Annotated in this window: 49 protein-coding genes (1 of these 49 running past the window's edge); 15 read left to right on the forward strand and 34 right to left on the reverse strand. The window is 57.0% G+C overall.

Going from position 1 to position 57671, the window contains the following annotated elements; all coding sequences use genetic code 11:
• Positions 1–11 precede the first annotated feature (11 nt).
• The 3 genes from IEN85_RS17910 to galE all read right to left on the reverse strand — a co-directional run bounded on the left by IEN85_RS17910 (position 12) and on the right by galE (position 4672).
• A complete protein-coding gene (locus tag IEN85_RS17910) occupies positions 12–1154 on the reverse strand; it encodes an IS110 family RNA-guided transposase (RefSeq protein WP_224772532.1) in 1143 nt (380 codons plus the stop codon).
• Between the two features lie 350 nt (positions 1155–1504).
• On the reverse strand, positions 1505–3472 hold the full coding sequence (locus tag IEN85_RS17915; protein ID WP_191618486.1) for a hybrid sensor histidine kinase/response regulator: 1968 nt from the start codon (positions 3470–3472) through the stop codon (positions 1505–1507).
• Positions 3473–3679: 207 nt separating this feature from the next.
• The gene (gene galE / locus IEN85_RS17920) at positions 3680–4672 is read right to left on the reverse strand and encodes a UDP-glucose 4-epimerase GalE (protein ID WP_191618487.1); all 993 of its coding nucleotides are present in this window, start codon (positions 4670–4672) and stop codon (positions 3680–3682) included.
• A gap of 132 nt (positions 4673–4804) precedes the next feature.
• On the opposite strand from galE, the gene IEN85_RS17925 reads away from it, so the two are divergent.
• The 5 genes from IEN85_RS17925 (at position 4805) to IEN85_RS17945 (ending at position 10879) form a co-directional block, all read left to right on the forward strand.
• A complete protein-coding gene (locus tag IEN85_RS17925; RefSeq protein WP_191618488.1) occupies positions 4805–5347 on the forward strand; it encodes a D-glycero-alpha-D-manno-heptose-1,7-bisphosphate 7-phosphatase in 543 nt (180 codons plus the stop codon).
• A gap of 333 nt (positions 5348–5680) precedes the next feature.
• A complete protein-coding gene (locus IEN85_RS17930) occupies positions 5681–6715 on the forward strand; it encodes a glycosyltransferase (RefSeq protein WP_191618489.1) in 1035 nt (344 codons plus the stop codon).
• A gap of 73 nt (positions 6716–6788) precedes the next feature.
• Positions 6789–7556, forward strand: coding sequence for a class I SAM-dependent methyltransferase (locus IEN85_RS17935; RefSeq protein WP_191618490.1), 768 nt, complete (start codon positions 6789–6791; stop codon positions 7554–7556).
• 300 nt (positions 7557–7856) lie between these two features.
• Positions 7857–9608: a carbamoyltransferase family protein gene (locus tag IEN85_RS17940; RefSeq protein ID WP_191618491.1), complete on the forward strand. Its 1752-nt coding sequence runs from the start codon at positions 7857–7859 to the stop codon at positions 9606–9608.
• Positions 9605–10879, forward strand: a complete 1275-nt coding sequence (locus IEN85_RS17945) for a hypothetical protein (RefSeq protein ID WP_191618492.1) — start codon at positions 9605–9607, stop codon at positions 10877–10879. The genes IEN85_RS17940 and IEN85_RS17945 overlap by 4 nt, the downstream gene beginning before the upstream one ends.
• Positions 10880–11162: 283 nt before the next feature.
• Here IEN85_RS17945 and IEN85_RS17950 read toward each other — a convergent pair whose 3' ends face one another.
• The 20 genes from IEN85_RS17950 to lhgO form a co-directional block, all read right to left on the reverse strand.
• Positions 11163–12353, reverse strand: coding sequence for a glycosyltransferase family 2 protein (locus tag IEN85_RS17950; RefSeq protein ID WP_191618493.1), 1191 nt, complete (start codon positions 12351–12353; stop codon positions 11163–11165).
• A 9-nt stretch (positions 12354–12362) separates the two neighbouring features.
• A complete protein-coding gene (locus tag IEN85_RS17955) occupies positions 12363–13946 on the reverse strand; it encodes a hypothetical protein (RefSeq protein ID WP_191618494.1) in 1584 nt (527 codons plus the stop codon).
• 5 nt (positions 13947–13951) lie between these two features.
• Positions 13952–15076 (reverse strand): CgeB family protein, encoded by a 1125-nt coding sequence (locus IEN85_RS17960; protein ID WP_191618495.1) that lies wholly within the window; start codon positions 15074–15076, stop codon positions 13952–13954.
• Positions 15073–17061: a hypothetical protein gene (locus tag IEN85_RS17965; protein ID WP_191618496.1), complete on the reverse strand. Its 1989-nt coding sequence runs from the start codon at positions 17059–17061 to the stop codon at positions 15073–15075. Before IEN85_RS17965 ends, IEN85_RS17960 begins: the two co-directional genes overlap by 4 nt.
• Before the next feature lie 30 nt (positions 17062–17091).
• The gene (locus IEN85_RS17970; RefSeq protein WP_191618497.1) at positions 17092–18717 is read right to left on the reverse strand and encodes a phosphotransferase; all 1626 of its coding nucleotides are present in this window, start codon (positions 18715–18717) and stop codon (positions 17092–17094) included.
• A gap of 3 nt (positions 18718–18720) precedes the next feature.
• On the reverse strand, positions 18721–19752 hold the full coding sequence (locus IEN85_RS17975; protein ID WP_191618498.1) for a zinc-binding dehydrogenase: 1032 nt from the start codon (positions 19750–19752) through the stop codon (positions 18721–18723).
• The gene (locus tag IEN85_RS17980) at positions 19749–20411 is read right to left on the reverse strand and encodes a class I SAM-dependent methyltransferase (protein ID WP_191618499.1); all 663 of its coding nucleotides are present in this window, start codon (positions 20409–20411) and stop codon (positions 19749–19751) included. The genes IEN85_RS17975 and IEN85_RS17980 overlap by 4 nt, the downstream gene beginning before the upstream one ends.
• 6 nt (positions 20412–20417) lie before the next feature.
• Positions 20418–21359, reverse strand: coding sequence for a transketolase family protein (locus tag IEN85_RS17985; protein WP_191618500.1), 942 nt, complete (start codon positions 21357–21359; stop codon positions 20418–20420).
• A complete protein-coding gene (locus tag IEN85_RS17990) occupies positions 21356–22168 on the reverse strand; it encodes a transketolase (protein WP_191618501.1) in 813 nt (270 codons plus the stop codon). The genes IEN85_RS17985 and IEN85_RS17990 overlap by 4 nt, the downstream gene beginning before the upstream one ends.
• Positions 22169–22190: 22 nt before the next feature.
• A complete protein-coding gene (locus tag IEN85_RS17995) occupies positions 22191–23828 on the reverse strand; it encodes a nucleoside-diphosphate sugar epimerase/dehydratase (protein ID WP_191618502.1) in 1638 nt (545 codons plus the stop codon).
• Positions 23829–23832: 4 nt separating this feature from the next.
• Positions 23833–25746 carry an asparagine synthase (glutamine-hydrolyzing) gene (gene asnB / locus IEN85_RS18000; RefSeq protein ID WP_191618503.1) on the reverse strand — a complete coding sequence of 638 codons (1914 nt, stop codon included), beginning with the start codon at positions 25744–25746 and terminating at the stop codon, positions 23833–23835.
• Between the two features lie 6 nt (positions 25747–25752).
• Positions 25753–26424 (reverse strand): class I SAM-dependent methyltransferase, encoded by a 672-nt coding sequence (locus IEN85_RS18005; protein WP_191618504.1) that lies wholly within the window; start codon positions 26422–26424, stop codon positions 25753–25755.
• A gap of 48 nt (positions 26425–26472) precedes the next feature.
• Positions 26473–27714: a TylF/MycF/NovP-related O-methyltransferase gene (locus IEN85_RS18010; protein WP_191618505.1), complete on the reverse strand. Its 1242-nt coding sequence runs from the start codon at positions 27712–27714 to the stop codon at positions 26473–26475.
• A gap of 54 nt (positions 27715–27768) precedes the next feature.
• Complete coding sequence (locus IEN85_RS18015) at positions 27769–28503, reverse strand: SDR family NAD(P)-dependent oxidoreductase (protein WP_191618506.1); 735 nt, start codon at positions 28501–28503, stop codon at positions 27769–27771.
• Between the two features lie 9 nt (positions 28504–28512).
• Positions 28513–29460: an NAD-dependent epimerase/dehydratase family protein gene (locus tag IEN85_RS18020; RefSeq protein ID WP_191618507.1), complete on the reverse strand. Its 948-nt coding sequence runs from the start codon at positions 29458–29460 to the stop codon at positions 28513–28515.
• Positions 29457–30158 carry a class I SAM-dependent methyltransferase gene (locus tag IEN85_RS18025; protein ID WP_191618508.1) on the reverse strand — a complete coding sequence of 234 codons (702 nt, stop codon included), beginning with the start codon at positions 30156–30158 and terminating at the stop codon, positions 29457–29459. Before IEN85_RS18025 ends, IEN85_RS18020 begins: the two co-directional genes overlap by 4 nt.
• Position 30159: 1 nt before the next feature.
• Entirely contained in the window at positions 30160–31701 is a 1542-nt protein-coding gene (locus tag IEN85_RS18030) for a PfkB family carbohydrate kinase (RefSeq protein WP_191618509.1), read from the reverse strand.
• An 11-nt stretch (positions 31702–31712) separates the two neighbouring features.
• Positions 31713–32717: an NAD-dependent epimerase/dehydratase family protein gene (locus IEN85_RS18035; RefSeq protein WP_191618510.1), complete on the reverse strand. Its 1005-nt coding sequence runs from the start codon at positions 32715–32717 to the stop codon at positions 31713–31715.
• Entirely contained in the window at positions 32714–33283 is a 570-nt protein-coding gene (locus tag IEN85_RS18040; RefSeq protein WP_191618511.1) for an SIS domain-containing protein, read from the reverse strand. The genes IEN85_RS18035 and IEN85_RS18040 overlap by 4 nt, the downstream gene beginning before the upstream one ends.
• Positions 33284–33381: 98 nt before the next feature.
• Positions 33382–34578, reverse strand: a complete 1197-nt coding sequence (gene lhgO, locus IEN85_RS18045; protein WP_191618512.1) for an L-2-hydroxyglutarate oxidase — start codon at positions 34576–34578, stop codon at positions 33382–33384.
• Positions 34579–34785: 207 nt separating this feature from the next.
• Between lhgO and IEN85_RS18050 the strand changes: the two genes are divergently transcribed.
• From IEN85_RS18050 to IEN85_RS18065, 4 genes are all read left to right on the forward strand, one after another.
• On the forward strand, positions 34786–35361 hold the full coding sequence (locus IEN85_RS18050) for a cytidylyltransferase domain-containing protein (protein ID WP_191618513.1): 576 nt from the start codon (positions 34786–34788) through the stop codon (positions 35359–35361).
• A 92-nt stretch (positions 35362–35453) separates the two neighbouring features.
• On the forward strand, positions 35454–36284 hold the full coding sequence (locus IEN85_RS18055) for a hypothetical protein (protein ID WP_191618514.1): 831 nt from the start codon (positions 35454–35456) through the stop codon (positions 36282–36284).
• Positions 36285–36286: 2 nt separating this feature from the next.
• Positions 36287–37549: a tetratricopeptide repeat protein gene (locus tag IEN85_RS18060; protein ID WP_191618515.1), complete on the forward strand. Its 1263-nt coding sequence runs from the start codon at positions 36287–36289 to the stop codon at positions 37547–37549.
• A 24-nt stretch (positions 37550–37573) separates the two neighbouring features.
• Positions 37574–37963 (forward strand): hypothetical protein, encoded by a 390-nt coding sequence (locus IEN85_RS18065; RefSeq protein WP_191618516.1) that lies wholly within the window; start codon positions 37574–37576, stop codon positions 37961–37963.
• A 203-nt stretch (positions 37964–38166) separates the two neighbouring features.
• Here IEN85_RS18065 and IEN85_RS18070 read toward each other — a convergent pair whose 3' ends face one another.
• The 10 genes from IEN85_RS18070 to IEN85_RS18115 all read right to left on the reverse strand — a co-directional run bounded on the left by IEN85_RS18070 (position 38167) and on the right by IEN85_RS18115 (position 48447).
• A complete protein-coding gene (locus IEN85_RS18070) occupies positions 38167–39918 on the reverse strand; it encodes a SpoIIE family protein phosphatase (RefSeq protein WP_191618517.1) in 1752 nt (583 codons plus the stop codon).
• Between the two features lie 273 nt (positions 39919–40191).
• Complete coding sequence (locus IEN85_RS18075) at positions 40192–40566, reverse strand: response regulator (protein ID WP_191618518.1); 375 nt, start codon at positions 40564–40566, stop codon at positions 40192–40194.
• A 165-nt stretch (positions 40567–40731) separates the two neighbouring features.
• Positions 40732–41430 (reverse strand): response regulator, encoded by a 699-nt coding sequence (locus IEN85_RS18080; RefSeq protein ID WP_191618519.1) that lies wholly within the window; start codon positions 41428–41430, stop codon positions 40732–40734.
• 1 nt (position 41431) lies between these two features.
• Complete coding sequence (locus IEN85_RS18085; RefSeq protein WP_191618520.1) at positions 41432–41947, reverse strand: PAS domain-containing protein; 516 nt, start codon at positions 41945–41947, stop codon at positions 41432–41434.
• A gap of 154 nt (positions 41948–42101) precedes the next feature.
• Positions 42102–42944 carry an HDOD domain-containing protein gene (locus IEN85_RS18090; protein WP_191618521.1) on the reverse strand — a complete coding sequence of 281 codons (843 nt, stop codon included), beginning with the start codon at positions 42942–42944 and terminating at the stop codon, positions 42102–42104.
• Positions 42945–42946: 2 nt separating this feature from the next.
• Complete coding sequence (locus tag IEN85_RS18095) at positions 42947–43468, reverse strand: chemotaxis protein CheD (protein ID WP_191618522.1); 522 nt, start codon at positions 43466–43468, stop codon at positions 42947–42949.
• A 168-nt stretch (positions 43469–43636) separates the two neighbouring features.
• A complete protein-coding gene (locus IEN85_RS18100) occupies positions 43637–44140 on the reverse strand; it encodes a chemotaxis protein CheW (protein WP_191618523.1) in 504 nt (167 codons plus the stop codon).
• Between the two features lie 316 nt (positions 44141–44456).
• A complete protein-coding gene (locus IEN85_RS18105) occupies positions 44457–45725 on the reverse strand; it encodes an HD domain-containing phosphohydrolase (RefSeq protein ID WP_191618524.1) in 1269 nt (422 codons plus the stop codon).
• A gap of 52 nt (positions 45726–45777) precedes the next feature.
• Positions 45778–47361, reverse strand: a complete 1584-nt coding sequence (locus IEN85_RS18110) for a sensor histidine kinase (protein WP_191618525.1) — start codon at positions 47359–47361, stop codon at positions 45778–45780.
• Between the two features lie 159 nt (positions 47362–47520).
• Entirely contained in the window at positions 47521–48447 is a 927-nt protein-coding gene (locus IEN85_RS18115; protein ID WP_224772721.1) for a CheR family methyltransferase, read from the reverse strand.
• A gap of 322 nt (positions 48448–48769) precedes the next feature.
• Between IEN85_RS18115 and metH the strand changes: the two genes are divergently transcribed.
• Positions 48770–52498 carry a methionine synthase gene (gene metH, locus IEN85_RS18120; RefSeq protein WP_191618526.1) on the forward strand — a complete coding sequence of 1243 codons (3729 nt, stop codon included), beginning with the start codon at positions 48770–48772 and terminating at the stop codon, positions 52496–52498.
• A 297-nt stretch (positions 52499–52795) separates the two neighbouring features.
• On the opposite strand, the gene IEN85_RS18125 is transcribed toward metH, so the two are convergent.
• A complete protein-coding gene (locus tag IEN85_RS18125) occupies positions 52796–53689 on the reverse strand; it encodes a LysR family transcriptional regulator (protein WP_191618527.1) in 894 nt (297 codons plus the stop codon).
• 68 nt (positions 53690–53757) lie between these two features.
• Between IEN85_RS18125 and IEN85_RS18130 the strand changes: the two genes are divergently transcribed.
• From IEN85_RS18130 to pabB, 5 genes are all read left to right on the forward strand, one after another.
• Positions 53758–54462, forward strand: coding sequence for a YggS family pyridoxal phosphate-dependent enzyme (locus IEN85_RS18130; protein ID WP_191618528.1), 705 nt, complete (start codon positions 53758–53760; stop codon positions 54460–54462).
• A gap of 31 nt (positions 54463–54493) precedes the next feature.
• Positions 54494–55594 carry a Gfo/Idh/MocA family protein gene (locus tag IEN85_RS18135; protein WP_191618529.1) on the forward strand — a complete coding sequence of 367 codons (1101 nt, stop codon included), beginning with the start codon at positions 54494–54496 and terminating at the stop codon, positions 55592–55594.
• Positions 55595–55663: 69 nt separating this feature from the next.
• A complete protein-coding gene (locus IEN85_RS18140) occupies positions 55664–56179 on the forward strand; it encodes an NUDIX hydrolase (protein WP_191618530.1) in 516 nt (171 codons plus the stop codon).
• Positions 56180–56184: 5 nt separating this feature from the next.
• Positions 56185–56754, forward strand: coding sequence for an anthranilate synthase component II (locus IEN85_RS18145; RefSeq protein WP_191618531.1), 570 nt, complete (start codon positions 56185–56187; stop codon positions 56752–56754).
• Positions 56754–57671, forward strand: the 5' portion of a protein-coding gene (gene pabB / locus IEN85_RS18150; protein WP_191618532.1) for an aminodeoxychorismate synthase component I. Its footprint extends 387 nt past the window's final position; the window shows 918 of its 1305 coding nt (coding positions 1–918); it begins with the start codon at positions 56754–56756; its stop codon lies off the right edge, out of view. Before IEN85_RS18145 ends, pabB begins: the two co-directional genes overlap by 1 nt.

Below are 57671 nucleotides of genomic sequence, written 5' to 3' on the forward strand. Positions count from 1 at the left end.
GAGCAACTGTGTCACTGAGCAAGCTGTAAGTTAAGTTTTTTGAACAGGCTTTGTATGTGTATGAGCATCTTCCTCATTCCAGCGACGATGGCGCACTTGTACGGCTTGCCCTTGTCCCTGAGCTTCTGGACGTAAGGTCTTATCACTTCGTTGTGCACCGCAGCAGTTTTGGTCGCCATGTAGAGGCACCGTCTGACTTTGGCTCTACCCTCTTGGATGCGTCTTTTCTTCTTGGTCTTTCCGCTGTCGTCGTTGAAGGGGGCGATTCCAGCCAAGGCGACGATCTGGTTCCTGTTGAGGGACTCGATCTCGCTGAGGTGCGCGAGCAGGGTCCAAGCCGTGACTTCGCCCACGCCGCAGACCGAGAGGGCGATGCCTTGCTGGGAGCGCATCTTCGCGTCGCTTTGGACGAGCTCCCTGATGTCCTCTTCGATCGTCTCAAGCTCGTTCTGCACGATCGCGATCATGCGCTCGATGGATGGGTGGATGAGAGGATCGCTGTTTTGCCGCCGGTTTTTCTCGCGGCTTAGCTGTTCGCTCAGATGGCTTCTGCGGTCGAGCAGGGCGGCGAGCTGCTGGCGTTTTTCGCAGGGAGGCGTTTGGGGTCGTATGTTCTTCTCTTTCGCGAAGTTGCGAATCATGCGCGCGTCGATGGGGTCGGTCTTTGCCTTGACCCCCTCGCTCTTGGCGTAGTGTCGCACTCGAGCCGGGTTGACCCTGGCGAAGGGGAGGCCCTTGGCGAGGAGTTGCTGCATGAGGATTCGCTCGTATCCGCCGGTCGCCTCGAAGACGGCCAAGGGCGTCTTGAAGGTGGCGATGTGGTCGGTCAGCTCGCTAAGGGCGTCTGCTTTGTTGGATACGCTGAAACTTCGCTTGTCGCTGAGCGCTTCAAGTGTATCTTTCGATATGTCGATTGCGATAATGTCGTATTCGGTGGGATTCATGGCTTGTATCTGTCTTGTAGAGGTGAGCTCGCGTCTTTGATGACGGGCTCTTTCAACTGTTTGATATCCAAGCCAGGTCGCTTCGAGGGATCGCTGCTCAGCGCTGAGCTCGCTCAATGAGGGCTCCGGACGCAGATTGATCTCACTCGAAACGCGTTCGGACCGGTGGCCGCCGGTTCGAACGATCCTGGCATCCTCTGAAAATGCCATTTGCAGAGGGCTTTTCGAGCCCTTCCTCCGACGAGTTATGGACTCATTCTCGGAAGGGCTCAAAAAGCTGGAAATCAATGGTGGGGAACCTACAAGGACGCGGAGTACGCTGAGGTCTTTGAAATCTGTGGGAGTTGTATGCCGAGGAGACATCAGGGAGACATGAATGAGGGTGAAGGCTTGTTTTTTAACCGCAGATCACAGATTGGCGCAGATGGGGATTTAATCGGTGCCGGGTAGGGCGGACTGGCCCAGTCTGCCGTGGATTAATGATCCTGCAACGCGGCTGTCTGGGCCAGACAGCCCTACCCTCGCGAATACAGCACGCAGTTTTGATCGCACCGCGGCCGCTACTCGGCCTTGTTGGAGGCGAGGAGCTTTTGTACGGCGGAGAGGGCTGCCTTGAGGGCGAAGGGCTTTTTCAGCAGGATGGCGTCCTCGGGGATGTCGAACTGGGAGAGGAGCTCCTCGGAGTACCCGGTCATGACGATGACCTTCATGTCCTTGTTCTTTTTGGTGAGGCGCTCGGCCAGCTCGGAGCCGCGCATCTTGGGGAGAATGAGGTCGGTGATGAGGAGCTTGATGTCCTCGTGGGACTCTTCGAAGAAGTCGAGGGCGTCCTCGGCGGAATTGGTGGAGTACACCTGGTAGTTGTAGAGTCCGAGGAGGCCGGAGATGCAGTCGCACATGGTCTCGTCGTCTTCCACTACGAGGATGGACTCGCGCTCGCTGGAGGTGAAGTTTTCCGGAAGGCCGTCGTCGGAGCTTTCGTCCTCCGAGCTCTTGCTGGCGACGATGGGGAGGAAGATGCGGAAGCGGGTGCCTTTGCCTTTTTCGGAGGCGACTTCGATGTGTCCGTTGGCCTGCTTGACGATGCCGTAGACGGTGGCGAGCCCGAGGCCGGTGCCTTTGCCTTGCTCCTTGGTGGTAAAGAAGGGCTCGAAGATCCGCTTTTGGGTTTCGGGGTCGATGCCGGTGCCGGTGTCCTGGAAACTGAGCACGAGGTAGGGCTTGGCGTCCATGTAGTCGGGCAGGAGGACTTCGGCTTGGTCGGATTCGCAACTGACCATGGAGAGCTCCATCTGGCCGCCGTCGGGCATGGCGTCGCGGGCGTTGGTGGTGAAGTTGATGAGGATCTGCTCGAGGGCGGTCCGGTTGATGTTGACCCAAATGGGGGTGTCGGAGAAGCGGAGGTTGTACTGGATGTTTTCCGGTACGAGGCGACGCAGGATCTTCTGCATGTCGCGGGTGACCTTGATGGCGTCGAGGACCTCGGGCTTGAGGTTCTTGTTGCGGCGCGAGAAGGAGAGGAGCTGTTGGGTGAGGTCGGCGGCGCGTTCGGCGGCCTTGCGGATCTCGGAGATGAATTTCTTGTTGGGGTCGGCGTCGTCTATCTTGTCGATGACGAGATCGGAGAAGGAAAGGATGACGGCGAGGATGTTGTTGAAGTCGTGGGCGATTCCTCCGGCGAGGCGTCCGACGGCTTCCATCTTCTGGGACTGGAAGAGGTCTTGTTCGAGGCGGCGGATGTGGGAGACGTCGCGTTGGATGACGACGTAGTTCGAGACCTCGCCGTGAGGGCCGTGCACCGGGAAGGCTTTCCAGGCGATGATGAATTCGGCGCCGTCCTTCTTGTAGCCGACGGTTTCGCCGGCTGCGGGTTGGCCGGACTGGATGTCCTTGACCATTTCCTCGATGACGGACTCGTCGGTGGCGGGGCCGTTGAGGAGGGAGATGGGCTTGCCGATGACCTCGATGTCGCTGTAGCCGGTGATCTGGGTGAAGCCATCGTTGGTGTAGAGGATGCGGGCTTCGCCGCGTTCCCAGTTGGTGTCGGTGATGAGAACGCCTTCGCCGATGCTCTTGAGGGCGGTGGCGATAAGGCGGATTTGGTTCTCGGTGGTGACGGTTTGGCTGAGGTCCTTGAAGAAGAGCAGGGCGCCGGACAGCTCTGGGCGTTGGCGGTTGGTGTTGGGCTTGAGGTGGAAGCTGACGGGCAGGACGTTGCCGTTGGGGGTGTGGAGGTTTGCTTGGGCGTGGGCCAGCTGGGGATTGCGGTAGCGCTCGTCGGCGAGGTTGATGGACTGGCCGTTCTTGGGATCCGTGGCGAGGAAGACCTCGCTGATGGAGGCTCCGACGATGGAGGCGGCGTCGGTCGCGAGCGACTGGAGGGCTTGCTTGTTGGCCTTTTGGATGCGTCCGGTTCGATCGATTACGATGATTCCCTCGCTCGAAAACTCCAGGATGGAGTCGGCGAGGCTCTGGACTCCCTGGGAATCTTCCGCGTCGTGGTTGGCGGAAGGTTCGGGTTTCGACATGGCGTTGGATTCGTTGATTCGGGAGGTTGGGCTCAAGGAATCGGTACTGTTGGAAACGTGATGGAAAAATGCAACAATGCGCGTTTTGGCGATTCTACCTAAACGTGGATTGCACATGTTCGGCTGCGGGAGCCGGAGAGCCCTTGTAGTTGGGGGGAGACTACAAGGGTAGTCGGTTGCGATGCCTCCGGCGCGGCCGGCCGGGATCTAAGCGTCCTCGTATCCGTGGGGATGGGACTGGTGCCAAGCCCAAGCGGTCTCGATGATGCTGCGTATGGTGCCGTACTGGGGCGTCCAGTTGAGCTCTGACTTGGCCTTGGCGCTGTCGGCGTAGGCGGCCGGCACATCGCCAGCCCGCTTGGGCGCGAGGTCGTATGGGACGGGGCGGCCGGAGACCTCCTCAACCGTTTTGATGATCTCGAGCACGCTGGCGGGGGTGCCGGTGCCGAGGTTGTAGGTGAGCAGTTTGCCGTTTTCTTCCAGCAGCGGGAATGCGGCGATGTGGGCGCGGGAAAGGTCGTCCACGTGCACGTAGTCGCGCAGGCAGGTGCCGTCTGGGGTGGGATAGTCGTTGCCGAAGACCATCATCTTTTCGCGTTGGCCGAGGGCGACCTGGATGGCGATGGGAATGAGGTGGGTCTCAGGAGAGTGGTCCTCGCCGATGATGCCTCCTTCCGCGGCGCCGGAGGCGTTGAAGTAGCGGAAGATTGCGGCGCTCATTCCGTAGGCCTTGGTGCAGTAGTTGAGGATGACCTCAACGTCGGCCTTGGTCTGGCCGTAGGCGCTGATGGGGCGCAGGGGCATGGTCTCGTCGAAGGGAGGCTCCGCTTCCTCGCCCAGCACGGTGCAGGAGGAGGAGAAGACGAACTTGTTGACCCCGGCCTCGCGCATGGATTTGAGCAGGGAAACGGTTTTTGCGACGTTGTTTTCGTAGTGCTTGAGCGGGTCCTGCATGGATTCGCCCACTTCGATGAAGGCGGCGAAGTGCATGACGATGTCGATGGCTTCCTTTTTGAGGATATCGACAACCTTGGGGGAGTCGGCGAGGTCGACTTCGTGGAAGGTGACGCCTTCGGGGATCGAGTCCTTGTGCCCCTTGACGAGGTTATCGAGGACGATGGGGGTGTGCCCAGCGACCTGCAGTTGGCGCACGCAATGGCTTCCGATGTAGCCAGCTCCTCCTACTACGAGTACGTTCATGGGGCGAAACTGTGAGGAGTCGCAGTCCTATATCGAGCGTAAAGGAGCGTCTGACCCGCTTTTGAATGGAAGTGTAGGTTTTGGGGCGGTTCGTATTGACTAGGAAGTAAGATCACGAGATCGAGAAGGACGTTGAAAAGCAGCAGTGCCATTCCTCAAGCCCTTTTCTTGGATCGCGATGGAACATTGATTCGTTGGGTCCATTATTTGCATGATCCCGACCAGGTCGAGTTGTTGCCTGGCGTTGGAAACGCATTGCAGCGGGCGAAGTTAGCTGGGTGCTCTCTTTTTTTGGTTACGAACCAATCAGGTGTAGGACGTGGTTATTTCGAGCTCGATGCGGTGGAGGATGTGAATCGACGGATGTTTGAACTATTGGGGATGGATTCCTCATTTTTTGATGGGATTTGCATTGCCACTGAAAGTCCAGATACGGCTCGCGAGGACAGCTACCGCAAACCGAGTCCAAGGTATTTATTGGAGCAGATTGAAAAGCGAAAGCTCGATCCGGAGAGATGTTTCATGGTGGGGGATCGGTTGTCGGATGCGTGGACAGGAAAAAATGCTGGTGTGAATTCTGTCTTGCTCCCTTCGGCTGAAGAAGATCGGGGGGTGTTGCCAGCGTGGGTAGTTGAGGCCGTTTCGCTCGAGGCGTTTGTGGCTGATTGTTTCTAGGCCTAGCTCTGTTGTTTTTGCCTCCAGTTAGTCCCTACGTGAGCAAAAGGCACAGAAAATTGGCTCCACGGCGCTTGGCGGATCGTCTCGCTGATATTCCCCTGTCGAATTCGCTATTGCCTAGCCAGTTCATCGAACGCTCAATGAAGCGATGATGCCCCTTGAAATCAATTTTAAACCCGAGACCGTGGAGTTCATGAGCAAGGGCCAGTCATCTCAAAAAACTCGGAAGACTGGAAACGAATGGGAATTGGATGGAGTTGTCACTGGAGATCTTTGGTGATTTTTCAGGGGTCGAGCTCGTCCCGTCGTTTGAATTGCAATCGCCCAGAGATGATTAGAAAAGATAGAATCCTGTTGCTGACTGCCAAAGGTGTTGGAAGTTACTCGATTGTAAGCGAATACTATCGGAAGCTGCTGGAATCGTTGGGCTTTTCTGTGGACGAGCTTTTTCTTGGCAGGGGGGAAACGATCGAGGAGGGCCATTTGCCCCATGATGATTATGCGTTTGTCGTACATCATTTGTTGGGGGGGAACTGGTCCCCTCTACCTCGTTTCTTTAACGTAGCCGTGCCTGTCCATGAATGGAGTCGTTATCCGAGGGCGTGGGTTGGGCAATTGAGCAAGTTCGACGCGATTTGGGCGGTAAGCGAATTCGTATCCGAAACGTTGGCACGGAGTGGTCTGGGCGTACCGGTTTTTCCAGTGAAGCCACCTTTGGATCTGGAAGAGATTGCTATGAAGGAGGCCTGGGTTGCGGAGAAGCCATTTCGATATTATTCGGTGGGAGAACCGCATTTTCGTAAGGGATGGCATCTGCTTTTGGAAGCTTACCTCCTAGCTTTTCCCGACGACTCTGAAGCAAGATTGACGATAAAGACGAGCGAGGCTTGCGATTGGGAATCTCCGCGGAGTGATATTGAGATCGTCAAGGAGTGTTATTCGCGCCCGCAGCTTTTGGGGCGATACTCAGACTTCGACGCGTATGTGAGCGCGAGCTTGGGTGAGGGCTTGGGCTTGCCGGTCGCGGAGGCGGTGAGGGCAGGACTGCCTGTTATCGTGAACGATTGGGGTGGGCACAGGAGCCTATTGCGGCGGGGCTGTTTCGAGGAGATCGCCCATGAGGAAGTGGATCAATTGTTTTGTAGCGTGCCCGACTTTTTTGCACCTGAGCAAAAGTGCGGGTATTCTTCGCCGAGGCAGATTGCTGATGCTCTTTTGGATTGCAAACGTAGCTATGCGGCCCGCGATTGGAAGTTGTTGTCAGTGGAAGCTCGAGATCATCTGTTGAGCGTTTATGGGCTTGTTGCTGCTCAAGAGGCGCTGGGCAGCTTTTTAAGGCGGTCAGGGATTTCAGCTCCCATCTAACTGCTCTTGCTTAAATGGAAAAACCTTTGAATAGCAAAGAATCTATATAATGGCGTTAACGATACAGAGTACCATGATGTTGGTGAACGAGGCGAAACGTCGTTCTTTTGAGGGGCGGCTACTTTCGTTGGGAGAGCAAGACATTCGATTTGGCCAGGCTGAATTAAGTGAAATGGCGAAGCATTGCCGGTTTGAGCTGCGCGATATTGCCGGTGAACCGGAACTCGCGCGGAAGAAGTCACTCCGGTCGAAGGATTACCTCTCCATGTCGTATTTGATGAAGTCCTTAGGTTTCGAGAGTTGCAGCTCATTGGACCAATCCGATTTTGAAGGGGCTGAAATCGTCTTCGATTTGAATTCTAGCGAATTTCCCGAGGAGCACCGGGAGGGATATGATGTCGTCCTTAATGGCGGTACGTTGGAGCATGTTTTTCACCTGCCCAATGCGCTTTCGAATATTCACCAGTTTTTGAATACAAATGGGCGTATTATTCATGCGTTCGCCCCGTCCTCGAATTATATGGAGCATGGGTTCTACCAGTTTTCGTGTGCTTTCTTTTTAGATTATTACGCGGCGAATGGCTATTCGGTGGATACGCTGCAGGTGCTACGGCACAGCCTTACGGATGCGGATGCTCCGTATTGGGTGGCAGATTATTGGCCTGCTTTCCGATACGGAATCGAAGGTAAGCTAGATTCGGGAGATGGTCATGGATATGCTATTTTCTGTGTAGCCACGAAGAGTCCCGGAGCGACTTGCAATGTCGTTCCTCAGCAAAGCCACTATCAAAGCGTATGGCAGAGCGAGTTGTCCAGAGAATCGGATGGAGGGCGTTTGTAGTGCTGCGACAATCGTTTGAACGGGTCGTCGTTTTTGGGGCTGGAGAAGGCGGGCGGCATGCGTTTCAGCACCTTTCGAGGTCGTTCGAGGTCGTTGGCTTTATAGATAATGATCCTAGGAAAAAAGGCGGGCTCTTTTGTGGAGTTTCTGTCTATGGCCCTGATGATATAAGAGGATTGAAGCCAAAGTATATTTGTATAGCGTCTATACATGAGGAGTGTATTCGCGATCAGCTTTTGAAGATGGGTTTTTATGACTCCTGTATTCTAACGATGGAGCATGAGTTCTTAGTTTAGTTGTATGAAGGTGTTAGGGATTGCATATGGGTACCATGATTCTGCAGCTGCTTTGGTGGTCGATGGAGCTCTTGTCGTAGCTGCGCAGGAGGAACGTTTTAGCAGGGTGAAGAACGATTCTGCGTTTCCGATGCGAGCCATCGAATACTGCCTCAGCTTTGCGGGAGGAGTGGGCGAGGTTGATCTCGTTGTTTACTACGAAGACTGGAAAGAGAAGTTTGACCGAATCGTTTCGAGTAGTTTTGAGCATTATCCTTTGGGGAGGGGGTTTCTGGAAAACGCATTGAGAATTTGGGTGAAGGACCGGAAATTTGATCCACTCAGGGAGATACGCGAGAGACTGGTATTACCGCGGCGCAAGGTTAAGGCGGTGAAGCATCATGAGTCTCATGCGGCTGCGGCGTACTATCTATCTCCGTTCTCTGATGCAGCTGTCGTCACCTTGGATGGAGTGGGCGAGCACGAGGTGATGACGATATCGCATGGCGACGGGGATCGGTTGACGAAGTTGGTTTCGCAGCCATTGCCTGATTCGCTTGGCTTGTTCTACAGCGCGTTCACTTCTTACCTAGGCTTCAAGGTTAATGAAGATGAGTATAAGGTGATGGGGATGGCCGGATTTGGAGAGCCTCGCTTTTTCGACAAGATACGTTCGCTCGTAGCGTTTCAGGATGGTGGTCGTTTTACTATCGACCAGCGTTGCTTCAATTTCCTTACGCCGATCGAGAGAAGCTATAATGGATGGTTGGAGGAGCTGCTGGGGCCGAGCCGCGAGCAGGATTCGCCCTTTTTCAAGGAGGAGGTAGACGCTCCTGTTGCCCTTGGTGAGAACCAGCGATATGCGGACATCGCTGCGTCGCTGCAAAAAGTGACGGAGGAGATCATCCTTCATGTCGCGAGAGGGGCGATGGAGATGACGGGAAGCTCCTCGTTGTGTCTTGGAGGGGGAGTAGCTCTCAATTCGCTGGCTAACGGCAGGCTGCAGCGGGAGTTGGGTTGCCCGCTTTCGATACATCCTGCCAGTGGCGATGCAGGCGGTGCGGTGGGGGCCGCGCTTCTTGGATACAAGCGTTTCTTGAAGGGGGATCGTCGCTGTTCGATGGACGGGCCGTATTTGGGAAAGGACTACGGAGACGGATTCATAGAAGCCGCGATCGCGTCGAATCCGGATTGCGTGGCTTGTCGTTATGACGACGAGTCGGAGCTTTTGGATGCAGTGGCGGAGGCCATCGTATCCAACGAAGTCGTTGGCTGGTTTCAAGGTCGTTTCGAATGGGGGCCTAGGGCTCTGGGGAACCGGAGCATTTTAGGAAATGCGGCCCACCCGGATATGCAGGAGGTGATAAATAGGAAGATCAAGTTTCGTGAGCCGTTTCGGCCGTTTGCGCCGGCGGTTTTACCTCATCGTTCCAAAGAGTATTTTGAGCTCGCCGGCGAGGATTTTCTGGAAGGTCCGGAATCGTTCATGCTTTCGGTTCAAAAGGTCAGGCCGGAGAAGAGGGCTTTGATTCCGGCTGTTACCCATATCGACGGGTCGGCACGTGTGCAATTGGTCCGCGAGGAATGGAACGGGAGATTTTATCGATTGATTAAAGCGGTGGAGGCGAAGTCGGGAATACCGATCGTCATCAATACTTCTTTCAATTTGAAAGGGGAGCCAATCGTGACTGAGCCGGCGGATGCGATGCGTACTTTCGAATGGAGCGACATGGATATGTTGGTAATGGAAAACTGGATAGTGAGGAAAGCTCGATGATGCGAATCGCCTTGGCGCTTTGTGGCGATGGGATTGGCGAGAGTGAGGTCAAGCGGGCTCGCAGGTCGCTTGACCAGTACGGGTTCGACTATGAGATCGAGACGGTGTTGACGACGGCAGCCCTTGTCGAAACTTACAGCGAGGCTTTGGGCTGCGCTGTCGAGGTTTTCAAGGAGGCTGCTGTATCTCACTATGACGCGTTGCTTTACTACATTCCGGATACCCGTGTTCGATTGGGCAAGGGAGTGGGGCTTGGCCTTGAGCAGTTTGGATTCGCGTTTTCTTGGGCAGGTCGGTTGGAAGCCTTGAATGAGAAGTCGAGGGAGCTTCTCAAGGCCGAGGACGAGCACCATTTTTCTAGGGCGACTGCAGATCGGGACCAATTCTATTATTTTCCCTATGGGTATCTCTATCGCGACTCTGCTGTGGGAAGAGTCAATGAGATGGGATTTCGCGTGCCCGACGATTTGGTCGAGGTATCGAAGCGTGATCGAACGAAGGAGAAGGTCGTTTGTGTGTTTGGGGGCTCGGCGGCGTTTAGCATGAATTGCCTTCAGGACGAGATGTTCGCGGCCCGTTTGGAGATCCTATTAAACGAATCGCCACGCGATGGCTTGCGATACCGAGTGTATAATTTCGGGATGCATGGGCATGTAATGCTAAATGAAATGTTTAGTTATTTGCTTTATGCCGAACGCTTGCAGCCGGATTTCGTAATCGCTCACGATGGGTTCAATGACCTCGCTTACGGGTGCAATAGCGACAAGTTGCTTATGGAGAAGCATTCGATTGTCTTTCAGGAGAACTTGGAGCTCTGGCCGTTTCTCTTGGAGGGAAGGGAGGAGGCGGCGAAGGAGCATTCGGAGCGCTTTTTTCGTGTGACGAATTTTCCTAAGGGAATTGTCGAGAGCTACCTCGAGCGAAAGGCGCAGTTTCGCTCTGTGGTCGAGCGCTCTGGCGCCCGTTTTATTTCGGCTTTCCAGCCTTTCCTTAGTCAAAAGGCGACGCTTACGGCTTGGGAGAGGCGAGTGTGCGTAAGCTGGACGAAGCGAAACCCTATGCGGCCTTATTTCGAGCGAATGGGTTTTTTGTTTGAGACTTATTTAAGGTTGAGGGATGAGCATGGATTCTCGGATGACCTGGACTTTCGAGCATCTATGAGCGAACGGGGAGACGAGTCGCTCTTTGCTGATTTCGTGCACTTGCGTCCCGAAGGCGATCAAATGGTAGCGGAAGAGTACAAGCGTTGGTTTGACCAAAATGACAGATAGAGAAGGAGATGAAAAAAGGTATTTGGAAGTATATTAGAGTCGGACTGTCCCTGATCAAAGGCGGCAAGTTTTTCGCGGGAGTATTTGTATTAGCGGCGAGTCCTTGGCTGGCTAGGGTCGAACGATCGGGAACCGGCGGAAAGATTTCACCGTTTGTCTACACGATGCAATGAGCTCTAGTTGGCTAAATCGTTTATATCGTCTGTTCTCTCGTTTCTATAGATTTAAGCGGCGAGCCGAAAAGGATCGGACAAAACAAGGTAAGTCCTAGTCCTTGTATCATTTACGTTTTGTCTCCGGATCCCCAAAATGTGATGATTGGTATGTTTGGGAATCGGGTTGAAGCTGTTGATAGCATTTCCGGTTCGTAGGATTTCGAGGAGATTATGATCGTGCCTATTTTGTCGAAGGCGTCTCCGAACTTGCGCACTTCTATTCCTTGAATGCTGGTTCTCGTATTTTCGAGCGAGCTAACCCATATTCGGGTAGGCTTCGGCAGGTTTAGTGCATTCCAAGCTTTTAGCAGGATATCGGTGTGCGCTCCTGCTCCGTAGATATAGGCAGGGTAAGTCAATCGGGTCTTGTCTAGCGATTTGAGTTTACGATAGAGCGTACCTCCCATGCCTGCTAGAAAGAACCTGTCATCAGGGATGGGGCAGGGAGGGAAAGGGAAACTGAAAGCGTTTTTAGGGTCTATCTCAAAAAAGTCCAATGCCCTCGAGTGATATATATCTGTCTTTAACTGTTCAGGCAAAATGCTGAGATCTTCGGTCAGAACTTTAAGGGTAGTCGCCCGATCGGTAGCGTTTCTCGATCCGGCGTTTGCGTATGAGGTGGAGCAGAGACGCGCGTATGCGGTAGGTTTCGGCTGGTAGCAAACTCCGTGGGAGCAGGCGAGACAAAGAGTCGTGTACCAATCCGAGTAAAAGCGATGTTCGGATTTGAATAGGCCGTGACGTTGGAGAAGTGACTTTCTGTAGATGGCGGTATGGGAGTGGATTGGGCTTGTTCCCAGCATTCCGTGAAGTTGAGTTGGCGAAAGGTAGGCAGGGCTTGCCGAAAGGCTTAAAGTTTCGACGGCAGCGTCCTCGGGAGAGTTTAGGAAGTAGGCGAGATCACCGCAGCTCAAGCCCGCTTCCCTATTCGATTCTAGTAGTTCAATTGCTTGGGAGAATGTGGAAGCCTCGCTAAGGTCGTCAGCGGCTCTCAGAATTATATACTCTCCCTTTGATTCGGAGATACCCCGATTCATGGTGGGGACCACTCCGAGCCGTTCCTTGTTTTTGAAAAATCGGATCGGAAGGCCGTCGAGTTGTAGGGATTTTATAACATCGATGCTGTTGTCGCTCGAGGCGTCGTCGACTATGATTATCTCTATCGAAAGCTGGGATCCCATTTGGGAGCGGATACACTGCTCGAGGTAGGTTCCGTGGTTGTAGTTGGGAATGACAATTGAAAGGGTTGGGCTCATCATGAAGGATCGCTAGAGGTCAGCGAAGGCAATTCGATCAATTGAGACGCCGCGCTTGAGGAGTGATTCCAGGATTTCGTCACCATACATGCTAGCGATTAGTATCTGGGAATCTAGATCGTCGACTGCTGTTTGCGGGGCGACGATCGGTTTGCCATGGCGTGTTTTACCATGGAGTTCCGGATTGCTGTCGCTGAAGCCGATGGCGGAATTGGGATTTGGAAGCGACTTCAACGCTTTTTCTCCAGTTACGCCGGTGCCGTAGATGTAGAGGGAGTGGTAGGTTTTTTGATTTTGCAGAGTTTCGACCAATTCTCTCAGTGATAGGAGTTTTCCGGATTCTTTGGTCAGTGCCGCCTGTTTGGAGAGGATGCGTTCCAGCAGTTCGAAGCTGCCGGCAGGAATTTTGGTTTTCCATTGGCTTAGCTCCTGTTGAAAGCGCGTTGGGTCGAGGTTTTCTTCAATTGCCGCCAGGACGATAAGCATCGCCTCGCTGAGTCGCCCGAGGCTTGCGATGGCGCCTGTTCTTAAGGCGAGGGCGGCGGAGCGATCGTGGCAGAATGCAGCTGCGACGGCGCTGTAGCTGGCGAGTTTCTGTTTTTCACCGGCTTTGGACGCTTCGAGGCACGCGGCGCGCCAGAAGTCGTAGTTGCGGGGGGTATCCGCTTCCCATTCTTCGATTGCGGATGTGATGGTAAGGAAATTGTCGTCTTCCCAAACCAATTTCTGTTTGTCGCTGCTTTGTGGCCAGGGCTGTGTTGGGTAAAACCCCTCTTTGGCGAAGTATTCGATGTTGGATACGTTTACTCCCGGGGTAACAAGTTTGAAGGAGAGGTAGGGGGAGTTGCTTTGGTAGCAGAGAATGGCGGGGCCGTTGTTTACGAAAAGGTTGAGCGTGCAGCTCTGGTAGAGCGCTTGGCGGATCTTTAGGTTGTAGCAGGGCGTTTGCCAAAGCGTTTCATTGGGCCAGTCGTCGATGGCGGTAACTGCGGTCTCGGTGTCAGGTACGACAATGACTCCGTATCCTCTGGCTTGGAGCCAAGTCGTTGCTGATTTCCACTCTTCGATGTTGCTGTTTCTAGGAGCGAAGGAATGGGTTTGCCGCAGTGTGATGGAGACAATGCCTTTGGCCGCTTTCGGCAGGTTTTTCTGTATCCATTCCATGGATATACTGAGGGCTTGTGGGTCCGCCTCCCACTTGGGGAGCGTGCGCTCTGCTTTTACTGCGGCCAAAAATTCGCTCACGCAAAATTGGGCGTGCGGCTTTTCGATATCGTACCCGATCGGGTAACGCTGGTTTTTGGGGGAGAATTTCTCGAGCCAGGCGGCGGCTTCATTTCTCGATTTGAAACTGAGGACGGAGCAATTGGGAGCGCAGATGGAGATTAGGGGCAGGACGAGTTCGGTGAGCCGCCATCTCTGTTCGTTGATTGGGTAGGTATCGTCGTTGCTGCGGAAGCCAGCCTTTTTCCCGGGGATGAGAACGATCGTTTCCAGTTCGCTGGATTGGCTTTTGGCCTGGGCTTGGGCGAGGGCGATCGCGCCTGCGACGTCGAAGGTTTCCGGGCTTACTTCCAGGTCGTAGCAAAGGATCATCGGGGCTAGGCCTTTTTGAATACTTCCTTTATGTATTGGTCGACTGCGTCAGCTCTCTGTTCCCAAGTATGGTCGCGCAGGGTGCGGCGTTGGGCGGCCTTGGCGATATCGTCTCTGGCCTTTGGATGGTCGAGCAGGTAGTTCAGTTTCTCGATACACTCTTCGTAGGAATGGTAGGCGACGAGTTCGTGATCGAGTTCGAACAAGGACGATAGGTTGTCTCCGTAGTCGGTGAGCAGGCAGGTTCCAATGCCGGTCGCTTCGAAGAGTCGCATGTTTTCGACCTGGCCCGGATGGGCACTGGAATGCTTGTTGAATACGACTTTGGATTGCTGAAGCACTTGGTACATATCCAGTCCCATGAGGCCTGGGTGGCAGCGATTTGGGAACTGCGTTGGGAGCGGGGGTTCGCTTGATTGCTCTGGTTCCGACTGTTCCGCCAGCCAGCACTCAAGTTGGGTGTCGCGCAGGAGGTTTCTGAGGAACTCTAGCCGGTCGCGGTGGTGGGTGCCGTACCCGCCATGCCCGGAGTAGCCGAGGAAGGAAAAGTCGAAACTTTGACCGTGGAAAGGAGACTGCCATGCGTCGACCTTATCCAAGACTTTAGCTTCGAAAGCATGGGGAAGGAATCGAGCTGCGATTCCTTGTTTATTGTACTCTTCCAAGAGGTTAGCGGCTCCCGTCAAGAGCAAGTCGACGTCTTCGAGTCCGGGTTGGTAGATGGGGAAGCCCCTGTAGACGATGGTCCCTTTGAGGAAGGGATAGTAGTTCTTGAGGCGTCTTCGTATGGCCGGCGGGAGCGTGGATATGTCTTGGAAGTAGAGAAGGTCTGGTTTGATGGTCTCGATTTGCTTGAGGAGGATCTCCATGCGCCAGCCACCTTGGGGGCAATCGAAGCCGTTCTCTTTGGCCCATTGGAACTGAAGGCTTTCCAGGTCGGTTACCACCTCGTCGCACTCGTACCCCAGTCCTCTCATGTATTCGGAAAACCGATTCAGATGGACTGGCGAGAAATCGAGCAGAAACTGCTTGTGTTGGGCGTAGGGTAGGTCGCGGATCCAGAGGTTTCTGCGATAGAAATCGGCAACCACGGGATAGTAGTTTAGCGAGCAGACTTTTAGTATTTTCAAAGGAGTGCAGGGTCGATGCTTGCGAAGATGTCGCGGATTTTCGTATTCAGATTTTCGGGTAAACTAATTTTCGGGATATTGCTTCTGGCGGCAACTAGGGGATGGAACTGTAGGTTCATGGCCAGGAGGATGTTTCCAAGGATCCGATTCGCATTCTCGTAGTCGAGAGAGGCGCTGATATACCACAGGTCGAACAATGACCCAGGCGCGGGGAGTTGTGATGAGGTGACGAATGATTCGGACGCGGCGTACGTCAAAAGCGAGTTGGCGAACGAAATTGGGTCGCCGTAGGTTAGTTCGAAAACGAAAGGCGGGTGTGCTTGGTTTCTGTTTTGCTTTTCGATGAGGGTTCGGGCGAAGGGCGCGGCCTCGCTGTAGCGGCCTGAGAGCGTGAGGTGGGCGACAAGCGTGATGGTGTCGCCCTCTGCGAGGGTTTTGGGCAGGGGCGGGATCGCGTATTCTTCCGCGTCGGGGAAGCATGCGAGGAATTGGGCGTAGGTCGCCAGTAGGTTGGGGAACTGAGCGCTTGTGGACTCAAGAAAGGCTTTGGTCGCGTTCAGCAGCGCGGTCCGAGGAGCTTGTTTGTTCAGTGGGGCGTTTATGCTTTCCGGAAAAAGCGCTGCTTTGAGGACTTGACCGACTTCGGTTTCCGTTGAGCACTGAGTGGCGGCTTTTTCCCAATCGCCCGCTGTCAGAGCCCTGCTTGCAGCGATCTGCCGTTGCGCGTCTGCGGGAAGTTCGACTCCTTCGATTGTCGCGGCCATGTTTGATAGTTGAAAAATGGATGCGGAAAGAGGCTCGATATTATCCAGGGAATTGAAAGCTAGATTGGTGGGGATGGAGGGGTATTGGGCTATCGCATTGGACAAGGGTGAGATTTCCAGACGTTTGGATTGGCCTAGATATTTGAGGTGCTCTGCAAGTCGTCTTGCGGTGGTTTCCTCGTTTAGCGAGGCGGCCGCAAGTATGGTATTCGCCAATACGTGATGGCCCTTTTTCTGGACGGGCGGATGGGGGATTGGTTCGTCTTTCGTCAGCTCTCCTTTTTGGGCAGCCAGGTACCACGCGGCAGATACGGGTGGCTCGTTCCCGAGTAGGAGCCGGTAGGCCAGTGGGGACCTGGAAGCGCTTGCGCAAAGGCCTGCTAGGGCGCTGGATTGGGCGAAGCCGGTTTGTTGCGGGCCGTGCCAAGGGTAGCCGAGGAAGGATCGGTAGAGCAGATTTCTCGCTTCTAGGTTCGCGCTTGCTGGCTTGCTGGGGAGTGGGCCGAAAATTTGCCTGAGACAAAGTGAGAGCTGCCTGATCTTGACCTCTTTCGGTGGGGGGAACGGGTAAGGGATCTGGAGCCACCCCAGTTGGCGTATCCTGAGATGGGAAATCGTATTTTGGGTCCAGCACGCGAAGGAGCAATTGTTCAAGTGCGCCTTTGCTGCGAGGCTGACGAGGAAGCTAGTGTCGTTGGAGATTCCGAGTACTATGCCATCGGGAGGGATGGGCAGAGTTGTGGAGGGACCGATGTTTTCGGCGGTGATGATTCTGTGTTCGCCATCGGGTAGTTGGATTACGAATACGGAAGAGATAATCGTCTCAACTACGTTGGTAGCGTTTTTCGAGAGTTTGGAGTCAATCACGCAAAGCGCGGATGAGGGGGTGCTCCCAGCTTTGCGGTTATCAGATGTCGCGATGCAGATTCCTCTCTTGGCGATTTTTCCGACCAAAGGCGGGTCGATAGGGTCGCCCCATTCCTCTAGGAAAAAGTCGGTGTAGATGGGAGTCGCCGAATCCTCGGCGAGCGCGGTGAATTGCTCAGGTAGCGGAGTGGGGTTTTGGATACTTAGGAACGGGGCGGAGTTGGCATCCAAGATCTCAGGCAAGGGAGCGGTTTGACCATCCTGCGTAGTAGCGAAATGGCGCTCTTTCGCGCTGTGATCCTTTCGGTAGAGGGAAGTCCAAGGTTCGCTGTCTTTCCAATTGTCTGGCGGCATGATACGTTGTTTTTGGCGAACTCGGGGAAATTAGTTTAGGGGGCCGAGCGACTGGATCAAGTCGTCCAGTCTGGTTGCTATTTCCTTTTCGAGCGAAGCGTCTTGGGCGTCGTCGTTTTTGGGAAGGAGTGTCGTTGGGTCGAGTCTACTTTTCAGGATGATGTAGATCCACCTCATTTTGCAGCAGGCTTCGACGACGGGCAGGCGTTGCAGGACGTCTGTCCGTTGGCTTGGGCCGAGCATTTGGAGAAAAGCTTCTCTCCAGGCTGCCTTTGTTTGTTCAGGGAAGTTGTTTCTGGGTTGCAGAAAGAAGTCGCTGAGGGTCTTGGCCGGGTCGTCCCAACCCGCATACTCGAAGTCGATGAATTTCAAAGTCCCGTTTTCCAATCGGATGGCATTGTGCAGGCCGAAGTCGGACGGGGAAATGATAAAAGCGTCTCGGCTGCTTCGCGCCTTGAAGCGGGGATGGGAGATGGCGGTTTTTGCGAGGGACTGGAAGGCGTCTTCGAGCGGACCGCAGATCCACTGGGACCAAGGGGTGGGCGATTTGGTTTGAAGGGCTTGAGACAGCCATGCGTTGCGTCGAGGCGAGAGGGAGGCGAGGTGTTCCTGAAGGCTGTCGCAGGCTTCGGCTGCGGGTGGAAGGGCGCGTGCGCGTTCCGAATCCCTGCCTGATTGAAGTTGGGTTAGGAAGGAGAGGCATTGCAGGGCGTCCGACTCGTTTGACCTGTTGGTAAGGCTAGCGAGTTCACCAGGGATGTATTGCAGGATGGAGCACTGGGCGTCGGCGTTGCTGGAGAGCAGTTGTGGGCAGCTGTCCGGCGCGACGATTTGGGCGTACTGGAGAAAGGATGTTTCTCGCACGTAGCGTTGGTTGGAATCGCCCGTGGGATAGAGTTTGGCGACGCGAAAGGGGGGAACGCTGGTGCGGAAGACCTGGCTGTTGACGCCGCCTGCGAGCGGCAGGAGGGGCTCCGATTCCGCGAGGTTTATGCAGCTGGAGATTCTCTCTAGGTGGCTTGCTGAGTTAGGACGTGGCGAGGGATTTGGGCTATTCTCCGGACTCGGGATCGACTCGAGCAAGCGGGGGAGGTCTTGCCAATTGCTAAGCTTTTTCGATTGAGAGGCGAGAGGGGAGCCGGGGCAGAAGAGGATGCCGGTGCTTTCGGCGGGGAACTGGGAGTCTGCGAGGATATCTTCGAGGTCGTCTATGAAAATGTCGCAACGTTCTTCCCGAATCTTGTGCAGTTTATGATCACGCGTTTCGTTCAGGTGAACGGAGTTCAGGGGGATGAGGGAGCCGAGTTCCCTCTCTATCCATTCCAAGGCGTACTCGTGGAAGGGGTAGGGCGGTCCGGCGTTTGGGAATCGAGTCTTGTGGCTAATGATGCAAAGGCGGTGCCCAGCCTCTTTCAATGCCTGAAGGGTGGGAATCAAGTTGGGGTAGGGGTGTGCGTGGGCCAGCAGGGGGCCGTAGACTTCGCCTTGGATCTTGCTCCATTCCCATTCTCCATCGTTTGCGGATCTTATTTTGTTTTGGAGCGATTTTTTTGGGGTGGAGCTAGGGTCGAGCTCGATACCAAGACGGCCAGCGATCTCCACGAAAAGGGAGTCGTAGCAGACGATGGTGTTGTCGAAGTCTATGCCGATGCGCATCGCTTAGTAGTTCATGATAGCGTGTATCACTTCACCTGAGCGCATTTTGGCAATCAGAGTGTTTACGTCCTCGAGTTTTCCGCGATGGGAGATGAAGGAGCGAGGGTCGAATCTACCGTCCTCGATCATTCTTACCAAGCGAGGGATGTCTTCCGCTGGGAGGCTGCCGCCACCTTCGGAGCCGGTTAAGGTTTTGCCCAGGTGGAGCGGCAGAGTGTGGAGGGAAACGGATTTGCTGGAAGGCATGACTCCGTACAAGACGGTTTTCCCTTTCGGATGGGTGAGCCGATAGCAGGTTTCGATGATCGAGGGGACGCCGGTGCCATCCAAGACAACGTCGGCGCCTTGCTTGCCGAGGATGGATAAGAGTTTTTCTTCCAGGTCCTCGTCGCTCCCAAGCAGGGCGTGTGTGGCTCCGTGCTTTTTCGCGGTATCCAGTTTATGGGGATGAATGTCGACGGCTACGATTGGGTGTAGCCCGGCTAGGGATGCACCCAGTATCGCTCCTAATCCAATTCCTCCTGCTCCGAAGATGAGGAGGGATTGGCCGATGCGGGCTTGGGCGTCGCGGTTTATGATGCCGAAGCCCGTTGTGATGGTATCGGCCAGCAATGCTGCGGTTTCCAAGTCGAAATCGTTAGGAATGGGCGTGACGCGATTTTCCGACAGGATGGAAAAGTGGTTGAAGGTGGTGATGGCGCCTGCGTTCACGATCTGGGAGCCGCGTTTGTATTTTGGGGGGCGGGCTTGAATACCGGCGCCAGGCCGCCAGTGGGCGACAACGCGGTCTCCGGGTTTTACTACGCTGACTTCGGGGCCGACTTCCCGAACGATGCCACCTCCCTCGTGGCCCAGCAGGTGGGGGAGCCAGCGGTCGGGACCTTTGACGCCGTCGATCTCTCCGATCTGGGAGCCGCAGATACGGGAAGTCTTGAATTCCACGAGGACTTGTCCGTAGCCGAGGGAGGGGATTTCGACTTCGTCCAGTTCAAGCTCGGATCGTTGATTTACGAGGATGGCGGCGAGCGTTTTCATTCGAAATAGATGTATCCGTGATCGCCCGTGTAGCCGGTTTGCTTGAACCACCAATCCCATTCCTCTGGGGTGTTGAAGGCTTCGCAGGTGAGCTGCCAGTAGAGCAGGTTGGCCTTTTCCGATTCGTTTCGGTAGGACTCGACGCAGATGAATTTCTTGTCCTTCCCGACGCGTTCGATTTCGCGCAGGGCAAGATCTAGGTCGTAGCAGGGCAGGTTGTGTAGTGTGTTTATCGATACGACTAGGTCGAAGGAATTGTCTTCGAAGGGAAGCTTGCGGGCGTGGCCTTCGACGATGGCGTTTCTGATTTCCTCCTTGGAGTCCGAGATGGCGTAGCTGGAGATGTCTAGGCCTACGACTTCGACGCCCGGCACTGCTAGGGTGAAGTCGTAGAGGAGGTAGCCTTTGCCGCAGCCAACGTCGAGGATTCGGTCGCCGGCCTTGAGTCCGTAGTGCGCTGCCATGGCCCGGGCGACCTTGAGCCAGCGGCCGTCGTATTTCATCCCGCCGTAGCCGGTGAGGCGGTTGCCGTCCCAGTAATCGTAGTCCCAGAGCTTGGCCTTTTCTGCGGCTTTAGCTTTGGGGTATTCGGTTACGCGAGCGACGTAGTCGCGGCTTGTCTGCTTGTGAACGAGGCTGATGAAGTCGAGTTCTGCCATGGTGGCTCAGGTTGGGTTTGCTTCTTGGCGCAGGCGAGAATGGATTTTGTCAGCGATGTCCTGGGCGGTGAGGCCGCAGGTTTCTCGCGAATCTTGTTGGGTAGTGGTTCGGTGGATGAAGGTATTTGGCGTTCCGATACGGATGAGTTGTCGGGTGTCCAGTCCTTGATCGTTTGCCCATTCCAAGGTTGCGGTTCCGAGGCCGCCGTTGCGGTTGTGCTCTTCCAGGATAAAGATGGGTTGGCCCGATTCGAAGAGCGTCTCGAGGAGCTCGGTGTCGAGGGGGTGGACGGAAGGGGAGCTGAAGAGGGAGATCGAGGTCCCGCGGGCCGAGAGCAGCTGTCGAGCTTCGGCGGCATGCGGGAGCAGGTTTCCGCTAGCTAGGAGGGCAGCTTGTTTGCCATCGCCGAGAGAGATGCATCGTCCGAGCAGGGGTTGGGAGATGGCTTCGGTATGGACGAGCGGCTCGCGTTTTTTTCCGATACGCAAGTAGCACGGTTTTTCGGACCTGAGGGCATCGGCGAGTCCGGCTCGCACTTCCCAGGCGTCGCCCGCGTTGAGGACCTGCATGCCCGGGATGGCGCGCATAACGGCGATGTCTTCGAGGGCGTGGTGGGTGGCTCCGTTGGAGGCGTAGGAAAGGCCTCCGCCCACGCCGACGATGCAGACTGGGAGCCCGTGGTAGCCCACGTCGAGGCGTAGCTGCTCGTAGGGGCGGTAGATGAGGAAGGACGCGATGGTGTAGATGACGGGGCGCATGCCGGCCATGGCGAGTCCGGCGGCCATACCGACCATGTTGGCTTCCGCGACGCCGCAGTTGATGAAGCGTTCGGGGAAGCGTTCCTTGAACGAGTCGAATAGGCGGTTGCCGATATCGCCGCTCAGGAGGATGATTCGAGGATCGTCCTGGGCGAGTTTCTCGATTTCTTGGGCGAAAGCGTTTCTCATGCGAGTCCGAGCTCCTTGTTTGCGGCGATTACTTCGTCGGCGTTGGGGATGCGGTAGTGCCAATTGTTGTCGTCTTCCATGAAGGAGACGCCTTTCCCTTTGATGGTGTCGGCTATGATGGCGGTCGGTTTGCCGCTTGGGTGGGGGAAGGAGCTCAACGCTTTGTCGATGGCAGCGAAGTCGTGTCCGTCGATGCGATGGGTTTCCCAGCCGAAGGAGGCGAATTTTTCGTGCAAGGGCTCCAGGGCGAGGACTTCGGCGCTGCGGCCGGTGGCCTGCCATTTGTTGACGTCAACGATGGCGCAGAGCTTGGGCAGCTGGAGGGCCGCGGCGGTCATGGCCGCTTCCCAGATGCTGCCTTCGTTGCATTCTCCGTCACTGAGCAAGGCGAAGGTTTTCGCGTCAATGTTTTGGATACGGTTTGCTAGGGCGACCCCAGTTGCCAAGCCCAGGCCATGGCCTAGGGAGCCGGTGGAGGCTTCGATTCCCGGCACGCAGTTGCGGCTGGGGTGTTCGGGGAGCCGGGATCCGGGTTCGGCGTAGGTTTGGTCGAGTTCGGATTCGGGGAAGAATCCTTGTTTGGCGAGCACGGCGTAGAGGGTGGTGACGGCGTGTCCTTTGCTGAGGAAGAAGCGATCGCGGGTGGGGTCTTGCGCGTTTTGCGGGTCGATTCTCAGGTGGCTCTTGTAGAGGGCGACGATGAGGTCGGCGCAGGAGAGGGAGGATCCGAGGTGAGGGGTCCGGGCTTGGTGGGAAAGTTGTATGACTTTGCTTCTGATGCTGGCGGCGTAGGTGCTTAGGTCTTTCATGGGAAGCGAGTGGACGGTCGGGCTATCGGGGCAGGATCATTTCCGGCTCGAGGAAGAAAACGTTCTCTACCGGTATGTCTTCCAGGCATAGTTGCTCGAATATCTCTATGGCGGCCATGCTTGCGATAAGGATGTAGTCGTAGCTTAGGGCTTGGGTTTGGTGGATATTGTATATCGGGAGATTGTCGACGGTTTGGTTTTGCTTGGCGGGGTCGTTGTCGATGAATCCGATGGGGCGTAGCCAATGGGGAAGTCGATTCTTAGCCAGCTTGCCGCCTTGGCCGGCTCCGAAAATGAGGCAGGTCTTGTTGGTGGCGGTTTGGCCGAGGCGTTGTTCGGATAGTGCGGTGAAGGAGCGTCGGAGACGCCAGGCGCTGCCGTCTTTCATGAGTACGGCGTAGGCATTCCCGATGCCGGCCGCGGCGGGGTGGATTTTTCGCGACCCCCATTGTTTTGCGGCATGGGGAAAGCGTTCCTGTGCGGAGATGAGGGTAAGGAGGGCTTCGTGGTAGCGCTCGAGTGACAGCATGGATTCGGCTCGGAGCAGCCATGCTTCGAGGGAACGTGGGGCGAAGGCAACGAAGCAGGCGGACCATTGGCTAGCTGTTTCGAAACGCTCTGCGGAGAGTTCGTCCCGGATGCTCTTCTCGAACCGTTGATCGTTCCAGAGGCCGGTGCCTTCCTTTCGGTCGACCATGACCTCGAATGCTTTCGTTATCATGTCGTAGTGGTCGTCTTCCCAGATCAGGATTTGGGTGTCGTTGGCGCAGGGCCATTGGCTTCCGGGGTAGAAGCGTTCCTTTTCGAAATAGGCCAGGTCCGAGCAGTTTATGCTGCGGGTAACCATTTTGAAGTGGAGGTAAGAGATGTTGTCGGTCTGCGCGTTGAGGCAGGCGGGGCCGGTGTTTACCGCCATGGATAGCCACGCTAGCTGGTAGAGGGCAAAGCGGAGCTCCAGATTGAAGCAGGCTTCCGTGAAGGTGGGGACGCCTTGAATGTCGCCTCTTTGCTGGAGGGCGAGTTCGGTGTCCGGCACTAGGATGGGATAGTATCTAGCTGGATCGAGCGACTTCGCGAAGCGTATCCATGAATCTATGTCGCTATTGCGAGACGATTGGTAGTTCGCCTGGCGAAAGGTGATTACGATGAGGCGTCTGTCTCCGACGACATCGGATCGCCATGACCTCAGATATTCGATGGATTGGGGACTGGGACTGAACCGAGCCGTTTTCTCTCCTCTTCGTTCCGCATCGCAGAATTCCTTTATGCTGAAAACGGCGGTGGGGGCATCGGGGCTGTAGTCGTTGGGAAATACCTCTGCGGCCTTTTGTTGGGCTGCAGTCCAGGCATTTTTTGCCTCTTCTCGCGTGTGGCAGATGGTGAACGATGCCTCGGGTAGAAAGGCGAGGGCCGATGGGGCGAGGAGCTGCCTTAGCCTCCAGTTGGAGTGGTCGATGGCGTGAGGGTTTCCGGTGGTCCGATAGCCGTCCTTAAGCCCCGGAACGATAATCAGATGGCTTTGGCTGATGCCGCGTTTGGCCATCCAGTCTTTGGCGAGGAGCAGGAAGAGGGGGAAATTGTACGATTCCGGAGCGACTTCCAGATCGTAGAAGAGGCAGGCGGAATTCGGGTTGTTTTCCTGTTTGCGGCTGCGTGTCATTTTTCTAGCGAGCGGCGATGAGTTGTCGTCTCTGGCTCTTGAAGAGGGTGGTCAGAAGATGGGCGTGGGCGATGGTCCACGGGGACTTCATATTTCTGGTATTGTTTTCCTGATACGCTTTTTCCGCGATGTCTCGAACGTGTTTCCCTTTCCAGTAGGGCGACTGGAGGAAGGCGGGGTCGTTGACGATCTCGCGGAGCTTTTCGTTGAAGCCTTCGCCGAGCCATTTCTCGAAGGGTTCGAGGAAGCCGACCTTTGACTTTCGCAGCCGAATCGAATCAGGAACGGCTTCTACCACGGAGTCGCGGAGGATCTTCTTGGAATAGCCGTTGGCGATCTTGTCGGAGGACGGGAGCGAGAAGGAGTAACGAACGAGTCGCCAGTCCAGGAAGGGCGAGCGGACTTCGACGCCGTGGGCCATGGAGAAGCGGTCGAAGTTTCGCAGGATGGTCGGAAGGGTGGCGTAGTGGAAGTCGTAGTACAGTCGCTTCTGGAGATGGTTGGCGGACTGGAGGTGGCTTTCGTCGGCTGCGTAGTAGGGGAAGCGGGATGTGTAGCTCGTTTGGGGAAGCCAGGAGGTGCAGAAGCGTTTGGTAGGCTGCGGAAGGTTCTTGGGAATGTATTCGGAGGGCTGGTAGTGTGGGGGAATCTCGCCTGCGGGAAACATGGAGCGGACGCATTCCTGGATTTCTCTGGCGCTGGGCAGGCCGGGCCGAGCGAGGTTTGCCCGGTCGAGCAGGTGGAAGATCGGGTGGTGGTGGTATCCTCCGAGAAGCTCGTCTCCCCCGTGGCCATCGATGGAGACGACGACCTTCTTCCGGCGCATCAACTGGTAGAGGAACCAGATGGTCCCGCGAAAGCTGTAGATTTCCTCTTGGCTGAAGGTGATGGCGTCCAGCTGCTCGAGGGCTTGCTGGGGGGAGGTGGCCATGAATTCGCCTTTTACGCCGGTGTTGCGGATCATCTCCTGGGCGAAGGCGGTTTCGTCCTGTTGGGAATTTGGATACGAGCTGACGAAGGAGGTATAAGAGTGGGGGGCGGAACGTTGACCGGAGGAAACGTTCGCTTGCGTGATGGATCCTAGGATGGAGCTCGAGTCGAGCCCTCCGCTGAGGGCGGTGCCGATCGGGACGTCGCTCCTCATGCGCAATCGGCAGGCGTCGTTGAAGAGTTCGCGGAAGCGTTCGATTCGCTCGGTGTAGGAGGTTGGAACCTCTTCGAGGTGTTCGAGCGTCCGCCACCAACGCCGCAGCACGGGCGGGCGATTGCCGCGTCGAAGGTAGAGGGAGGTGCCAGCGGGGAGGCGTTTGACGTCCTTGAGGATGGTTTGCTCGGTGGCTTCGAGGAAGTTGTCTCCGAGTATGGAGATGCCGATGCTTTCCTCGTCGAAGTCGAATGGCCACTGGGGGAGGGCGAGGAAGGCTTTGAGCTCGGAGGCGAAGGCGAAGGTGGAGCCGTCGTACCAGTAGTGAAGGGGTTTTACGCCGAAGCGGTCGCGGGAGAGGAAGAGGCTGCAGCGAAGCTTGTCCCAGATGGCGAAGGCCCACATGCCGTTGAACTTGAGCTGGCAGTCTGGGCCCCATTCCTGGTAGGCGGTGAGGAGGACTTCGGTGTCGGATTCCGAGTGGAAGCGGTGTCCTTTCGCCTCCAGCTCCTGACGGATTTCCAGGAAGTTGTAGATCTCGCCGTTGAAGGTGACGACGAAGCGCTTGTCGGCGCTGCGCATCGGTTGGGCTCCTTCTTCCGATAGGTCTAGGATGGAGAGGCGGCGATGGCCGAGGAACAGGCTGTCGTTTACATCGAAGAAGGTGCCTCTGCCGTCAGGGCCTCGATGCGCGAGCGTGTCGATGAAGGTGTCCATCGTTGGGCGATGGAGGGGCCTAGAGTTCAGGTTCCAGCAACCAGCTATGCCGCACATATCGATTTAGTCATTCTGCTTGGGCCCGATGCAGACGGCTATGAGGTAGTGAGCCATCGGGTAGTAACCGGTGTGCACGACCTCGTCGTTGGCGGAGAAAAGGAGGACTTTGCGGAAGTGCTTGTTGGCGGTTTCCAGCATGCGGGTATGGTCGTAAACGTTGATGTGGCCGGCCTTGCTTACCGCGCTCGCGTACTTCTGGGAGTTCAGGCTAGGGGTGCCGATAACGGCGGTTCCGCCGGGGGCGAGGTGGGCGACCACGGTTTCCCAGTAGAGGGCGTCTCGTTCCGGCTCGATGTGTTCGATGACGTCGAGAGAGGCCACTGCGTCGAAGGTGCCTTCGCAGGTGCCTACGAAGTTGCTGGCCTTGAACTGTCGTTTCTCGTCCTCGAAGTTTCGTTTCGCCCAGGCGATGGACTCTTCGTCGAAGTCGATGCCTAGGTAGCGGGAGCTGAATTCGCTGAGGATGGGGCTGCCCATGGCCTCACCGCAGCCCAGTTCGACGATGGACTGGTTTTCGCCGATCATCTTCGCGGCGAATTTGTAGTAGGAAAGCGTGAAGAGCAGGCGTCTGGGGGTGTGGCGCAGGTTGTAGGTGTAGTAGGGACCGAGGGTGATCTCATCCTTGCCGACTAGGTTTTTGGTGTTTCTCCAGACTTCTCGTTCTGATTCGCTCATAGTGGGTGGTTTGTCGTTTTTTAGAAGTAATCGAGGTATCCAAATTCTTTAGAAGGAATGGAGAATCTTTCTGTGTCCGGCCCAGCTGTAGTGGCCCATGTCGCTGAAGGAGGGATTGAATTTGGCTACAATTTCGCTCCATGCTTTCCGCTGGCCGAACTCATCGCTTGCTCGGTTGCAGTTCCAGTCGTCGAAGTAGAGCGTGCACCCTTCGGAAAGGTGTTGGTGGGTGAATAGGTAGTCTAGCACTTGGAGGGTCGATTCATATAGGTCGCAGTCTAAATGTACCATGGCTAGCTTCGTGCCAGGTGGAATGTTTTGGAGCGTTTCCGAGAACCAGCCTTTGAAGATTTCGTAGTCCAGGCTTTTGTCGATGCGCTCGAGGTTCATGGCGAGCTCGATTCTAGGGATGCCGATCAAGGTGCCGTGCGCCCAGATTCCGGATTCGACGAGCGGCGACTGGGTATCCGCCTCGCTGTTGGATTTGGGAAGACCTTGGAAGCTGTCGAAAAGCAGAAGTTTTCTCGGGGATTTCGTTTCCGGCATGATTCCTTTGAGCTGTGAGATGGCTTGGGCGATGGCCATAGTCGATTTGCCGGTCGACGAGCAGCCGAACTCTGCGATATCCCCTTCGACTGCTTGGGAAAATATGTAGGCGACCCCGAGATAGAGGTTCTTCATGGTTTCTTGGGTGGGTAGATCCAAGTGGCAAATGCTCTCGAGTGTCTCTTTCTCGATTATTGGCAGCCAGCGTTTGTTTTGCTTCGAGAAGAGTTCGATCCGTTCAGCGGGGATCCCGAGCTCTTGCGCTTGTTGTATTCCGGCGACGTTTTTAGCGTCGATGATCAGTAGATCGAAGGGGAAGGTCGGCAGTTCGCTGGCGTTGAGAACTGGGATTTGGAGTAGGAAGGAGGGGGTGGTCTCGGCTTGGTCTGAGCAGAAGGCGGTGATGTTCGCGAATTCGCGATAATGGAGGTACATGTCCATGGCCTGCTGACCCTCTCCGACAATTACGAAGTGCGGCAGGGACTTTTCGCTGGTGGCGGAGCTGGCTTCAGGGGTGTACGGTATCCGCTGCACGAGCTTAATCTTTTCGTTCGCCACGCCGACTGCTTTTGCCTGATTGATCATCGCAGGGTAGGCTTCGTCGATTACGAGGTAGTCGAAGTCAAGTTCTGCTAGTAGGGCAGGATGGACGATTAGGATATGCTGGATGGTGGATCCCGTTATGGTGGGGTCGTTGTCGCAAAATGCTATGACTTCAAAAAAATGAATGTAGTGGCCAAGCATTCTGGTCCCATTTTGTCGTGCTCCAAAAATTACGATGCGGTGGCGACTCATAGCTTAAATGGCTCCGTCGGCGTTGATGAGGCAGCCGGCGTAGAGGGCGGCGGCGCCTTGGCTGAGGAGGCTGAGGTTGCTCGCTATTTCTTCCGGGGTCTGGAGTTTGCCGGAGGGCTGACTTTCGCAGGCGGCTTGGTAGGCGGCAGGGTTTTCGGTTTTAGCTTTGCCCCAATTGTTGGGGCTTTCCACGACCCCGGGGCTGAAGCCGAATACAATGACGCCTTGTCTTGCCAGACGTTTGCCTTGGCTTCGGCTGTAGTGGGCGAGGGCCGCTTTTGCGGCGCCGTAGGGCGCGGAGCCTTTGCAGTGGAAGGCGCTGGAGGAGCACAGGTGTATGATGCGTCCGGACTGTCGCGAAAGCATGTTGCGCAGGATGAGCTTATCGAGTTCCACAATGGCGTGGAAGTTCGCGTTGAACACTTTCTGCCAGTTTTCGAAGTCTGTATCGGTTTCTCGAATACCGAGCGTGCCGCCGAGCGCGTGGATGGCGAGGTCGACTTGGAGAGTGGCCCAGTCTTTTTGAGGTTCCGGCAGGGAGGTCGGTTTTTGGGCGTCGAAGACGAGCTTCTGGTGTCCGTGGCCCGGCAAGGTGGAGATCAGGGATTCGAGCTTATCGGCGTTTCGGCCAAGGGCGATAATCTTGGCGTCTTTGCGGGCGAACTCGTGGCATACTGCGGCACCGATGCCGCCGGTGGCTCCGGATACTAGGACGACTTTTTCTCGCAGTTCGCTCATTCGCTGGCGCTAGGCTCCTTTGTCGAGCCCGAGTTTCTTCATGGCCTTGATGTTGTGGAACTCGTCTTTGTTTTCGAGGGTGCCGTCCTTGAAAAGTTCGATGACTTCGTCGATGGCGGTGTCGACGCCGTACTTTTGCACGAAGCCGGTGGCTAGCAGTTTCTTGGAGCTGAGGCGGTAGCTGCGCGGATCGTTGGAGGGGGTGACGGTGATCTTGGCTTCGGTTTTGGCGGCGGCGCGTTCCGCGATTTCCATGATGGAAAGGTTCTCGAAGCCGGCGTTGTAGATGCCGGTGAATTCGGGGTGGGCGAGGAAGTGGTGGTACACGCCAATCATATCCAGAATGTGGATATTGGGGCGTGTTTGGTCTCCTCCGAATACGGTGATGTTCCCGTTGGTAACGGCAAGCATGGTGAGGATGTTGACCGAGAGATCGAGGCGCATGCGCGGCGAGTAGCCGCATACAGTGGCGGGGCGAATGATCTGGATGGCTATTTCGTCGGCGTAGGATAGCAGGACGCGTTCGCTGACCATCTTGGTCTTGTTGTAATCGGAAATGGGAACGAGGGAGAGGTCTTCGGTGACTTCGGGCTCCTCCTTAACGCCGTAGACGGACCCGGAGCTAGCGAAGATGAATTGCTTGGCGCCAGAGTCGATGGCTTTTTCGACGAGGAATTTGGTGGCGAGGGCGTTGACCTCCCAGTTGAGCTTGGAGTTTAGGTCAGAGCAAGGGTCGTTGGCGATGTTTGCGAGATGGATAACGGCGTCGACGCCGTCCATCGGAATGTCGTCGATGTTGCGAACATCGGCTTCAAGAAGGGTGAGCTGGGGGTGGTCTTCGAGGAAATTGCCGAACCACATGGTGTCGACACCGACGACTTGGTGGCCTTGTTCAAGTAGGGAGGGGACGAGTCGTGTGCCGACGTAGCCGCAGGATCCAGTGACGAGTATTTTCATTTCGATGTAACTTTAGGGGTGGCGCAGACTACGAATAGGTAGTGGGCCATTTTCGAGAAACCGGTATGGACGACCTCGTCGTTCATGGAGAAGAGGAACACGTTTTCGAATTTCCGCTGCAATGTGCGTTTGAAGTCGGCGCCGCTCTTGCAGTTGACGTGTCCGGCTTTGCTTTGGGGGGATGCGTACTCTTGCGACTCGAGGGAAGGGATGCCGAGTATGAGCACTCCGTGTGTATTCAGACTTTGGATAATATTGTCGAGGAAGGTGTCTTCGACTGCGGGTTCGATGTGCTCGAATACGTCGATTGCATATGCGGCGTCGAACTTCCGGTGGGCGAGCGGGGCTTTTAGAATGTCGTGGACGAGAAATTCGATTCCGAGCTCTGGATCGGTTCGGTCGGTTGCGTCTTCGATAAAGACGGGGTCGAAGTCGAGAGCTGTGAGATTGTCGACTGCTTTGGCTACTAAAGGCGTTCCGAATGCATCTGCGCAACCCACTTCGAGGACGTTTTGTTTTCCCTCGAGGAGTTTGCTGGCGAATTTGTATCGAGCGAGGACGAAAGCGACGCGTTTGGGATCGTCGAAGTAGACTTGGCTGCTCATGAGCCCGAAGCGTGCGAGGCCTTTTTGTTTCTGTCTTTCGAGGAGTTCCTGGTATTGAGGTTCCTTGGTTACGCTGGGGTTTGCAGAGTCCATGTTAGAAGTTGAGGAGAGACATTCCTCCCTTTAGTAGTTTGGATTTGGATACGGATTCGGTGTTGCCTATTATGCGAACCGCTTGGGCTCCGGCGAGCTGTCCGAGGAAAGTGCCGAGCTCGATGGGGAGGTCTTGGCAGGCGGCGAGCGCTGCGAGTGAGTAGAAGGCGTCGCCGGCGCCGATGGTATCGACGATCTGGTCTTCGAGGCGGGCGCAGTGGCTGGCATTGCCGCGGCTGTCGAGTCCGACTGTGGTTTTCGCTCCGCGGGTGAGCCAGGCCATGTGGGAGCCGAGTTTCGAGCGGAGGCGTTCGAGGTCGGCTGCGGGGTCGAGGGCGCGCTTGCCTGCGTCGAGCATGAGCTCTGCTTCGTCGAGGGAGAAGGCGTTGGCGTGCTGGTACTGTTGGGAGATGAGGTTGTAGCCGTGGTTGTAGCTGTTGGTTTGGCAGTTGACGGCCAGGAAGGGGGCTTCGGCTTGGATAAAGGAACGGATCTTGTCGGTCATGAGTCCGTGTCCGAAGTCGGTGACGACGACGAGGTCGTAGCCTTTTATCGATTCGAAGAGCCGGTCGATGAGCTGGGCTTCGATTTGCTCGTTTTGGTACTGCGAGTCGATGTAGTTGATCGAGAAGAGCTTCCCGAGTTCTTGGCTGCGCTTGCTGAGCTCGACGAAGCGCTGCTTGACGATGGTGGTGAAGCTAGGGTCTCGCAGCAGGTTGGGTTGCTTTCCGATTTCGTGCTCGTGGAGCAGTGGCTCGAGCCAGGATTCCGTGCCGATTATGCTGGCGATATCGACTTGCCCGCAGAAGGGGCTGAGGTGGCGGTAGACCGCGAGTGAACCTCCGAGCTGAATGCTCTCTTCTTCGTAGCGGCCGGAGAGCATGCGGTTCTTGGTGGTCAGTCCTTGGACATGGACGTAGGTGTACTTGTCGAAGATTACGTCGCCGAGAACGAGTACCTTGAGCTTCTTGAAGTTTTCGACGGCGTCGCGGAACTTGTCGGGCGAGTAGCTTTCGGCGAGCTTCTTGCAGAATTCTTTGTTCTCCTCGGAGAGGTGCTCGAGGTTGTTGTTTATGAGCTTGGTCGAGCTGAAAACGACCGAACCTACGTAGCGGATCTCGCCGCCGCATCGCTCGACGGTCTTTACGTCGTCGGCGATGTTGCCGGTGACGTCGTTGCTTTGGTCCGCGTACTCCTTGCCTTTGCAGTAGTAGCGCGGCTTGACGAGCTCGATGGCTTCCACGGCAGCGGCGTAGGGGATGAGCACGACGTAGTCGACGCACTCGAGGGCGGCGAGCGACTTGCTGCGGAGCGCGTCGTCAAAGTAGGGGCGTCCGGGACCTTTGTTGACGAATTCGGCGGCGGTGAGGGTGACGACGAGCTTGTCGCCGAGCTCCTTGGCTTCCTCGAAGTGAACGATGTGACCGGGGTGGATGAGGTCGAAGGTGCCGTGGCATTGCACGAGCTTGTGGCCTGCTGCCCGTTCGGCTTCGAAGACTTGGGAGGCTTTGTCGAATAAAATTATTTTGGAAGCGTATTCCATGAATGGATACTTTATGCCTTGTGCTGGTAGTGCAGGGGAAGTGTTTTCAGGGAGTCGAGCCAGCGGTCAACCCATGCTATGGTTTCGTCGATGCCTTGTTCCAGTTCTACTTGGTCTGTCCAATTGAATTGTTGGCGGCAGCGGGTGCTGTCCAGAGAGTAGGCGTGGTCTTTTCCCGGGCGTTCTGCCGTGACGCGAGCTATATTACCGAGTGGCTTGCCGAGTCTGTCGGATATGAGCTCAGCGAGTTGTTTTATGGATACGAACCGGTTGGATGAGATGTGGTAGCAGGATCCTGGCTCGGCCTCTTCCGTGATTTTAAGGGTGGCGGATGCGACGTCGTCGAAGTGAATGAAGCTACGCACGGAACCGCCTCCTCCATGGAGGTCGAGCGTTTGGCCGAGTCGATGGCAGAGGATTACCCGTGGGATGATGCGGAAGGGTTGCTGGCCGGGGCCGTAGACGTTGGCGGCTCGGGTCCAGACTACGGGGAAGTCGTATTCGGCGAGGAATGTCTTGAGGTGGATGTCGCAGGCGGCTCGGGAGGCTGCGTAGGGCGTCGATGGGTTGAGGGGCGCGGACTCGTCGATCATGCCGTCGGTTGTGCCGTAGACTTCGGGGGTAGAGATGTGAACGTATTTTTGGAGGCAGGGAACCTTGCGCAGGGCTTCGTGGAGGGCGACGTTTCCGAGTAGGTTCGTATTGTAGTAATCCAGCGGATACTGCCAGCTTTCGGCGACCATGCCGAGGGCGGCGAAGTTGACGACGAAGGGGATTCTATTGCTTTCAACGAGCTCGGCGATTTGGGCGGCGTTTTGTCGGATGTTGAGCTGGTGAAATTCGAACTTGGCTTGCTGTTCTGAGTCGAGCCATCGGTAGGGCAGATAGCAGTGATGGGGTTCGGGAGAGCGGCTGACGCCGACGACCTGCCAGCCTTGGCGGAGGGCTTGGGCGACGAAGCTTGCTCCGGAGAATGAGTTGGAGCCGATGACAAGGAGGATGCGTGTCGCGGTCATTTGGTAGCGGCCTGGATTTTTTCGCGCAGGCTCAGGGTGAGCATGTGGCCGACAGTTTGCTGCAAGTCTTCGGCGATTTGCATGTCGTCGATGGGGAAGTGGATGGCTTGGTCAACCATCTCGAGACATTTGCCGCCGTCGAAACCGAGTATGGCGGAGGTTTTCATGCCGAGACCTTGGGCGGTTTCGAGGGCCTTTACCACGTTGGGCGAGTTGCCGCTACCGGAGAATGCGATGAGGACGTCGTCTGGGGTGGCTTGGGTTTTGAGCTGGTGCGAGTAGATGTTCTCGTAACCGGTGTCGTTTCCGAGACAGGTGATGATGGAGGCGTTGTCGGTGAGAGGGAGCACGCGTAGGGCTCGGCCTTGGGGGTTTGTTCCGTATAGAAAATCGTTGGCGAGGTGGCTGGCGTTGGCGGCGCTCCCGCCGTTTCCGCAGAGGAAGACGATGCGGCGTTTTTGCCAGCATTCGAAGAGGGTTTCGGCGAGGGCGTCTACTTGGGTCCAGTCGTAGCTTTGGATGACTTGTGTGAGTTTGGCTGCGTAGGAGGAGGAAAGGCTGTTCATACCGTGGGGACTAGCTAGTGAGCATGTTGAAATGACCGATTTATCAACATCGATTTGTAAAAAACTCTAAGCCTAGTCCAAACCTTAAGCTCTTTACTCTATTTTTGCATTTGTTCGACGATGGAATCTGCGATGGAGAGGGCTGCGGTGGCGGCGGGGGAAGGGGCGTTGCAGACGTGGAGGATGCGGCGGTGTTGCTCGAAATGGAAGTCGTCGAGTAGGGAGCCGTCGGAGTGGCAGGCCTGGGCTCGCACTCCGGATGGGGCGGTGTGGAGGTCGCTTTCTTGGATTTCGGGAATCAGGCGCTGGAGGGCGTGGGCGAAGGCTTTTTTGGAGAGGGAGCGGACGATTTCGTCGCTGCCCATGCGCCAATGTCGCTTGGCGAGGGTCCAGAAGCCGGGCCAGGCAAAGGTGTCGAGAAGGTCGCGCAGGTTGATGTCGCTCCAGGTGTAGCCTTCGCGAGCGAGGGCGAGCACGGCGTTGGGTCCGGCTTCGATGCCTCCGCTGGTCATGCGGGTGAAATGCACTCCGAGGAAGGGGAATGCGGGGTCGGGGACAGGGTAGATGAGGTGCTTGACGAGATGTTGGGCCTCGGGCGTGAGTTCGTAGTATTCTCCGCGGAATGGGATGATGCGAAGGGAGATCTCGGGGTCGGTTTGTCGGGCCAGCCGGTCGGAGTGCAGCCCGGCGCAGGTGCAAAGCTGTTTTGCGGGGATGGTTCCCTGGCTGGTCTCCAGGACGAGCTGGTCGTTGGATTCGACGATTTCGAGCAGGCGGGTCTGCAGCTGGATCGTCCCGCCGGCCGCGGTGATCTCTTGGGCGAGGGCGCGGCAAAGGGCATGGTAGTCGACGATGCCGGTTTGGGGAACGCGGAGGGCTGCGATGCCGGTGGCGTGGGGCTCGTAGTCGGCGATTTGTTCGGAGCTTAGGCGAGTTACGTTTTCCAGGCCGTTGGCTTGGGCGCGCTGGTGAAGGGCTTCCAAGCGGGGGAGCTCGTCCTCGCGGGTTGCCACGATGAGCTTGCCGCAGATCTCGTGGGGAATGTCGTGCTTTTGGCAGAAAGCGACGAGTTGGTGGTAGCCGTCGCGGCAGTTGGTGGCTTTTAGGGAGCCAGGCTTGTAGTAGATTCCTGAATGGATGACTCCGCTGTTGCGCCCGGTTTGGTGGGCAGCGAGGCGGTCTTCCTTGTCTAGGACGAGGAGGCGTTTGCCGGGGTGTTGCGAGAGGTACTTTTGGGCGGTGGCCAGTCCGACGATGCCGGCTCCGATGATGACGATGTCGTAGGGAGGTTTCATAGGATTGCTTACCAAGGAAGCTTTTGCCGGCGCTTTTGGCAAGTCGCTGGACGTGTTATGTAACTTTTTAATGAGTAGTAGTTTGTGATGATTGCTGAAAGGTTGGCCCGGCGTTTGCTTTGTTGTGGAGTCGTTTTGCAAATTCTATTCTATCGCTTCTCTTTTCCGCATACCCGGGCAATTCCTGCCTAGGGTGGCTTTTCGTTTATGTACGTCGTTGGTTCCATTATCGCTCGTTTGGGCAGCAAGAGGCTGGCCTACAAGAATCTGCTCCCGTTTGCGGGGCGGCCACTGGTGGGGCTGGGCGTGGAGATTTTGCGCCAGGCGAAGCGGGTCGACGAGATCGTGGTCTCTACCGAGAGCGAGCTGATCGCCCGGGTGGCTCTTGATTTCGGAGCGACGGTGTTGCGGCGTCCGGTGGAATTGGCGGGGGACGACGTCCCTTCGGTTCCGGTTTTTCAGCATATTGTGGAGAACCATCCCTGTGACGTGCATGTGAATTTCAACATAAACTTTCCGATGTGCGATCCTGCGGTGATCGACCGAGCGGTCGAGCTGGCGGAGCGTGATGGCGAAGCGCTTTCCAAGCCGTTTGCCGTATGGGCCCAGTCGGTCGAGCGTTTGGCTAACTACGTGGATCCGAGGAACATTCCCTCGGCGATGCAGAGCATTTTTGAGGATGAGCGAGCCGGGCCGCTCGACGTGCACACCGAGCAGGACTTGCTCGATACCTACCGGGCTGCTCAAGGAGCTGAGCCAGAGGGACTTCCAGAGGGATTCTAAATGAGCTGCAATACTCAAGAAGCAGGAGGAAACTACCGATATAGGGGGATGGGGGATCTCGTGCCTCCGCGATCTGTTGACCGAACGTGACCATGACTCGAAAAATTATCCTTAAATCGTTCATTGCCAAAGTCTTACTTTGGGGGCTGTCCGTTTCGGCTTGGGGCGCTTCGCTGGAGCTGGGGCAAGTGCGGGCTAACCGCCGAGGCTGGACGGAGATCGAGCGGGCTCGCGCGTCTCATGATAGGGACGCGTCGCAGGACACCCGCGAGGTGGAGGGTTTCGGGGAGGAAGATGCTTACGTGACGGAGGAAGTTGCGCCGGAAGATTCGCTGAGGGCTTTCGAGGGCGATGCCGGCGAGGAACAGCTTGAGGAGAGTGGGGCGGCCCCGGATAAGGAGCGTCGCGTCACCCGCGTTCGCAGTGGGAGCAAGCGGCGCTCGGGGCTTATCTTGATCGGCGGTCGCGAAAGGAAGAAGCCAAGCCTGAAGGATGGTTACTTGACGGTGGACCTGCCGCCGGCGTTGCGTTTTTCGGATGCGGATCCGGTCAACGCTCGGCCTCCGTCGCCGGCCCTTCCGGAATTTAATTTCGTTTCCCACGAGTACGTGCCCTACCTGTTGGAGACTCATTTAACGGAGGACGAGTTGCAGGAGGCGGCCATGCTCTCCGAGATCGTCATCGAGATGGAGCCGCACGAGGTGGTTTCCGGTAAGATCAAAACGCGCAGCACCAGCCATGAAGAGCTGGTGGAGCACTTCGATTTGGAGGAGCAGCGCTCCACGGTTTTGAGGCCTGAAGAAGTGTTGATCTTCTTCGAGACGGATACCCATGCGGGGAGGGCGGGAGCGATGGTTCCCTTCAACCCGGCGACACCCAACACGACCACCATCAAGAGTTCGGCGACCCTGAAGAAAGAATAGCGATGAATATATTTCGAAACGTCACGACCCTCGTTTTTGCGTCCCTCTTGGCTGGGCCGCTTTTTGCCTCGTCGCCTGCTCCTGCATCGAGCGACAAGAAGCCGGCGGATGGCGAGCATGCCGAGGGCAAGCCAGCCTACGACCCGCATCGGATCGTCATCGTAGAGCCAAAGCGGGAGCTGGATCCGGAGCTCGCCTCCGAGCAGGTCATGCGTTACTACGAAGCGGCGGTCACGGAATGGAAGGGGGGCGACTACGAGTTTTCGGAGCGATACTTCGCAGCGGCCTTGGGGGTTCCTTCCGAGGTTCCGGAGAAGGAGCTGGTGCTCTCCAAGATGGGCGAGCTGTACCGCAAGGCGGGAATGTTTCCCAAGTCGGCAGCCATTTTCGAGCGCCTGGCTACGGAGTTTCCTGAAAGCCGGCGCTTGCCGGAAGTGTACATGGAGCTCGGCGACATCTATCGCGAGATGGGAGCTCAGGAGTTGGCGATTTCTCGCTACTACAAGGTGCTGAATTCCTCTTTGAACGTTTCTTTCGACCAGTTGGAGAAGTACCGCCAGGTTTCTCTCAACGCCAAGCTGGCGATTGCGGAAACGCACAAGGAACGCGAGGAATTCCAGGAGTCATATCGGCTGTACGAAGCCCTTTTTCGTTTGGAGCTGAGGCCCGTGGAGCGCCTACGCGTTCACTATCGCATGTGCTATCTATTGTATGAGCTGGCCAACTACCAGCGTGCGGTATCGCACTTGAAGCATTTTTTGGAGGAGTATCCAGAAAGCCCGCACAACCCGGAGTTGCGCTACTTGCTGGCCAAGTCCTACGAGAAGCTGAACCGCAAGCCGGAGGCCTTGCGCGAGGTGGTCAACATCCTGCAGTCACAGACCAACCTGGAAGCGGGGTACGTGAGCGACGCCGACTATTGGAAACGTCGGACCGGTAACGAGCTTGCCAACGAGTTCTACGAGAACGGCGATTTCCGCAGCGCCCTGACCATCTACCAGGCCTTGGCTCGCTACAGCGCGGCCCCAGGGTGGCGTTGGCCGGCGATCCATCAGATCGGCCTTTGTTTCGAGCGCCTTGGGTTGCCGGAGAAGGCTAAGCTGGCTTACGAAGAAATTCTGAATCCAGAGGGCGGTCAGCTCGTTGCCGATGTGGATCTGAGCGAGAACCTGCGTTCTCTCAAGGAGATGGCGCAATGGAGGCTTGAACACTTGAACTGGGAAGATGATCTTGTGGCTCGCCTTCAACTGTTGAAGGCCCAGTAAGACCCTGTTCTTCATCCCGTTTCCATGAACCCAGCCAAGACCGAAGCGATTTTGCGCGAACACGTGCGTTTGTGCTCAGACCTGCATCAGCTCTTCATCGAAGAAGGGCAATTGATGCGCTCCACGGGAGAGCCTCCGAGCGAGGAGTTTTTGGAAAAGAAAAAGAAGTTCGTCGGTGTCTTGGACAAGGGGCTGGAGCTTCTGCGGATGATAAACGAGTCGGATGAACCGGTTTCGCCCATCCTCTCGCCCTTGGTCAAGGAGTGTCGTGACAAGATCATGAAGCTGATGATCGTGGATCGGGAAAACGAGCGCTTGCTTCTGAAGTGTTCCTTGCCGCCGCGCATGAAGGAAGCGTATTCCAAGGTGGCTCCTGGCCAGGTGGCGCGGGCGTACGGCAAGTTTGCCAAATAGCTTCGTGGCTGTCTGGCTCCGATCGGCGATGCAGCCGAACGACCGTGGCGCAAGGCCACTTGCTACTAGGTGCGATTAAACCTGTTTCCCGGTAGGGCGGACTGGCCCAGTCCGCCGTGGACATATGATCCTGCAACGCGGCTGTCTGGGCTAGACAGCCCTGCCTTCGCGATTGCAGGATACCGTTTTGGTCGAATTCGGCTTTACGTGTTGGGTGAAATTTTGAGGGCGACGACGCAGATGTCGTCGTTGGAAGGGCGTCCGCCCAGAGCTGTCGCCAGGGAGGTCTTCACGTGATCAAGTTGTTCGTCGATCTTGCGGCTGGTAGCGAGTCCGAGAGCGTGCACAAGCCCGTCCTTGCCGAAGTCGACTCCAGTGGCGGTGCTTTGCTCGATGATGCCGTCAGTGAAGAGGAAGAGCTCCGATTCGCTGTCGAGCGGAAAGCGGGTGTCGCCGAAGGGTTCTCCTCCGAGGAGCCCAAGGGCGGGGCCGACGATGTCGCAAGGGCACTCTTGGAAGTCCGACTCGTTGTTCTTGAGAAGGGGACAGGGGTGGCCGGCGCTGGCGAGGATGACTTCGCCCTTGGCCAAATCGACGATGAGGTAGGCGGCGGTCACGAAACGGGGGAATTCCTCGTCTTCGGCGAGAGAAAGGATGGTCTCGTTGAGGTGTTGCAGGACCTTGGAAGGATGTCCGAGGATATCTGGGATCTCGGTCATCAGGCCGCGGATGAGCATGGTGACCAGGGCGGCCTTCACGCCATGGCCCATCACGTCGCAAACGAGCACGCCGATGCGATTTTCGTCGACGGGGATGAGGTGAAAGAAGTCGCCCGCGAGGTGGTGGCTGGGCTTGTAGATGTAGCAGGCTCGGAAATTCCAATTGTCGCCGTCTTTTGAATACAGACGGCTCTGGTTGAAGCCCATGGACATGAGCTGCTCTTGGAGCTGGCGGGCCACTAGGAGCTCCTCTTCGTATTGCTCGTTCTTGGCTTGCAGGGCTTCTTTCGCTTTGCGGGCGAGCTCCTCCGCCTTTTTCTGTTCGGTGATGTCAAGGGACATACCGACGATTCCTTCGATCTTGTCGGACTGGGTGCGCAGGGGAACCTTGGATGTCAGGACCCAGCGGTTACCGGCGAGAATGCTTTTGTCGTACTCTAGCTTGTTGGTGACGGCCTGGCCTGTTTCGATGACCTGTAGGTCTTCCGCCAATACGCGGTCGGCTCGTGGGTCGTTGACGACGTCGGTGAGCAGTTTCCCTGTGATATCGAGGTCGAGCGGGATGCCTACCACCTTGCGGTATTCCTGGTTGACGAGGATGAACTTGCCTTCCCGGTCGCGCAGGAACAGGCGGCAAGGGAGAATTTGGATGATGGTCTCTAGGAGTCGCCGCTGGCGGAACACCTCTTGCTCGGCCCGCTTTTGCTTGGTGATGTCGCGCGAGAGGCCGAAGGTGCCGCAGATTTTTCCGTTGGGATCGTAGAGGGGGAGCTTGGAGGAGATGACCCATCGCTCCTTTTTTCCTTCGTGAACGGAAAGCTCTTCCTTGAAGCTCCATCCTTTGCCGGTGCGGATGATCTCTTGCTCGTCCTCGAACTTGGCTCGGGCGGAGTTGGCCTCGAAGAAGTCGAAGTCGGACTTTCCTACGATGGCGGAGGGTTCGCCGACTCCGTGGTAGGTGGCCATGGAGCGGTTGACGCAGATAAAGCGGCTTTGCAGGTCCTTGAAGTAGACATGGTCAGGCAGGGACTCCATGAGCTGCTGGAAGAGCTGGGTGCCCATGTCCTCGTCTTCGTGGAAGAGGCTTTTCCTGCCTTCCTTGATCCCCATGTTGTAGGCTTCCTCGAGCATGCGATCGACCTCGGCTTGGCTGAGGGTGATCTCCCTGTCGTCGCTTCCGGCTGGCTGGCCAATGCGCTGGAGGGTTGCTGCAAGGATGGTTTCGGCAGGTTTCATTCAAACGGGGAATCCAATTCGCGAAACATAAGCAGCAAGTCGCAATTAGCAAATCTAGAGTGAATCCTCCTGAAAAATGCAGATTCGGATTAGTTCTATTTGCCTAGTCTTGTGTCACGGGTCGCATGTTGCATGCGGCGTAGCGCTGAGCTACGAGCCAGCGGCCGTAGAGGTCGGATCTTGCAGCGCGGACGTCGGAGCTACGTTTGATTACACGAAAAAGCGGTCCGGAAGGTATCCGGACCGCTGATACGTTGAAAGTGTTGTCGCCTGCTAGGCTCCGCTGGCCGCCGCGCTCTGGTGGGACGTTTCTACGATGCGTACGAGCTCCTTGATGTTGAAGGGCTTTGCCAAGGTCGCCACCAAGTTGGGGTACTTGAAGTGGCGGGCTTCGTCGTGGAAACCGGAAATGATGATGAACTTGGTCTTGATGTTCTGCCAACCGGAGAGGAATTCGAGGACCATTTCGCCGGAGAGGCGGGGCATCTTGAGGTCGAGCAAGACGACGTCGAATTGGTGGTTGGGATCGGAAAGGACGGACACAGCGTTGTGTCCATCGCAGAGCACGGATACGTCGTGCTCTTCGCCGAAGACTGTGAAGAGTAGGAGTCGGATTGCGGGATCGTCGTCTACGATTAGAATTTTCATTTTCCTGAAGCTGAGTGGCTTATTTAGGGTGAGTGGTAGGGAACTCGGTTGGCGTGTAGGAAGGCTTAGCCAAGTTCAGGTCTGTTTCTATCAATCGGCTTTAGGCGATTTTTCTGAGGTGTTTTTTTACGTATTCAGGTGAATTAGCCGCTTTGTTACAGTGGCTCAGTTGTTGCCTGAGAGGTTGGGCTTTTTCGATTGGGTGAGCAGTGGGGAGGTGAAGCCGCCGGCGTCGAAGAGGGTGTTGTTGACCTTGCCGTAGAACTTCTGGATTTCGCCTTCCATGCAGCGAGCGGATTCGCGGATGGTGGATATGTCGCTGGGTTCGATCCAGTACTTCTCGGTCACGGATTGGAGGAATTCCAACTTTTCGGCGAGAGCGGCCACGGTGGCCAGCGAGTCGGCGAAGAGTTCAGCCTCGGTGGGAGCGAGCTGAGCCTTGTTGGCGAGCGGCTTTGGCGCCTCTGCTGCCGGGGCGGTCGCAGGTTTCTCGGCAGCGATGCCTTGGCTGAGGGTCAGGTTGCGTACCACCTCGAGCAAGGCGCGGTAGTTGAAGGGCTTGGGAAAGATCTTGTTGGCTCCGAGCTGGTTGAACTGGGCTTCGGAATCGGGGTTGAGAAAGCCAGTGAGCACGATGACGGGCACGTTGGGGTGGGCTGCCTTGACGGCCTCGATGACTTGCAGTCCGTCCTTTTTGGGGAGGTGGTAGTCGAGGATAATGAGGTCGTTGGATTCGGAGAGTCCCTTGTGGATGCCGTCGTCTCCGTTGTCGGCTTCGTCGACGTCGAACTCGTCCTTGAGGACTTCGCGCATGACCATGCGCAGCGCGGGATCGTCTTCTACCAATAGTACGTTCTTCTTCATCTTAGTTGTTTCCGGTGCCGTGTTGGGCGTTTTGGTAATGCTCCGCCACGAGCTTTATTTGTTGTGAAGGGGGAACCTCGTGTCCTGCGAACAGGATGGCGAGGGGCTGTCCGAGCACGGAGCGGATGGGGAACTTGCTGCCGTGCAGCCAAGTCTTTCCCCAGGAGAGGGTGACGAGCTCGCGGGTTTCGAAAATAGGGCGTTGGCGGCTGGCCACGAAGTCGTCGGCCGCCTGTAGGTTTGAGTCGTCCTCCAGCCAGAACAGGGGAGGAGGAGATTGGGTCTGGGGCTCGAAGCGCGGCTGCTTGCGGCGCAGGAGCTCGCGTCCCTTTTGGTTGAGGTAGAAGACGTCGTCGCGGGCGAAGTAGGCGAAGACGCAGCATTCGAGGCTTTCGAATGAGCTGACGTCTGCTTGCAGGAGCTGCTTGGGGACGTCGAAGGCTCCGTCGATCTCTTCGATGGCGCTTTGCAGGGCATCGGGAAGGTTGGCTTGGAGGAGCTTGTCGTCGTGTTGCATGTGCGAGCGTGCGTTCTCTTTCGGGAGGATACTCGAGAGTATCATCGTCCCGGACGGTCGGAGCTTTAGCGGAAACTACTCAAAGCGAGCCCTTCTTTCCGTAGGGTGTTCTACTGGGGCGGCTGGCTCTCGCGGTGGGCGAGCGGAAGCGGCCCTAGTTTGATCCTACGCCGAGCGCCTTGCGGGCTTTCTCGAGGTGTTCGTTCGCGTTGAGGATGGCGAGCTCGAGCTGGCTTTGCTCGATTTCGAAGGCGCCTTCGATCATGTCGAGGGCCCAGCTGTCGCGTCCGTCGTTGCAGCCGATGACGGCGGCTCCCCAGTTGGCGACGTGCAGGGCTCCAGCGAGCTTGCGGTAGGCTTCGGGAGCCTCGATCGGGTTGTACTGGTAGCGGATGGGCACGTAGACCTCCTCGGGGAAGGACCATTGCTCGAGCATCTTGGAGCCGGCCAGGGCGTGGTCGAAGCCGAGGGTTTGGCTTTCCGCCTTGTCGAGGCTGAGGCGCTCGGTCTCTACTTTCTTGAAAATGTCCACGTACTGCTCGCCGCAGCCGAGGTGCATGCCGAGCTTGCCGATGTCGTGCAGCAGGCCGAGGGTGTAGGGGAGGCCTTCCATGTCGGTGGCGTCCTTGGCGATCTGGTCCATTATGAGGGCGACCGCGAGGGAATGAGCCCAGAGGCTGCCTTTGCCGATGTCCATGCTGGGAAGCGCTCCGTCGAGGTAGTCTCCGCTGGAGACGAGGTTGACGATGCGGTAGACTTCCTTGATGCCGAGCATGGCCACGGCGTCTTGCAGGTCGGTGACGGGGGAAGGGGGCGAGTAGGCTCCGGAGTTGCTGAGCTTGAGCACGCCGGCCATGATGGCGGCGTCGGTGGAAATGAGCTGGACGATGTCGCTGGAGTCCGCGTCAGGATCTTTCATGATCTTGACGAGCTTGGGGAGTACTTCAGGAGCCGGGGGTAGCGTATCCGTTTTCTGGATGAGTTCTTCTACTGTCATGGCTAGGCGAGGCTTATTTTGGAGGTTCCGATGGGGGTTTTTAGGGTAACCTCACCGGTGCCGACATTGAGGTGGATGGTGCGGTTGTTGACGCCGCCGACATCCGCCTTCACGACTTGTATGCCGAGGGCGTTGATCAGCTTCTTGACGGCGAGGATGTTGCGTTCGCCGATCTTGAACATGTCTGAGCCGGAGATGACAGAAGCGCCTCCGGCCACGAATGCTCGCATGCGTCGGCGTTCTGCCCGCAAGCCGCAAAGGTTACGGAACATGATGGGCATGCCGGTATCCGCGAACATGGCGGGTTGTTTTTGCGCCTTGTCCGGGGAAAGCGTGGAGTCGGGCAGCATGATGTGGATCAGTCCGCCGACTTTTACCTCCTTGTCGTAGACGATGATCCCGACGCAGGATCCGAGGGCAAAGGTGCTGAGGTTGACGTTGGCGTTGTTGGATACGGCAAGGTCGCCGACGCCAACGACGACGCGTTGCTGAAAAAGGGATGGGAGAGTAGGGGCTCCGCTCATTTGGTCTAAATGTCTGTCTGTGAGAGTTCTAGAGGGTGCGTATAGCGTGGCGGAGGACTCGATTTCTGGGGCATAGTTCGGGTCTTCTGGGGATGTTCAGCAGGAAAGCGGTCGGGCCCGGGATTGGGTGGCTCGACGGCGCGAGGGAGCGGTTCCTAGAAGTGGAGGCTAGAAGCCGAGAGCGTCTTCGAGTTCGCTGGAGACCACCTTTTCGATGTCGAGCAGGGTCTTGACGCTGTCCTTGATGCGTGCGATGCCCAAGCAGCATTCGGTGCTGAGGCGGGTTCCGAAGTCAGGGGATGGCTTCACGTCTCCTTCGGTGACGTTGAGAACTTCTTCGACGGCGTCGACGACCAGTCCGAGGAGTTGGTTGACGCCTTGTCCGCCGTCGACGTCGACGACGATGATGCAGGTGCGCTCGGTGGCCTCGCCTGCATGGAGATTGAATTTGACGCGCAGGTCGACGACGGGGATGACCTTGCCGCGCAGGTTGATAACTCCCTTCACGTGCTCCGGCATTTGCGGTACGGGGGTGATCTTCTGCATGCGAATGATTTCGCGAATCTTGAGTACCTCGACTCCGTAGCACTCTTCCGCTAGGGTGAAGGTGAGGAACTTGCCGGAAGAGAAGGAGGAGTGAGTGGTTGTGTCGTCAAACGTGAGGTTGCTCATAATTATTCCTCGGTGGAATTGTGGGAATGCGATTTATTATGAGCTAGATCGGTCCGAGGATCGCTTTCCTTAAGGACAAAATGGCTGCTGACGCGGTCCGCTATGGAGATTGTCTTGGTCGGCAGCTGAGGAGTGGGCGTCTCGGTGATGCCACGCGCATTTGATTTACGAATTTTCCGCCCAAGGGAGGGAATTAGTGAGGCATTTTTACGAGCGTCTCCAGACGCATCCTGTGCGGAAGCCAGGCTTGCATGCCAAGCGCTTGGAAAAAAACTGAGGTTGCGCTTTCCATGCGCGGGCCGGCGGTTTTCGGATCTCAGCGGAACACCATGAGGCGTTGGGTGAGGGGGTTGGCGAAATCGTGCTCCTTGATTTTGGAGATGATGCCGCCGGTGAGGCGCTTGTCCTCGGGGATGAGCAAGAGGCCGGAGGGACTGTAGATGCCTTTGGCCAAGACCATGCCGGGCTCCAGCTCGGCGAGGGTGATTTCTCTTACCTTTTTGGGAAGGTTGGTGAGGTTGGAGCTCTTCATGAAGAGCCGCACGGCCTCGGGGTGATAGGCGCGCCCCGACTCGCGGATGATGAATTCGAGGGCTTGGTCGCGGGGCAGGTTGCACTCGACGAAGCCGATGGCGACGGCGAGGTGGCGAGCGGGCACCGGAATGCTCTCCCGGCTGAGCTGGTCCGGGTAGCCAAGCCCGTCGAAGCGTTCGCGGTGGTAGCGGATGGCGAGCCCGACCTCGTTGAGGTTTTCCACGAAGGAGGCGAGCGTTTGTCCGTAGACGGGGTAGTGGCGGAGCAGCGTTTCCTCGGACTCGTCGAGGCTTTGGGCATCCTTGAGGCTTTTGGAGACGAGGTCGCGGGGTAGGCCGATGCGGCCGAGATTGTAGAGCCAGGACGCAACTTTGAGAACTTCCGCCTCGCGAGGCTCGAGCAGCTCGGACTTTGCGATCTCCGAGCAAATGGAAACGACGGACTTGGTCTGCTGGCCGAGGATGGGGTGGAAGGCTTCGATAAGACGGAAGCAGATCTCGAGGGAATGTTTGAAGTTCCGCTCCAGGGCTTGGTTGGCCTCGTCGAGCATGAGGGTCTGCTCTTGCAGCTGGCGGACTTTCTCTTCGAGAGCGGTGTTGCTGGCGACCAGCTTCTCGTTGAGGTCGAGGGTGTCGGCCTGCAGCTTTTCGTTGGTTTCGACCAAGGCGTAGCGTTGCACGGCGTTTTCCACGGTGGCGAGCAGTTCCTCTCGGATCCACGGCTTGGCGAGGAAGCGGAAGATTTCGCCTTTATTGACCGCTTCCACCACGGTGTTGAGGGTGAGCACGCCGGTGATGAGGATGCGGGAGGCGTTGGGCTGCTTCTGCTTGCAGAGGTCGAGGAACTCGAGGCCGGTCATCTCCGGCATGCGGTGGTCGGAGATGATGGTGGAAAAGCGGTTGGTTTCGACCGCCTTGATCGCTTCGTTGGGACTGGTGAAGGCGGTGACCTGGTACCCTTCGCGCTCGAGGGTCTCCTTCATAGCAAGCAGGACGATGTCGTCGTCGTCCAAAACGAGGATGTTGCTGGATCTCGGCTCGGAGAATCTCATGGGTGCGGTCTGGGAAGTCGGTTAGCCGTGCGAAGCGTTCTGGATGGGGAGATCAGTTGAAGTAGGCGGCGAGCTTGTTGAGCAAGGCGGAAGGTTTTGATGATCCGGCGGCGACCAATCCGCAAATCCTTTTTGTAGAAACTGATAGGGCGTCCACGCTTTCGCCCAGGGCGATGAGAGCGACCTTGTCGCAATTGCGGGCATGGCCGAGCTCCGAGACGAGCGGATCGGCCTTCTCGTCCAAGGCGCTCTTGAAGACGAGCACGCCGTCGAGCTGAGGGCCGTCTTGCAGTAGGTCGAGCAGCAGCAGTCCGGGCTCGAGGTGTACGCGGGTGTCCCAGCCGGCGTTTTGCATGGCGATGAGCAGGGGATGTCGGGTGATGTCCTCCCACGTGTAGATGAGGATCTTGGGAGGAGTGGATCGAGGAGCGGTAGCCTTTGCGACAGGCGCTTTCTTTGGCGCCGCGGGGGCCGCGTCGGCAGCTGGCACCGCAGGTTCCTTGGTTTCTCTTTCGAGCAGGGGCAGCACGATGCGGACTTGAGCGCCCTTGTCGGGGTTGTTGCCCAGAGTGATGGAGCCACCAAGCTCCGTTGCGAATTTCTCTGCGATGCTCAGGCCGAGGCCGGGATGGTTTTCGCTTCCTTTGGTGGAGTAGAACGCAGTGGTCGCCCTCTCCAAGTCCTCCGGCTTGAAGCCGCTGCCGTTGTCGGAAAATTCGATGACGCCGCAGGCTCGTCCCTCGAGCGTGGTCGAGGAGACGGCGATCTTCACTTGGGCATCCTCGCCGCAAGCGTCTGCAGTGTTGCCGGTGAGGTGGAGGATGACTTGGCGGAACTGGTTGGCATCGAGTTGGATGGGGTGCTGGCCAGGGGCAAGCTCGACGGTGATGGCGGCGCCTTTGGGCAGCAGGGCCTCCATGTACTCCTTCTGTTCCTCGACGAGGGTTCCCAGGTCGAAATAGCCATTTTGTCCGGCCTCGAGGGTGGTCAAGTGGCGAATCTTCTTAGTGAGGTCCTGGGCCCGAATGGAGCAGTCGCGGATGTGGCCCATGGCTTCGGCGGTAGACTGGGGGTCGGACCCCGGCTCGGCGTAGAGTTCGCTTAGGGAATAGATGCCGGCGATGGTGTTGTTGAAATCGTGCAAGTAGCGCCGGGTCATGCTGGTGGCTATTTCCTTCCACGAGCGTCGGGCCAAGGCGTCGAAAGCGACTGTGCGGAAGGAGTCGTCGACGAGGCGTCCGGCGATGGCGACGGCTTGGCCGTTTTCGTCTCGCACTACGGAGCGGTAGTCCACGACGGGCAGGGTTTCGCCGCGGCGGTTGACTTGTATGCGGTAGCGGGCTTCCGCTTCGAAGCGGTCCAAGGCGACGGCGGTTTGGTAGGCCTCGCGCTGCGTTTCTACGACCAGCTCGTCCCAAGAGGTGATGGCGTCCAGCAGCTTGTAGAAGGCAGGCGGGAAGGCACTTTCAGTTTGGCTAAAGTAGCGAGGGGCTCTTCCGGGAAGCTCGAGCAGGTAGCTGATGCCTGGACCGAGGGATGCAAGCTTGGCCTCGTCGGTAACGTTTCCCGCGAGTTCGCGGATCGCAGCATTGAGGTCGTTGGCGGGCACGTGGGAGCAGATGGGTTGGTTATTCAAAGTCGAATGGAGGCAAGACGCTTGGGGGTTCGTCCTGTTCTGGCAACTCGGCTTTGGGAATAAGTGGCCCAATTCGCGATTTTTTTACGCGAAGCCTGCCGCGGTTCGCGGTTGGTGAAGCGGTCCACGGGATGAAACCGTGGTCTGGCGCGCTCGCCCCTAGGCGGGAAGCTGGTAGATCGCTGGCTTGATGGAGTGGTAGGGATGGCGGATGCCGGCCAAGCTTTCTGCGTGGCCGATCAGCAGGTAGCCGCCGGGCACGAGGTGTTGGGCGAGGCGTCCTACCAGCTCCTGCTGCGTCTCGCGATCGAAGTAGATCATGACGTTGCGGCAGAAAATGACCTGGAACTTCTGGTGCCAAGGGTACTGCTGGGCGAAGAGGTTGAGGCGCTGGAACTTCAGCTTTTGGGAAATTTCCGGACGCACGCGGAAGTAGCCTTCCATCTGCTTTTCGCCTTTTTGAAAGTAGCGTCTGAGCCACTCGTCCTTGACGTTCTTGAGCCGGTCGCGGTCGTAGATGCCCTTGGAGGCGAAGTCGAGGACGCGGTTGGAGATGTCGCTGCACTGGATGGACCAGTCGTAGCCTTGCTGCTTGCCGAGGAACTCTTCCAAGGCGATTGCGAGAGAGTAGGGTTCCTCGCCGGTCGAACAGGCGCAGCTCCAAATCTTGAGCTCCTTTCCGGAGCCGAGCCTTCCGTTGACGAAAGTGGGCAGGATATGGCTGGTCAGGAAATTGAAGTGGTTGATCTCGCGGAAGAAGAAAGTGTGGTTCGTCGAGATCGCGTCGATGAGGTGGTAGAGCTCGCCGCTGTTGGGGCGAGATTGCAGCATTTGGCAGTATTCGGTGTAGCTGCCGAGGTTGTTGGCCCGGAGGCGCTTGCCGAGTCGAGCGCTGACCAGTTCGCGTTTGCTGTCGCCGAGGTTGATGCGGGTCTCCTTGTAGATGAGGTCGCGAATGAAGGAATAGTCCTGGTCCGTTATTTTGCCCTTGGGGGTCATTCCAAATGTCAGTTTCTGGTTGGTGGTGGGATTGGCAGCGCTTTCGATTGGCTGGCTTTTTCTTAGCGTAGGGAGGCGGAAGCTCATGCGTGCGGTGAGTAGGTGTACTTATTGGCGTCGTTTAAGATCGCGCGTTTTGCCGCAAACTTGAGTCCCAGCGCTCAAATCAATCGGTAATAACTTGCGCAAAAGCCGCTGCCGGCGCGACTCGGGCTGCAGCCCCTGCGGGACCGGGGGCATCCTGCCTCGGGGGCCAGAAATTCTGCTTGATTCTCGAACGCCAGAAATTCATATCAACAAATGTAGATACATTGATATGATGATCGGCCTTCGTTCGTTGGAGGCAGCAACCACTATCGATCAGCCAAAGCTTGCGAAGTCCTTAACGACGATCTACCCGAACTTCTTTATGTCCGTGCTAAACATCCAGTCACTTCCTACTTCGGATACTTACCAACGCCTGCGTGCCCTCCTAAGTGAGCGCATTCTATTCCTGGACGGAGCGATGGGCACCATGATCCAGCGTCACAAGCTGGAGGAGGCGGACTTTCGCCACGGGCATTTCGAAGCGCATCCCAGCGATCTGAAGGGCAACAACGAGTTGCTCACGCTGACGCGCCCAGACGTCATCAAGGGCATCCACAAGGCCTTCTTGGAGGCGGGTTCCGACATCATCGAAACCAACACCTTCTCTGCGACCGTGATCGGGCAGGCTGACTACGGGCTGGAGGATTCGGTGGACCTGCTCAACGCGGCTTCGGTCAAGCTTGCCAAGGAAGCGATCGCTGAGTTTGTGGCTGAAAATCCGGGGCGCGAGTGTTTCGTGGCGGGCGCTATCGGCCCGACCAACCGCACTGCTTCTCTCTCGCCGGACGTTAACCGTCCCGAATACCGGGCGGTGACCTTCGACGACTTGCGGATCGCTTACTTGCAGCAGATCCGAGCCCTCGGCGAAGCGGGTGCCGACATTTTTCTGCCCGAAACCACCTTCGATACGCTCAACCTGAAGGCCTGCATTTTTGCTCTCGAGGAGTATTTCGTGGAGCGGGGCGAACGCTTGCCGGTGATGCTCAGCGTTACGATTACCGATGCCTCTGGACGTACTTTATCCGGACAAACCATCGAAGCGTTTTGGAATTCCGTGTCTCACGCCCGACCTTTGAGCGTGGGGATCAATTGCGCTTTGGGGGCCAAGGACATGCGACCCTACATCGAGTCATTGGCCAAGAACGCCGATTGTTTCATCTCTTGCTACCCGAATGCGGGCTTGCCCAACCCGCTCAGCGAGACGGGCTACGACGAGTTGCCCGCCGACACCGCTCGCTTCCTCGAAGACTTTGCCCAGAACAAGTTCGTCAACTTGATCGGAGGGTGTTGCGGCACGACGCCAGAACATATCAAGGCGATTGCCGACAAGTCCCGCAACTATCCGCCGCGTCCCATTCCGCAGATCGAGAAAGCGCTTCGACTTTCTGGATTGGAACCCTTCGAAGTGAAGGGCGAGAAGGCGCCGTTCGTCATGGTGGGCGAACGGACGAACGTGACTGGATCCCCGCGTTTCAAGAAGCTCATCAAGGAAGAGAAGTTCGACGATGCGCTGGCAGTCGCCCGCCAGCAGGTGGAAAACGGGGCCAACATCATCGATATCAACTTCGACGAAGGCATGCTCGACGGCGAAGCCTGCATGACGAAATTCCTCAATCTGGTGGCGAGCGAGCCGGACATTTCCCGGGTGCCCATCATGATCGACTCTTCGAAGTGGTCCGTGATCGAGGCCGGACTCAAGTGCGCTCAAGGCAAGTGCGTGGTGAACTCCATCAGCTTGAAGGAAGGCGAAGAGAAGTTCCTCGAGTCCGCGTCATTGGTTCGTCGATACGGAGCCGCAGTCATCGTGATGGCCTTCGACGAAGAAGGTCAGGCTGCCACGCGCGAGGACAAGGTGCGTATCTGTAAGCGAGCCTACGACTTGTTAGTTGAGAAGCTCGATTTCCCACCGGAGGACATCATTTTCGACCCGAATATCCTGACGGTCGGTACTGGCATGGAAGAGCACGCCAACTATGCGGTCGACTTCATCGAGGCCACGCGAGAGATAAAGCAGCTCTGTCCATACGCTCGCGTCAGCGGTGGCGTATCCAATATTTCATTCTCCTTTCGCGGCAACAATCCTGTCCGCGAAGCGATTCACGCGGCCTTCCTCTATCACGCGATCCAAGCCGGCCTAGACATGGGAATCGTCAATGCAGGCATGCTCGCGGTCTACGACGAGGTTGAACCCAAGCTGCTCGAAGCGGTGGAGGACGTGCTGCTCAATCGCAATGCAGAGGCTACCGAACGCCTGATCGAAATGGCGGAGGAGGTGAAGGCCAATGCTTCCGGAAAGAAGGTCGAAGAAAAGGTCGACGAATGGCGTTCCGGCACGGTTGAAGAACGCCTCTCTTACTCCTTGGTGAAAGGGATTTCGACTTTCGTGGACGAGGATGTCGAGGAAGCTCGCCAGAAGCTGCCGCGTCCGTTGGACGTGATCGAGGGGCCGCTGATGGACGGCATGAAGATCGTGGGTAAGCTTTTTGGCGAAGGGAAGATGTTCCTGCCGCAAGTGGTTAAGTCAGCCCGCGTCATGAAGAAGGCGGTGGCCTACCTAACTCCCTTCATGGAGGCGGAAAAGGCCGACAACGCCAGTTCCTCGCGCGGCAAAATGTTGATTGCTACGGTGAAGGGAGACGTGCACGATATTGGCAAGAATATCGTAGGGGTCGTTCTTGGCTGCAACAACTACGAGGTCGAAGACCTCGGGGTGATGGTGCCTTGCGATAAGATTTTGGATACAGCCTTGGAGATCAAGGCGGATATCATTGGTCTGAGCGGATTGATAACCCCTTCGCTCGACGAGATGATCCATGTAGCCAAGGAAATGGAGCGGCGCGGTTTCACCGTGCCGCTCCTGATCGGCGGCGCCACGACGAGCAAGGCTCACACCGCGATCAAGATTGCCCAGCACTACAGCGGGCCGGTCGTGCACGTGACTGACGCGTCGCTGGTGGTGGGCGTTTGCAATGACTTGCTCAATCCCGACAAGCGGGACGCCTTTATCCAAGAGTTGGATACAGCTCAAACCGGGCTGCGCGAGCGACACGCTGCGGGCAACGCGAACCAGGCGAAGATCCTTTCCCTGCAGGAGGCCCGTTCCAAGGCCTTCGTCACGGATTGGGAAAAGGCGGACCTGGCCAAGCCAGAGGCATACGGCTTGACGCTTTGGGAAGACGTTGACCTCGCCACGGTAGCGGAATACATCGACTGGTCTCCCTTCTTCTGGACCTGGGAGCTGAAGGGCGTCTTTCCGAAGATCCTAGAGAGCGAAAAGTACGGCAAGCAAGCGACCGAACTCTACGAAGACGCTCAAAGGCTCCTCAAGCAGATTATCGAGGAGAAGGCCTTCCGCTTGCGCGGTGTTACCGCCTTTTGGCCCGCCAACGCGGAGGGTGATGACGTGGTGCTCTGGCGAGACGAGTCAGCCAGCGAGGAACTGAGCCGTTTCCATTTCTTGCGTCAGCAGAAAGAGAAGGTGGGTGACGAGACCTACTACAGCCTCTCGGACTTTATCGCCCCCAAGGCGAGCGGGCAGGTCGACGCGCTTGGCGGCTTCGCTGTCACTGCGGGCGAGGAAGTCGAAGTGTTTGCCAACAAGTTCAAGGCGGCAGGCGACGACTACACCGCGATTTTAGCCCAGTCGCTCGGCGACCGTTTTGCGGAGGCGCTGGCGGAGTACATCCACGAACGCGTCCGCGAGCAGTGGGGATTTGGCAAGTCCGAGCAGCTCACCAAGGAGCAGCTGATCAAGGAAGAGTATCGGGGGGTGCGTCCCGCAGCGGGCTATCCTGCCTGTCCGGACCACACCGAAAAGGATACGCTCTGGAAGTTGCTCTCCGCGGAGGAGCATACAGGAGTGTCCTTGACTGAGAGTTACGCCATGAATCCCGGCAGTTCGGTTTCCGGACTCTATTTCGGGGGAACCGACGCGCGCTACTTCAACGTGGGCAAGGTCGAGCGCGACCAGATCGAGGATTATGCCAAGCGTAAGGGAATTTCAGTAGAAGTCGCGGAGAAGTGGCTCGCTCCGAATCTTGCGTATAGCTGATTCGGATACAGGCGAGTCATTTGACCGGCTGGTATTTCAGGAAGGCTGCTGCTCGGATTTGAGCGGCAGCTTTTTTGCGTAATTGCTCAATAGAGCCTTAGTTTGAGCCATATCCCTCGCTCGCCCGCTTTTGGCGCAGGCGATGCTGTTTGAAGGTCCGTCCCTGGTAACAGGGATTGAGGGAGTGACGCTACTGTCTTGATGACAGAAGCAGACAAATCCGGGGCCGGCGTTAGGGGTTATCGTCGGCCCCGAACTCCTTTGAAGTGAGAAGCGTCGGCGCGTGAAGGCTTGAGGTCAGTCGCCGAGCAGGTCTTGGCCGGTGAGGATGTCGATGAATTTCTTCATTGCCGGCGTGAGGACGCGGCCCTTGCGGTGCAGGATGCCGAGCGGACGATCGAAGGTGGGCCCGTCGATGGGAATGGCGCAGAGGGTGCCCTGCTTGATCTCCTGCAGGACGGTCGCCTTGGGAACGATGGCGATGCCGGCGTCGATCTCTACGGCGCGTTTCACGGTTTCGATGTTGTCGAACTCCATGACCGGATCGATTTCGATCTTCTGTTCCTTGAACATCTGGTCGACTGCCTTGCGGGTCGGGATGTCGGGATCGAAGCTGATGAACTTGTGCTTGGCGAGGGTCTCGAGCTGGAGGCTGGACTCCCTCGCGAGCGGGTTGTTCGGATGGCAAATGGTGATGAGGCGGTCCTTGCGAAAGTCGGTGATTTCGATCTGGCGATTCTTCTGTGGGAAGGCGACCAAGCCGAAGTCGACGGAATTGTGCAGGATGTCTTCGTAAACCAAGTTGGAACGTCGGTACTCCACGCGCACGTTCACGTTCGGGAATTCGGTGAGGAAGCTCTTGATATAAGGGGGCAGCTCGTGGAGGCCGATGCTGTAGATGGTGGAGATGCGAATGGTGCCGGAGATGACTTTTCGCATTTCCATCAGCTCGCTGAGCAGCTTCTCGTAGCCGTGCAGGATCTCCTTGGCCGACTGGTAGACGCGTTCTCCTTCTCGAGTGAGCTGGAACTGCTTCTGGCTGCGGTCGATCAGCAACGCGGCAAAGTGTTTCTCCATGGACCTCGCCTGCTGGCTGACTGCCGACTGCGTCACGCCGTTGAGGCGAGCGGCCTTGGAGAAGCTTTTGGTTTCGACTAAGTCGGCGAAGATCTTGAAGTTGTCTATTTGCATGCGAGGAGTTTTTTAAGCAGGTTTATAACTTAGGCTTATCAAGGCAATACTAAACAGTAGAAAAGTTAATGCTAATATCGTTTGAGGATTTTCAGGCTAATTTGAGCGAAGTGAAGGGGCAGATTGAAGCTGCCTGCCGCGCGGCGGGGCGCGACCCGAGCTCGGTCCAGCTCTTGCCGGTGACCAAGAACCATCCCGTCGACGTGGCCCGTTATGCTTGGGAGGCGGGCTTGCGGGCGGTGGGGGAGAATCGGGTGCAGGAGGCCTTGGGCAAGATGGGGGATGTGGACCCGGAGCTGCGTTGGGAGCTGATCGGTCCATTGCAGAGCAACAAGGCCAAGAAAGTCGCGGAGAGTTTCCACCGAGTGCAGACGGTAGAACGGGCCAAGATAGCCAAAGCTCTCGATCGCTATGCGGGGGAGGCGGGCCGCTGCCTGTCTGTTCTGTTGCAGGTCAATGCGGGCCGCGATCCGGCCAAGTCTGGCGTGGAGCTGGAGGAGGCGCCGGCTCTGCTTGAAGCGGCGCTGGGCTGTCCGAATCTGAGGGTAGACGGCCTGATGACGATCGCCCCGCTTTCGGACGATCCAGAGGTTGCCCGTAGGACCTTTGCGAGCTTGCGTGAATGCCGCGACTCCTTGAGCGATTCCTTTGGCGTGGAGCTGGCGGAACTCTCCATGGGGATGAGTGGGGATATGAAGGAAGCGATTTCTGAAGGAAGTACTATGGTACGCGTCGGCACCGCTCTATACGGACAGCGCAACTATGCTGGCTAGGCGACAAGGGCTTGATTACCTGTGATTTCTTATGAGTGAAGCGATCAAAGTCGGAGTTATCGGTTGCGGGAACATCAGCCCGCAGTACTTCAAGGGCGCGAAGCTGTACGGCGAGATCGAGATTGTCGCCTGCGCGGACCTGAACGTGGATGTCGCCCGGGCGCGGTCCGAGGAATTTGGCGTACCCAAGGCCATTGCGGTGGATGAGCTTTTGTCGGATCCGGAGGTTGAGATCGTGCTGAACCTGACGACTCCTCAATTCCATGCGCCGGTCAACAAGCGGATCCTAGAGGCGGGGAAGCATGCCTATTGCGAGAAGCCGTTCGCTACGAACAGGCATGAAGGACAAGAGGTCTTGCGCTTGGCGGCCGCCAAAGGGTTGCGGGTAGGCTGCGCTCCAGATACCTTTTTGAGCGCTCCGCTGCAAACCGCTCGCAAGCTGGTGGACGAGGGCTTTATCGGCAAGCCTTTTGGCGGCACGGCCGTCTTCGCTTGTCCGGGGCATGAGCGCTGGCATCCGAATCCAGAATTTTACTACAAGCTGGGCGGCGGACCCGTATTGGACATGGCTCCTTACTACTTCACGGTTTTGGTGAACCTGTTCGGCCCAGCGGTTTCGGTGGTGGCTTCTGCGAAGCAAGTATTCGCCGAGCGCACGGTGGGAAGTGGGGCGCTAGAGGGGACGAAGATCGCTGTCGAAACGCCGACTCACAACGCGAGTCTGATCGAGTTCGAAAACGGGGCAACGGTGAGCGCCTTGTTCAGCTTCGACGTGCAAGGGGAGCACGACCTGCCAATGCTTACGCTTTACGGTACGGAAGGAAATCTGTCCTTGCCAGATCCCAACCGATTCGACGGCGAGCTGAGGGTTTGCAGAGCGGGAGGAAGCTGGGAATCGCTGTCCTTGCAGCACAACTACGAAGGCGCCCGAGCCTTGGGAATCGCTGACATGGCGGCGGCCATCCGCGCGAATCGCCCCCACCGGGCCAACGGCGAGATCGCGTTCCACGTTTTCGACTTGATGCTCGCTTGCGAGGAATCGGCAGCGAGCGGCCAGCGAGTGGCGGTGGCTTCTCGGTTCGAACGTTTGCCGGTTATCGGAGCGTCCGAGGGTGGTTCGCCGCGATTTTAGGGGCGCTCGTTATCGGTTCAGCCACAGAAAAGCATTGGCGCCGCGGTGGCCATTCACAGGATGCCGCTGGTGTCAGCAACGCAGCCCAGTCCAGAGAGCAACCACAGCCGGTTTCGCATCGGTACCTTGCTGTACTTTAGCGACGCGGCGGGCCGCTTGCTTCTCATTCGCCGCAAGCGTCCGCCTAACTTGGGGCTTTGGTGCGCGGTGGGTGGCAAGTTGGAGATGCCGACTGGGGAGTCGCCGTACGAGTGCGCGATCCGAGAAGCTGCTGAAGAAGTGGGCGTTGCGCTAGATGCAAGCGATCTGGCTTTGCGCTGCATCCTTTCGGAAAAAGATTACGAAAGCACGGGGCATTGGTTGATGTTCGTCTTTCAGGTGAAGGTATGCCTGCGAGGCTTGCCTCCGCAAATAGAGGAAGGCGACTTCTGCTTTTTCGATCGCGGAGAGCTTGAACGAATCGAGATGCCGGCTTTGGACCGAGCAGTGCTGCTGGAGCGCATCCTGGCTGAGGGCGAGAGCTTGCACTTCCTTCGTTCCGATGGGGTGGCCTCGACGCTGGTGGAGGAAAGTCGAATCGGCTGAGTCGGATGATCTTGCTCGTCGATAACTACGATTCCTTTACCTATAACCTTTCCCAGTATCTGAGAATGCTTGGGCAAGAGGTGCTGGTGCGACGCAACGATGAGCTGGATGTCGACGAGGTTGGTCGAATGGAGCTCAGCTTGATCGTGATTTCGCCTGGTCCGGGCGGACCGGAGGCGACGGGACGTTGTATCGATTTGTTGGATGCCTATCACAAGGAGATACCCTTTTTAGGGATTTGCTTGGGCATGCAGACCATTGCCACTTACTTTGGAGGCAGGGTGGTGCAGGCGGAGCAACCCGTACATGGAAAAGTGAGGCCTGTGCTTCACCATGGGAAAGGGGTCTTTACCGGTTTGGCGAATCCGCTGCAGGTGACGCGCTACCATTCCCTGGTCGTTCAGGAGCGCGATCTCCCCGATTGCTTGGAAGCGACCGCCCGCTCCGAAGTTGGGGAGTTGATGGGTTTGCGCCATAAAGTGTATTCAATTTCTGGAGTCCAGTTTCATCCGGAAGCGTATCTAACGGAAGGCGGGATGGCGTTGCTTAAGAACGCGGTGGAGGGGCGGCACTGATGGAAAGGAAGTTAGACGTTCCCTTTGATCCGATCGCCGCTGCCAGAAAGGTCTCGCGCTTGCCGGGAGTCTCCTTCCTCTACAGCGGTTTGCGTGCCTATGGTCTAGGGCGATATTCGATTTTGGCTGCGAATCCTTTGAAGGTAGTCTCGTCGACAGGCTTTCAGGCGATTGAGGAGGAATTGAAACAGCTGAGGTCTATCGAGAAGGGACGCTTGCCGTTCTATGGCGGACCGATTGGCTACCTTTCCTACGACGCGGGACGCTGTCTGGAGATGTCGCAACTCAAGCCGTCCTCGGGAGCGTATCCGGATAACCGATTCGCTGTTTACGATGGCGCTTTGGTATTTGATCATGAACGTGAGGAAACGTGGTTGGTCTCGCTACAGGACGAGCCAAGCGAGAGCTTGATGTCGTTTTGCCGGCGAGCGTTTTCTGGGCAAAGGGTGGATGGGAATTCCTTTCGCCTGACTTCCCGGTTGCACTCCAATTTCGGAAAGGATGAATACCTGGACGCAGTTGAAGCGGTACGCTCGAAAATTCGCAGCGGAGACGTTTATCAAGTGAACTTGTCGCAGCGTTTCGAAGCGGATTGCGAGGGTGACCCATTTGAACTGTTCTTGGAGTTGGCGGAGCGAAGTCCCGCGCCTTACGCCGCGTATTTGGATTTTGGCGACGAGCAGATCGTCTCCTCTTCTCCGGAGCGTTTCCTGCAGATCATTGACGGGCAGGCGACGACGCGACCGATTAAAGGTACCTGCTCTGCCGGCGCCTCCGAAATGGAAGCGGCAGGCAACGCCCGCGATCTGGAGAATTCCGAGAAAGATCGCTCCGAACTGCTCATGATCGTCGACTTGGAGCGCAATGATTTGGGTCGCGTTTGCGAACCGGGAAGCGTGCGAGTGGACGACCTTTTT

It is taken from the genome of Pelagicoccus enzymogenes (assembly GCF_014803405.1).
Classification (GTDB): domain Bacteria; phylum Verrucomicrobiota; class Verrucomicrobiia; order Opitutales; family Opitutaceae; genus Pelagicoccus; species Pelagicoccus enzymogenes.

Coding starts and splice junctions, on each gene's coding strand:
- IEN85_RS17910 (WP_224772532.1), bottom strand. CDS start 1,154: ATGGCATTTTCAGAGGATGCCAGGATCGTTCGAACCGGCGGCCACCGG.
- IEN85_RS17915 (WP_191618486.1), bottom strand. CDS start 3,472: ATGTCGAAACCCGAACCTTCCGCCAACCACGACGCGGAAGATTCCCAG.
- galE (WP_191618487.1), bottom strand. CDS start 4,672: ATGAACGTACTCGTAGTAGGAGGAGCTGGCTACATCGGAAGCCATTGC.
- IEN85_RS17930 (WP_191618489.1), top strand. CDS start 5,681: ATGATTAGAAAAGATAGAATCCTGTTGCTGACTGCCAAAGGTGTTGGA.
- IEN85_RS17935 (WP_191618490.1), top strand. CDS start 6,789: ATGATGTTGGTGAACGAGGCGAAACGTCGTTCTTTTGAGGGGCGGCTA.
- IEN85_RS17940 (WP_191618491.1), top strand. CDS start 7,857: ATGAAGGTGTTAGGGATTGCATATGGGTACCATGATTCTGCAGCTGCT.
- IEN85_RS17945 (WP_191618492.1), top strand. CDS start 9,605: ATGATGCGAATCGCCTTGGCGCTTTGTGGCGATGGGATTGGCGAGAGT.
- IEN85_RS17950 (WP_191618493.1), bottom strand. CDS start 12,353: ATGATGAGCCCAACCCTTTCAATTGTCATTCCCAACTACAACCACGGA.
- IEN85_RS17955 (WP_191618494.1), bottom strand. CDS start 13,946: ATGATCCTTTGCTACGACCTGGAAGTAAGCCCGGAAACCTTCGACGTC.
- IEN85_RS17965 (WP_191618496.1), bottom strand. CDS start 17,061: ATGCCGCCAGACAATTGGAAAGACAGCGAACCTTGGACTTCCCTCTAC.
- IEN85_RS17970 (WP_191618497.1), bottom strand. CDS start 18,717: ATGCGCATCGGCATAGACTTCGACAACACCATCGTCTGCTACGACTCC.
- IEN85_RS17975 (WP_191618498.1), bottom strand. CDS start 19,752: ATGAAAACGCTCGCCGCCATCCTCGTAAATCAACGATCCGAGCTTGAA.
- IEN85_RS17980 (WP_191618499.1), bottom strand. CDS start 20,411: ATGGCAGAACTCGACTTCATCAGCCTCGTTCACAAGCAGACAAGCCGC.
- IEN85_RS17985 (WP_191618500.1), bottom strand. CDS start 21,359: ATGAGAAACGCTTTCGCCCAAGAAATCGAGAAACTCGCCCAGGACGAT.
- IEN85_RS17990 (WP_191618501.1), bottom strand. CDS start 22,168: ATGAAAGACCTAAGCACCTACGCCGCCAGCATCAGAAGCAAAGTCATA.
- IEN85_RS17995 (WP_191618502.1), bottom strand. CDS start 23,828: ATGACACGCAGCCGCAAACAGGAAAACAACCCGAATTCCGCCTGCCTC.
- asnB (WP_191618503.1), bottom strand. CDS start 25,746: ATGTGCGGCATAGCTGGTTGCTGGAACCTGAACTCTAGGCCCCTCCAT.
- IEN85_RS18005 (WP_191618504.1), bottom strand. CDS start 26,424: ATGAGCGAATCAGAACGAGAAGTCTGGAGAAACACCAAAAACCTAGTC.
- IEN85_RS18010 (WP_191618505.1), bottom strand. CDS start 27,714: ATGCTTGGCCACTACATTCATTTTTTTGAAGTCATAGCATTTTGCGAC.
- IEN85_RS18015 (WP_191618506.1), bottom strand. CDS start 28,503: ATGAGCGAACTGCGAGAAAAAGTCGTCCTAGTATCCGGAGCCACCGGC.
- IEN85_RS18020 (WP_191618507.1), bottom strand. CDS start 29,460: ATGAAAATACTCGTCACTGGATCCTGCGGCTACGTCGGCACACGACTC.
- IEN85_RS18025 (WP_191618508.1), bottom strand. CDS start 30,158: ATGGACTCTGCAAACCCCAGCGTAACCAAGGAACCTCAATACCAGGAA.
- IEN85_RS18030 (WP_191618509.1), bottom strand. CDS start 31,701: ATGGAATACGCTTCCAAAATAATTTTATTCGACAAAGCCTCCCAAGTC.
- IEN85_RS18035 (WP_191618510.1), bottom strand. CDS start 32,717: ATGACCGCGACACGCATCCTCCTTGTCATCGGCTCCAACTCATTCTCC.
- IEN85_RS18040 (WP_191618511.1), bottom strand. CDS start 33,283: ATGAACAGCCTTTCCTCCTCCTACGCAGCCAAACTCACACAAGTCATC.
- lhgO (WP_191618512.1), bottom strand. CDS start 34,578: ATGAAACCTCCCTACGACATCGTCATCATCGGAGCCGGCATCGTCGGA.
- IEN85_RS18050 (WP_191618513.1), top strand. CDS start 34,786: ATGTACGTCGTTGGTTCCATTATCGCTCGTTTGGGCAGCAAGAGGCTG.
- IEN85_RS18055 (WP_191618514.1), top strand. CDS start 35,454: ATGACTCGAAAAATTATCCTTAAATCGTTCATTGCCAAAGTCTTACTT.
- IEN85_RS18060 (WP_191618515.1), top strand. CDS start 36,287: ATGAATATATTTCGAAACGTCACGACCCTCGTTTTTGCGTCCCTCTTG.
- IEN85_RS18065 (WP_191618516.1), top strand. CDS start 37,574: ATGAACCCAGCCAAGACCGAAGCGATTTTGCGCGAACACGTGCGTTTG.
- IEN85_RS18070 (WP_191618517.1), bottom strand. CDS start 39,918: ATGAAACCTGCCGAAACCATCCTTGCAGCAACCCTCCAGCGCATTGGC.
- IEN85_RS18075 (WP_191618518.1), bottom strand. CDS start 40,566: ATGAAAATTCTAATCGTAGACGACGATCCCGCAATCCGACTCCTACTC.
- IEN85_RS18080 (WP_191618519.1), bottom strand. CDS start 41,430: ATGAAGAAGAACGTACTATTGGTAGAAGACGATCCCGCGCTGCGCATG.
- IEN85_RS18085 (WP_191618520.1), bottom strand. CDS start 41,947: ATGCAACACGACGACAAGCTCCTCCAAGCCAACCTTCCCGATGCCCTG.
- IEN85_RS18090 (WP_191618521.1), bottom strand. CDS start 42,944: ATGACAGTAGAAGAACTCATCCAGAAAACGGATACGCTACCCCCGGCT.
- IEN85_RS18095 (WP_191618522.1), bottom strand. CDS start 43,468: ATGAGCGGAGCCCCTACTCTCCCATCCCTTTTTCAGCAACGCGTCGTC.
- IEN85_RS18100 (WP_191618523.1), bottom strand. CDS start 44,140: ATGAGCAACCTCACGTTTGACGACACAACCACTCACTCCTCCTTCTCT.
- IEN85_RS18105 (WP_191618524.1), bottom strand. CDS start 45,725: ATGAGATTCTCCGAGCCGAGATCCAGCAACATCCTCGTTTTGGACGAC.
- IEN85_RS18115 (WP_224772721.1), bottom strand. CDS start 48,447: ATGAGCTTCCGCCTCCCTACGCTAAGAAAAAGCCAGCCAATCGAAAGC.
- metH (WP_191618526.1), top strand. CDS start 48,770: ATGTCCGTGCTAAACATCCAGTCACTTCCTACTTCGGATACTTACCAA.
- IEN85_RS18125 (WP_191618527.1), bottom strand. CDS start 53,689: ATGCAAATAGACAACTTCAAGATCTTCGCCGACTTAGTCGAAACCAAA.
- IEN85_RS18130 (WP_191618528.1), top strand. CDS start 53,758: ATGCTAATATCGTTTGAGGATTTTCAGGCTAATTTGAGCGAAGTGAAG.
- IEN85_RS18135 (WP_191618529.1), top strand. CDS start 54,494: ATGAGTGAAGCGATCAAAGTCGGAGTTATCGGTTGCGGGAACATCAGC.
- IEN85_RS18145 (WP_191618531.1), top strand. CDS start 56,185: ATGATCTTGCTCGTCGATAACTACGATTCCTTTACCTATAACCTTTCC.